Annotated in this window: 54 protein-coding genes, 1 other RNA gene and 1 riboswitch (2 of these 56 running past the window's edge); of the genes, 28 read left to right on the forward strand and 27 right to left on the reverse strand. The window is 61.5% G+C overall.

The features are described from left to right. The 4 genes in view from urtE to urtB are tightly spaced (at most 56 nt apart) and all read right to left on the reverse strand, a layout consistent with a single transcriptional unit that may run on beyond the window. Positions 1–577, reverse strand: the 5' portion of a protein-coding gene (gene urtE, locus ACOSV0_RS03745) for an urea ABC transporter ATP-binding subunit UrtE (protein ID WP_434108817.1). It extends 116 nt beyond the left edge of the window; the window shows 577 of its 693 coding nt (coding positions 1–577); its start codon is at positions 575–577; its stop codon lies beyond the left edge, outside the window. A 56-nt stretch (positions 578–633) separates the two neighbouring features. Further along, positions 634–1,497, reverse strand: a complete 864-nt coding sequence (gene urtD / locus ACOSV0_RS03750; protein WP_434108818.1) for an urea ABC transporter ATP-binding protein UrtD — start codon at positions 1,495–1,497, stop codon at positions 634–636. Beyond that, positions 1,494–2,690: an urea ABC transporter permease subunit UrtC gene (gene urtC, locus ACOSV0_RS03755; protein ID WP_434108820.1), complete on the reverse strand. Its 1,197-nt coding sequence runs from the start codon at positions 2,688–2,690 to the stop codon at positions 1,494–1,496. Before urtC ends, urtD begins: the two co-directional genes overlap by 4 nt. A gap of 1 nt (position 2,691) precedes the next feature. After that, positions 2,692–4,317 (reverse strand): urea ABC transporter permease subunit UrtB, encoded by a 1,626-nt coding sequence (urtB, locus tag ACOSV0_RS03760; RefSeq protein WP_434108822.1) that lies wholly within the window; start codon positions 4,315–4,317, stop codon positions 2,692–2,694. Here urtB and ACOSV0_RS03765 point away from each other — a divergent pair. After that, positions 4,316–4,543 (forward strand): hypothetical protein, encoded by a 228-nt coding sequence (locus ACOSV0_RS03765; RefSeq protein WP_434108824.1) that lies wholly within the window; start codon positions 4,316–4,318, stop codon positions 4,541–4,543. The two genes, urtB and ACOSV0_RS03765, sit on opposite strands and share 2 nt — an antisense overlap. Positions 4,544–4,569: 26 nt before the next feature. Here ACOSV0_RS03765 and urtA read toward each other — a convergent pair whose 3' ends face one another. From urtA to ACOSV0_RS03780, 3 genes are all read right to left on the reverse strand, one after another. Beyond that, complete coding sequence (gene urtA / locus ACOSV0_RS03770; RefSeq protein ID WP_434108826.1) at positions 4,570–5,868, reverse strand: urea ABC transporter substrate-binding protein; 1,299 nt, start codon at positions 5,866–5,868, stop codon at positions 4,570–4,572. Positions 5,869–6,526: 658 nt separating this feature from the next. Further along, on the reverse strand, positions 6,527–6,850 hold the full coding sequence (locus tag ACOSV0_RS03775) for a rhodanese-like domain-containing protein (RefSeq protein WP_434108828.1): 324 nt from the start codon (positions 6,848–6,850) through the stop codon (positions 6,527–6,529). A gap of 59 nt (positions 6,851–6,909) precedes the next feature. After that, positions 6,910–7,563, reverse strand: coding sequence for a protein-L-isoaspartate O-methyltransferase family protein (locus tag ACOSV0_RS03780; protein WP_097391616.1), 654 nt, complete (start codon positions 7,561–7,563; stop codon positions 6,910–6,912). Positions 7,564–7,876: 313 nt separating this feature from the next. On the opposite strand from ACOSV0_RS03780, the gene ACOSV0_RS03785 reads away from it, so the two are divergent. The 6 genes from ACOSV0_RS03785 to ACOSV0_RS03810 all read left to right on the forward strand — a co-directional run bounded on the left by ACOSV0_RS03785 (position 7,877) and on the right by ACOSV0_RS03810 (position 14,941). Next, a complete protein-coding gene (locus tag ACOSV0_RS03785) occupies positions 7,877–8,962 on the forward strand; it encodes a LacI family DNA-binding transcriptional regulator (protein ID WP_434108830.1) in 1,086 nt (361 codons plus the stop codon). Positions 8,963–8,965: 3 nt separating this feature from the next. After that, complete coding sequence (locus ACOSV0_RS03790) at positions 8,966–10,453, forward strand: sugar ABC transporter ATP-binding protein (RefSeq protein WP_434108831.1); 1,488 nt, start codon at positions 8,966–8,968, stop codon at positions 10,451–10,453. Further along, positions 10,434–11,447 carry an ABC transporter permease gene (locus ACOSV0_RS03795; protein ID WP_434108832.1) on the forward strand — a complete coding sequence of 338 codons (1,014 nt, stop codon included), beginning with the start codon at positions 10,434–10,436 and terminating at the stop codon, positions 11,445–11,447. Before ACOSV0_RS03790 ends, ACOSV0_RS03795 begins: the two co-directional genes overlap by 20 nt. 147 nt (positions 11,448–11,594) lie before the next feature. Continuing rightward, complete coding sequence (locus tag ACOSV0_RS03800) at positions 11,595–12,557, forward strand: substrate-binding domain-containing protein (protein ID WP_434108833.1); 963 nt, start codon at positions 11,595–11,597, stop codon at positions 12,555–12,557. Between the two features lie 79 nt (positions 12,558–12,636). Continuing rightward, positions 12,637–13,686, forward strand: a complete 1,050-nt coding sequence (locus ACOSV0_RS03805) for a sugar phosphate isomerase/epimerase family protein (RefSeq protein ID WP_434108834.1) — start codon at positions 12,637–12,639, stop codon at positions 13,684–13,686. Between the two features lie 103 nt (positions 13,687–13,789). Beyond that, a complete protein-coding gene (locus tag ACOSV0_RS03810) occupies positions 13,790–14,941 on the forward strand; it encodes a Gfo/Idh/MocA family protein (protein WP_434108835.1) in 1,152 nt (383 codons plus the stop codon). 181 nt (positions 14,942–15,122) lie between these two features. On the opposite strand, the gene ACOSV0_RS03815 is transcribed toward ACOSV0_RS03810, so the two are convergent. The 3 genes from ACOSV0_RS03815 to ACOSV0_RS03825 all read right to left on the reverse strand — a co-directional run bounded on the left by ACOSV0_RS03815 (position 15,123) and on the right by ACOSV0_RS03825 (position 17,709). Next, complete coding sequence (locus tag ACOSV0_RS03815) at positions 15,123–15,383, reverse strand: hypothetical protein (RefSeq protein WP_012432018.1); 261 nt, start codon at positions 15,381–15,383, stop codon at positions 15,123–15,125. A 190-nt stretch (positions 15,384–15,573) separates the two neighbouring features. Beyond that, positions 15,574–16,734, reverse strand: coding sequence for an ABC transporter substrate-binding protein (locus tag ACOSV0_RS03820; RefSeq protein ID WP_434108837.1), 1,161 nt, complete (start codon positions 16,732–16,734; stop codon positions 15,574–15,576). 33 nt (positions 16,735–16,767) lie between these two features. Further along, positions 16,768–17,709: a CysB family HTH-type transcriptional regulator gene (locus ACOSV0_RS03825; RefSeq protein ID WP_434108838.1), complete on the reverse strand. Its 942-nt coding sequence runs from the start codon at positions 17,707–17,709 to the stop codon at positions 16,768–16,770. A 220-nt stretch (positions 17,710–17,929) separates the two neighbouring features. Between ACOSV0_RS03825 and ACOSV0_RS03830 the strand changes: the two genes are divergently transcribed. The 7 genes from ACOSV0_RS03830 to ACOSV0_RS03860 all read left to right on the forward strand — a co-directional run bounded on the left by ACOSV0_RS03830 (position 17,930) and on the right by ACOSV0_RS03860 (position 25,397). Next, positions 17,930–19,609, forward strand: a complete 1,680-nt coding sequence (locus ACOSV0_RS03830; protein ID WP_434108839.1) for a nitrite/sulfite reductase — start codon at positions 17,930–17,932, stop codon at positions 19,607–19,609. A 22-nt stretch (positions 19,610–19,631) separates the two neighbouring features. Next, positions 19,632–20,171, forward strand: coding sequence for a DUF934 domain-containing protein (locus tag ACOSV0_RS03835; RefSeq protein ID WP_434108840.1), 540 nt, complete (start codon positions 19,632–19,634; stop codon positions 20,169–20,171). Further along, positions 20,168–20,914 (forward strand): phosphoadenylyl-sulfate reductase, encoded by a 747-nt coding sequence (locus tag ACOSV0_RS03840; RefSeq protein ID WP_434108842.1) that lies wholly within the window; start codon positions 20,168–20,170, stop codon positions 20,912–20,914. Before ACOSV0_RS03835 ends, ACOSV0_RS03840 begins: the two co-directional genes overlap by 4 nt. A gap of 114 nt (positions 20,915–21,028) precedes the next feature. Beyond that, positions 21,029–21,991 carry a sulfate adenylyltransferase subunit CysD gene (cysD, locus tag ACOSV0_RS03845; RefSeq protein ID WP_434108843.1) on the forward strand — a complete coding sequence of 321 codons (963 nt, stop codon included), beginning with the start codon at positions 21,029–21,031 and terminating at the stop codon, positions 21,989–21,991. A 111-nt stretch (positions 21,992–22,102) separates the two neighbouring features. Then, positions 22,103–23,419 carry a sulfate adenylyltransferase subunit 1 gene (locus ACOSV0_RS03850; RefSeq protein ID WP_434108845.1) on the forward strand — a complete coding sequence of 439 codons (1,317 nt, stop codon included), beginning with the start codon at positions 22,103–22,105 and terminating at the stop codon, positions 23,417–23,419. Between the two features lie 54 nt (positions 23,420–23,473). Next, on the forward strand, positions 23,474–24,226 hold the full coding sequence (gene cobA, locus ACOSV0_RS03855; protein ID WP_434110155.1) for a uroporphyrinogen-III C-methyltransferase: 753 nt from the start codon (positions 23,474–23,476) through the stop codon (positions 24,224–24,226). A gap of 718 nt (positions 24,227–24,944) precedes the next feature. Then, entirely contained in the window at positions 24,945–25,397 is a 453-nt protein-coding gene (locus ACOSV0_RS03860; protein ID WP_434108847.1) for a hypothetical protein, read from the forward strand. Between the two features lie 579 nt (positions 25,398–25,976). Here ACOSV0_RS03860 and ACOSV0_RS03865 read toward each other — a convergent pair. The 3 genes from ACOSV0_RS03865 to lptF are packed head-to-tail and all read right to left on the reverse strand — an operon-like array spanning position 25,977 to position 28,618. Further along, positions 25,977–26,357 carry a sirohydrochlorin chelatase gene (locus tag ACOSV0_RS03865; RefSeq protein ID WP_434108848.1) on the reverse strand — a complete coding sequence of 127 codons (381 nt, stop codon included), beginning with the start codon at positions 26,355–26,357 and terminating at the stop codon, positions 25,977–25,979. A gap of 11 nt (positions 26,358–26,368) precedes the next feature. Beyond that, positions 26,369–27,517, reverse strand: coding sequence for an LPS export ABC transporter permease LptG (lptG, locus tag ACOSV0_RS03870; protein WP_434108850.1), 1,149 nt, complete (start codon positions 27,515–27,517; stop codon positions 26,369–26,371). A 3-nt stretch (positions 27,518–27,520) separates the two neighbouring features. Beyond that, a complete protein-coding gene (gene lptF, locus ACOSV0_RS03875) occupies positions 27,521–28,618 on the reverse strand; it encodes an LPS export ABC transporter permease LptF (RefSeq protein WP_434108852.1) in 1,098 nt (365 codons plus the stop codon). Positions 28,619–28,755: 137 nt separating this feature from the next. Between lptF and ACOSV0_RS03880 the strand changes: the two genes are divergently transcribed. The 3 genes from ACOSV0_RS03880 (at position 28,756) to ACOSV0_RS03890 (ending at position 31,582) form a co-directional block, all read left to right on the forward strand. Continuing rightward, positions 28,756–30,282 (forward strand): leucyl aminopeptidase, encoded by a 1,527-nt coding sequence (locus ACOSV0_RS03880; RefSeq protein WP_434108854.1) that lies wholly within the window; start codon positions 28,756–28,758, stop codon positions 30,280–30,282. 52 nt (positions 30,283–30,334) lie between these two features. After that, positions 30,335–30,751 carry a DNA polymerase III subunit chi gene (locus tag ACOSV0_RS03885; protein WP_434108855.1) on the forward strand — a complete coding sequence of 139 codons (417 nt, stop codon included), beginning with the start codon at positions 30,335–30,337 and terminating at the stop codon, positions 30,749–30,751. 93 nt (positions 30,752–30,844) lie between these two features. Next, positions 30,845–31,582, forward strand: coding sequence for a DUF2486 family protein (locus ACOSV0_RS03890; protein WP_434108856.1), 738 nt, complete (start codon positions 30,845–30,847; stop codon positions 31,580–31,582). 75 nt (positions 31,583–31,657) lie between these two features. Here ACOSV0_RS03890 and ACOSV0_RS03895 read toward each other — a convergent pair whose 3' ends face one another. From ACOSV0_RS03895 to ilvD, 4 genes are all read right to left on the reverse strand, one after another. Next, the gene (locus ACOSV0_RS03895; RefSeq protein ID WP_434108858.1) at positions 31,658–31,999 is read right to left on the reverse strand and encodes a c-type cytochrome; all 342 of its coding nucleotides are present in this window, start codon (positions 31,997–31,999) and stop codon (positions 31,658–31,660) included. A 166-nt stretch (positions 32,000–32,165) separates the two neighbouring features. After that, the gene (locus ACOSV0_RS03900) at positions 32,166–33,116 is read right to left on the reverse strand and encodes a retron St85 family RNA-directed DNA polymerase (RefSeq protein WP_434108859.1); all 951 of its coding nucleotides are present in this window, start codon (positions 33,114–33,116) and stop codon (positions 32,166–32,168) included. After that, a complete protein-coding gene (locus ACOSV0_RS03905) occupies positions 33,113–34,048 on the reverse strand; it encodes a retron St85 family effector protein (RefSeq protein ID WP_434108860.1) in 936 nt (311 codons plus the stop codon). Before ACOSV0_RS03905 ends, ACOSV0_RS03900 begins: the two co-directional genes overlap by 4 nt. A 371-nt stretch (positions 34,049–34,419) precedes the next feature. Next, positions 34,420–36,093: a dihydroxy-acid dehydratase gene (ilvD, locus tag ACOSV0_RS03910; protein ID WP_434108862.1), complete on the reverse strand. Its 1,674-nt coding sequence runs from the start codon at positions 36,091–36,093 to the stop codon at positions 34,420–34,422. 215 nt (positions 36,094–36,308) lie between these two features. Between ilvD and ACOSV0_RS03915 the strand changes: the two genes are divergently transcribed. Further along, a complete protein-coding gene (locus ACOSV0_RS03915) occupies positions 36,309–37,292 on the forward strand; it encodes a LysR family transcriptional regulator (protein WP_434108864.1) in 984 nt (327 codons plus the stop codon). Between the two features lie 136 nt (positions 37,293–37,428). Continuing rightward, positions 37,429–38,334, forward strand: coding sequence for a prolipoprotein diacylglyceryl transferase (gene lgt, locus ACOSV0_RS03920; RefSeq protein ID WP_434108866.1), 906 nt, complete (start codon positions 37,429–37,431; stop codon positions 38,332–38,334). Positions 38,335–38,513: 179 nt separating this feature from the next. Here lgt and ACOSV0_RS03925 read toward each other — a convergent pair whose 3' ends face one another. The 5 genes from ACOSV0_RS03925 to ACOSV0_RS03945 all read right to left on the reverse strand — a co-directional run bounded on the left by ACOSV0_RS03925 (position 38,514) and on the right by ACOSV0_RS03945 (position 40,954). Continuing rightward, positions 38,514–39,245, reverse strand: a complete 732-nt coding sequence (locus ACOSV0_RS03925; RefSeq protein ID WP_434108867.1) for an SIMPL domain-containing protein — start codon at positions 39,243–39,245, stop codon at positions 38,514–38,516. Between the two features lie 195 nt (positions 39,246–39,440). Continuing rightward, positions 39,441–39,899, reverse strand: a complete 459-nt coding sequence (locus ACOSV0_RS03930) for an EVE domain-containing protein (protein ID WP_434108868.1) — start codon at positions 39,897–39,899, stop codon at positions 39,441–39,443. A 95-nt stretch (positions 39,900–39,994) separates the two neighbouring features. Beyond that, positions 39,995–40,176, reverse strand: a non-coding RNA gene (gene ssrS / locus ACOSV0_RS03935) — 6S RNA. A 110-nt stretch (positions 40,177–40,286) separates the two neighbouring features. Continuing rightward, positions 40,287–40,601, reverse strand: coding sequence for a cell division protein ZapA (locus tag ACOSV0_RS03940; RefSeq protein ID WP_434108870.1), 315 nt, complete (start codon positions 40,599–40,601; stop codon positions 40,287–40,289). Beyond that, positions 40,598–40,954 carry an ATPase gene (locus ACOSV0_RS03945; RefSeq protein WP_434108871.1) on the reverse strand — a complete coding sequence of 119 codons (357 nt, stop codon included), beginning with the start codon at positions 40,952–40,954 and terminating at the stop codon, positions 40,598–40,600. Before ACOSV0_RS03945 ends, ACOSV0_RS03940 begins: the two co-directional genes overlap by 4 nt. 207 nt (positions 40,955–41,161) lie before the next feature. After that, positions 41,162–41,418: riboswitch (cobalamin riboswitch) on the forward strand. A gap of 91 nt (positions 41,419–41,509) precedes the next feature. On the opposite strand from ACOSV0_RS03945, the gene ACOSV0_RS03950 reads away from it, so the two are divergent. The 7 genes from ACOSV0_RS03950 (at position 41,510) to ACOSV0_RS03980 (ending at position 49,473) form a co-directional block, all read left to right on the forward strand. Beyond that, positions 41,510–43,405: a TonB-dependent receptor domain-containing protein gene (locus tag ACOSV0_RS03950; protein ID WP_434108873.1), complete on the forward strand. Its 1,896-nt coding sequence runs from the start codon at positions 41,510–41,512 to the stop codon at positions 43,403–43,405. A 27-nt stretch (positions 43,406–43,432) separates the two neighbouring features. Further along, entirely contained in the window at positions 43,433–44,488 is a 1,056-nt protein-coding gene (locus ACOSV0_RS03955; RefSeq protein WP_434108874.1) for a FecCD family ABC transporter permease, read from the forward strand. Beyond that, the gene (locus tag ACOSV0_RS03960; RefSeq protein ID WP_434108876.1) at positions 44,488–45,324 is read left to right on the forward strand and encodes an ABC transporter ATP-binding protein; all 837 of its coding nucleotides are present in this window, start codon (positions 44,488–44,490) and stop codon (positions 45,322–45,324) included. The genes ACOSV0_RS03955 and ACOSV0_RS03960 overlap by 1 nt, the downstream gene beginning before the upstream one ends. Positions 45,325–45,361: 37 nt before the next feature. After that, on the forward strand, positions 45,362–46,423 hold the full coding sequence (gene cobT / locus ACOSV0_RS03965) for a nicotinate-nucleotide--dimethylbenzimidazole phosphoribosyltransferase (RefSeq protein ID WP_434108877.1): 1,062 nt from the start codon (positions 45,362–45,364) through the stop codon (positions 46,421–46,423). A 75-nt stretch (positions 46,424–46,498) separates the two neighbouring features. Then, positions 46,499–47,275, forward strand: a complete 777-nt coding sequence (locus ACOSV0_RS03970) for an adenosylcobinamide-GDP ribazoletransferase (protein ID WP_434108878.1) — start codon at positions 46,499–46,501, stop codon at positions 47,273–47,275. Then, positions 47,260–47,850: an alpha-ribazole phosphatase gene (gene cobC, locus ACOSV0_RS03975; protein WP_434108879.1), complete on the forward strand. Its 591-nt coding sequence runs from the start codon at positions 47,260–47,262 to the stop codon at positions 47,848–47,850. The genes ACOSV0_RS03970 and cobC overlap by 16 nt, the downstream gene beginning before the upstream one ends. 207 nt (positions 47,851–48,057) lie before the next feature. Next, on the forward strand, positions 48,058–49,473 hold the full coding sequence (locus ACOSV0_RS03980) for a Fic family protein (RefSeq protein ID WP_434108881.1): 1,416 nt from the start codon (positions 48,058–48,060) through the stop codon (positions 49,471–49,473). A gap of 28 nt (positions 49,474–49,501) precedes the next feature. Here ACOSV0_RS03980 and ACOSV0_RS03985 read toward each other — a convergent pair whose 3' ends face one another. From ACOSV0_RS03985 to cobU, 4 genes are read right to left on the reverse strand one after another with little or no spacing between them, the layout of a single operon-like run. Continuing rightward, entirely contained in the window at positions 49,502–50,413 is a 912-nt protein-coding gene (locus tag ACOSV0_RS03985; RefSeq protein WP_434108882.1) for a cobalamin-binding protein, read from the reverse strand. Beyond that, positions 50,410–51,447: a threonine-phosphate decarboxylase CobD gene (gene cobD, locus ACOSV0_RS03990; RefSeq protein WP_434108883.1), complete on the reverse strand. Its 1,038-nt coding sequence runs from the start codon at positions 51,445–51,447 to the stop codon at positions 50,410–50,412. The genes ACOSV0_RS03985 and cobD overlap by 4 nt, the downstream gene beginning before the upstream one ends. Beyond that, positions 51,440–52,375, reverse strand: coding sequence for an adenosylcobinamide-phosphate synthase CbiB (gene cbiB, locus ACOSV0_RS03995; protein ID WP_434108885.1), 936 nt, complete (start codon positions 52,373–52,375; stop codon positions 51,440–51,442). The genes cobD and cbiB overlap by 8 nt, the downstream gene beginning before the upstream one ends. Further along, positions 52,375–52,929: a bifunctional adenosylcobinamide kinase/adenosylcobinamide-phosphate guanylyltransferase gene (gene cobU / locus ACOSV0_RS04000; RefSeq protein ID WP_434108886.1), complete on the reverse strand. Its 555-nt coding sequence runs from the start codon at positions 52,927–52,929 to the stop codon at positions 52,375–52,377. Before cobU ends, cbiB begins: the two co-directional genes overlap by 1 nt. Before the next feature lie 274 nt (positions 52,930–53,203). Here cobU and ACOSV0_RS04005 point away from each other — a divergent pair, with 274 nt between their 5' ends. Next, a complete protein-coding gene (locus ACOSV0_RS04005; RefSeq protein WP_434110156.1) occupies positions 53,204–54,664 on the forward strand; it encodes a cobyric acid synthase in 1,461 nt (486 codons plus the stop codon). Positions 54,665–54,807: 143 nt separating this feature from the next. Beyond that, positions 54,808–55,224 (forward strand): DoxX family protein, encoded by a 417-nt coding sequence (locus ACOSV0_RS04010; RefSeq protein ID WP_434108888.1) that lies wholly within the window; start codon positions 54,808–54,810, stop codon positions 55,222–55,224. Between the two features lie 159 nt (positions 55,225–55,383). Here ACOSV0_RS04010 and ACOSV0_RS04015 read toward each other — a convergent pair whose 3' ends face one another. Beyond that, a protein-coding gene (locus ACOSV0_RS04015; RefSeq protein ID WP_434108889.1) for a PaaI family thioesterase crosses the window boundary here: on the reverse strand, positions 55,384–55,578 show its final stretch. It continues 225 nt past the right edge of the window; the window shows 195 of its 420 coding nt (coding positions 226–420); the start codon falls outside the window, past its right edge; it ends in the stop codon at positions 55,384–55,386.

Raw genomic sequence — 55,578 nt, forward strand, 5'->3', positions numbered from 1 at the left:
CATAATATTGCTCAACGAGCAGCACCGTCATACCCATTTCTTCGACCAACTGACGCAGCGTGCGGCCGATATCCTGAATGATCGACGGTTGAATACCTTCGGTGGGTTCATCGAGAATGAGCAATTGCGGATCGCTCATCAGTGCACGGCCGATCGCGAGCTGTTGTTGCTGCCCCCCCGAGAGGTCACCGCCGCGGCGGCTGCGCATATCCTTCAGAACCGGGAACAGCTCGTAAATGCGGTCCGGGATTTTCTTGGGCGCTTTCTTGCTGGCGGCCCCAACCAGCAGGTTCTCTTCGACAGTCAGCCGCGGGAAAATATCGCGCCCTTGCGGAACGTAGGCGAGACCTTTCTCCACGCGCGAGTAAGTCGGCAGCTTGGTGATCGGTGCCCCGCGCCAGGCGATCGAACCGCTCTTCGTTTGGACGACGCCCATCAGGCATCGGAGCAAGGTTGTCTTGCCTACGCCATTACGGCCCAGCAGCACAGTGAGCTTGCCATCAGGAACGGTAAGTTTCACATCTCTAAGAATGTGGCTGCCGCCGTAGTACTGGTTCAGGTTTTCCACTTCTAGCATGTCGGTCGATCCTTGAATTCTGGTGGCTCTTTGCGGCCGTGGTTTGATTGTGGCCGTTACCGCCCGAGATAAGACTCGATCACCGTCTCGTCTCGCTTCACCTCATCAAGCGTGCCGTGGGCGAGAACCCGCCCCTCGGCCATCACCGTCACTTTCCCCTTCTCACCCGAAAGAGCCGCCACAAACTCCATGTCGTGTTCAACCACCATCATCGAACACGTCCCACGCAAATGATTGAGCAATTCAGCCAACTGCATGGTCTCGTCATCGGTCATGCCCGCCGCGGGTTCATCGAGCAAAAGCAACGCCGGTTGCTGCATCAGCAACATGCCGATCTCGAGCCGCTGTTTCTGCCCATGCGACAACTCGCCGGCAAGCCGCCGCGCTTCGCTTTCCAACCCGATCAGCGCCAACGTCTCTTCGATTCGCGCTTGCGCGTTGCGATCCAACCGTGCGCGCAAAGAAGCCCACCATCCCTTGTCAGCCTTCATCGCCAGCTCAAGGTTCTCCCACACGGGATGCTGCTCAAAAACGGTCGGCTTCTGAAACTTGCGCCCAATTCCCGCACGCGCAATAGACGGCTCGTTCATCCGCGTCAGATCGATCGACTGCCCGAGGAAAACCTTGCCCGAATCCGGCTCGGTTTTTCCGGTGATGACATCCATCATCGTCGTCTTGCCGGCGCCATTCGGACCGATGATGCATCGCAATTCGCCGGCGTCGATCGACAGGCTCAACGCATTCAACGCGCGAAATCCATCGAAACTGACGGTCACGTCTTCAAGGTACAGAATCGTCCCGTGCGAAATGTCGATCTCGCCCGGCACCACCACGTGCCCCATGCTCGCGACGCCGCTCAACGACCGTTCGGCAGGCTCTTCAGGCAAGGCAAGATCAGGAACCATCGGGTTTTCATTCATGAGCGATTCCTCTTGCGTGTGACCATGTCGATCAGTCCCATGATGCCGTTCGGCAGCAACAGCGGGACCAGCACGAAAATCAGACCAAGAAAGAACAGCCAGTATTCAGGGAAGTTCGCCGTAAAAAAGCTCTTCGCGCCATTCACCGCAAACGCGCCGATGATCGGTCCGATCAAGGTGCCGCGTCCGCCCACCGCGACCCAGATCGCCATCTCGATCGAGTTGCCCGGCGACATCTCGCCCGGGTTGATGATGCCGACCTGAGGCACATACAATGCGCCGGCAATCCCGCACAAAACCGCGGAAACGGTCCACACGAACAGCTTGTACGCGAGCGGGCTGTAACCGAGGAACATCAGGCGCGTTTCGCCGTCGCGTACCGCCGTGACCACGCGGCCAAGCTTTGACGTGACGATTGCCCGGGCGCCGATAAAGGCCAGAATCAACACGGCAAACGTGATCAGCAGAAGGACGGTGCGCGTGCCCGGATGCGTAATCGGAAATCCGCCGATGCGCTTGAAATCGGTAAAGCCGTTGTTGCCGCCGAAACCCGTTTCATTGCGGTAGAACAGCAGCATGGCGGCAAACGTCATCGCCTGCGTGATGATCGACAGATACACGCCCTTCACGCGTGAGCGGAACGTGAAGAAACCGAACACCCACGCCACAACCGCCGGCACCAGCACCACCAGCAGCAGCGCATAGCCGAGGTGCTGCGTACCTTCCCAGTACCACGGCAGTTGGTGCCAGTCGAGAAACACCATGAAGTCGGGCAGGTCGCTGCCGTATTTGCCGTCGTGGCCGATCGAACGCATGAGGTACATGCCGATCGCGTAGCCGCCCAACGCAAAGAACAACGCGTGTCCCAGGCTCAGAATGCCGCAGTAGCCCCACACGAGATCGAGTGCCAGCGCAGCGATCGCGTAGCACATGAACTTGCCGGTGATCGTCATCGCGTAAGCGGACAGATGGAACGCGCTCGTCTCCGGGACCACCAGGGTGGCGAACGGCACGCCGAGACCGAACACGATGATCAGCGCGATCAGCGCGAGCCATGCGCGGCGCGACAGCAGTGCGGGACGCGGCGGCAAGCCGAGCGCGAAGCCGGACTGCGCTCCGCGTCCGGCAGCCGCGCTACCGCTCGCCGCGCCGACGTGAGCCGACGAGGTTGAAGATGAGGTAGCCGATGTCATCTCATGCCTCCGCGCTACGGCCCTTGAGGGCGAACATGCCCTGCGGACGCTTCTGGATGAACAGCACGATCAGCACGAGCACGGCGATCTTCGCGAGCACCGCGCCCCAGAACGGCTCGATCGCTTTGCTGACGAGCCCGAGACCGAAGCCGCCGATCACCGTACCGGCGAGTTGGCCCACACCGCCGAGCACCACGGCCATGAACGAATCGATGATGTAGCTCTGGCCGAGGTCCGGGCCCACATTGCCGATCTGCGACAGCGCGCAACCACCGAGGCCGGCAATGCCCGCACCGAAGGCGAATGCATACGAATCGACGCGTGCGGTCTTCACGCCGACACACGCTGCCATGCGCCGGTTTTGCGTGACGGCTCGCACGAACAGACCCAAACGTGTTTTAGTCAGAACAGCCCGCGCAATCCCGACGACGATCAGCGAAAACGCCAGAATCGCCAGCCGGTTGTACGGCAGGATCAGATTCGGCAGGACGGTCACGCCGCCGCTCATCCAAGCGGGGTTGACCACCTGGACGTTCTGCGCGCCGAACAGCATGCGCGTCGCCTGAATCAGGATCAGGCTGACGCCGAAGGTGGTCAGCAGGGTTTCGAGCGGACGGCCGTACAGATGCTTCAGCACGAGACGTTCGAGCACGATACCGACGAGTCCGGCTGCGGCGAACGACGCCGGCACCGCGAGCAGCGGATACCAGTCGAACGCACCCGGTGCGAAACGCTGGAACAGGTTCTGCACCACGTAAGTGGCGTACGCGCCGATCATCAGGAATTCGCCGTGCGCCATGTTGATGACGCCGATCAGCCCGTACGTGATCGCGAGACCGAGCGCGGCGAGCAGCAACACGCTGCCGAGCGACAAGCCCGCGAACACCGTGCCGGCGATCTGGCTGCGGCGCTGGATCGAATCGAGTTCGTCGATGCCGCTTTGCGCAGCGGCGCGAACCTTGGCATCGGCTTCGTTGAACGTGCCGTCCGGCTTCTTCGCGACGAGCGGACGCAGCAACTCGTTCATGTCGAGATCGTGGCGTGCGGCGACCAGCTGCACCGCTTCGAGACGCTTGGCCGGGTCGGCGTCGTGCAACGCGGTCATTGCCCACAGCGTGTCGAGGCGTTTTTTCAGCGCCGGGTCGGTTTCCTTCGCGCGGGCCGCGTCGACCAGCGGTTTGATCGACGGATCGGGGTTTTGCAGCAGCGCGGTGATGGCGGCGCCGCGTGTGGCGGCGTCGGGCGAATCGAGTTGCAGGCCTGAGAGTGCACCCGCTACTTTCGAGCGCAGCAGGTTGTTCAGCGTGACCGGTTGCGCGTCGCCCGCGGCGACCGTTTTACCGGTGATGGCATCGCGTGCCGTGTCGCCGTCTTGCAGCAGCACCGCGCCGGAATCGGTGGCGAGCGCGCTGTCCTCGGAAAGCGCTTTGAGTACCGCGAGCGATTCTTTGTCGTGGTTGGCAATCAGCTTGTCGATTGCCGCGGATTTCGCATCGAAGTCGTCGCCGGCGAGCGGCGCGACGTCGGCTGGGGTGAGCGCAAAGGCGGTCAGTGGGGCGCTAACGAACAGCGCGAACGCAAGGCCGCCGATGCTGCGTCGTGCGAATTTCGGAAATGAAAACGCCATGATGGCCTTTGAAGAAAAACCGGCAGGGCGGCGCGGCATCGTGCGGAAGAGCCGCTGCCGCGCCGTCGAATTGCTACACATGGATGTCGGGCCGTGGGTCGGTCGCGCTCGACCCGTTGCCGTGAACCTGGACAACACCAGAGCCCAACTCCAGGTTCGCGGTCCAACCGCACGACGCGGCTGGCACATCCAGTGGAAAATCACGTCGGATCGTGGCGGCGGCTAACCGCGCCGTTGCCACGATCCGTCCTGTCAGGCAACCCGCGAGCGCTTCAGGAATGCCGGAATCGAACTGACCACGTCCGGCTTGCTCGAATTGCCGGCGATGAACGGGCTCCACGGCTGCGCGCGAATCGCGGTCTTGGTCCGCCACACCACGTTGAACTGACCGTCGGCACGAACTTCGCCGATCATCACCGGCTTGTGCAGATGGTGATTGCCGTCCATTTCGAGCGTGAAGCCCGACGGCGCCGCAAACGTCTGGCCGACCATCGCCACGCGCACCTTGTCCACGTCCGTGCTCTTCGCTTTCTCGACCGCCTGCTTCCACATATGGATGCCGACGAACGTCGCTTCCATCGGGTCATTGGTCACGCGCTTGGTGCCGCCCGGCAGGTTGTTGTCCTTGACCCATGCAGCCCATTGCTTCTTGAATTTCTCGTTGGCCGGGTTGCGCAGCGACATGAAGTAGTTCCATGCCGCGAGGTTGCCGACCAGCGGCTTCGTATCGATACCGCGCAGTTCTTCTTCGCCAACCGAGAACGCGACGACGGGCACGTCGGAGGCCTTCAGCCCCTGGTTGCCCAGTTCCTTGTAGAACGGCACGTTCGAATCGCCGTTGACGGTCGAGATCACCGCGGTCTTGCCACCCTGCGAGAAGGTCTTGATGTTCGCGACGATGGTCTGATAGTCGCTGTGGCCGAACGGCGTGTAGACCTCCTGGATATCGGCTTCCTGCACGCCTTTCGACTTGAGGAACGCGCGCAGGATCTTGTTGGTCGTGCGCGGGTACACGTAGTCGGTACCCAGCAGGAAGAAACGCTTGGCGCCGCCGCCTTCCGCGCTCATCAGGTATTCGGTCGCCGGAATCGCTTGCTGATTCGGCGCGGCGCCCGTGTAGAACACGTTGCGCGACATTTCTTCGCCTTCGTACTGCACCGGGTAGAACAGCAGGCCGTTCAGTTCCTCGAACACCGGCAGCACCGACTTGCGCGACACCGACGTCCAGCAGCCGAATACGACTGCGCATTTTTCCTGGGTGATCAACTGGCGCGCTTTTTCGGCGAACAGCGGCCAGTTCGACGCCGGGTCCACGACCACCGGCTGCAGCTGGCGGCCCATGACGCCGCCGTTCTTGTTGATGTCCGCAATGGTCATCAGCGCGGTGTCTTTGAGCGAAGTCTCCGAGATCGCCATCGTGCCCGACAGGGAATGAAGAACGCCGACCTTGATGGGACCGCTACCCGACTGGGCATGTGCAAAAGGGACTTTGCTGGCCAGCGCCAGTGCGCCCGACATCGAACCAAATTTCAACAGACTGCGACGTTTCATGTGCATCCCCTTGCCATTGATGGTGAGTGTTTATGGGCGTCGATTTCAGCCAGCAGGGCTTGTCCCGCGTGACTTGCCGCTTGTGTACTGCAAGGCACATGCCATGCGGCAATTTCGACTTGAAGTCCACCCACGGCGTGCTGCGACGCGGTGATAGGCCACGTGAGTTATGCGTAACGCGGTTCAAAATTGGTGCACGAGCAGGGCATGCGCCTCGTTCAGGTGCGTGCCGCGCCGCAACGAAGCGTGCCGATCGGCCAGCGGGCATTGGCGGTGCATGGTCGCCGCCCCTTTGTGCATGCGACGTGGTCTGCCTGCGCTGGAAGACCACTCAGGCGAGGAGGCACAACATGAATGAGCGCAGCGCCGCCACGCCACCCGATAGGTTCGCTTTCTGGATGCCCTTTACGGCAAACCGCCGGTTCAGGATGAGGTTTTGAAGGAGAGGGATCAGGCAGTGAGCAAGGCGTTGTTTTTCCAACGCAGGACTTGCCGGTGCAAGAAAAAAGGTCGGCGCCTTGCGGCGTCGACCTTTTTGTTTATCGATTGGATGCGGCTCTCGGCGATCAGAAAGCGATGAACGGTTCCGCTTGCTTGCCGATCGTCACGTCGGCCCGTTTGATCGGCCTCCGCTGACGAGTCATCGCGACCCGTGCGATCAATAGGTAGGAACGGACGGATCGACCTGACGCGACCACGCGTCGATTCCGCCTTGCAGATTGAAGACGTTGGTGTGGCCGCGCGATTCGAGGAACATTGCGACCTGGGCGCTGCGCGCGCCGTGATGGCACACGCAGACGATTTGCACGTCGTCGTCGAGTTCTTCGCTGCGGGCGGGAATCTCACGCATGGGAATCGACACGGCGCCGGCGATCGACGCCGTCTGGATTTCCCACGGTTCGCGCACGTCGAGCAGCACGGGCGCGGGGCGCGATTGATCCGCGAGCCATTCGGCGAGCGCGGGAGCGGTCAGATTTTGCATCAGCAGGACATCCAGTTCAGAGGACGGCGGCGCGCCGGCCGTCCAGATAAACGTGTGAATTAAAACTTGAAGCGCGGCGGCTGCACGGCATTGATCAGCGGCTCGACATAAGTTTCGAACACGTCGGCAATGCGGTATTGCTTCTCGTCGATCCGCGTGATGATCTGCGCCTTCATGACCGGCGCGGTGCCGACGAAAGCCGCCAGACGGCCGCCGACTTTCAGATGTTCGAGGATTTCCTGCGGCAGCACCGGCAGGCCGCCCGACACGCAGATCACGTCGTACGGCGCGGCGTTGGCCCAGCCGCGCGAGGCGTCGCCGGTCACGACTTCGGCGTTCAGCACGCCGTTGGCGATCAGGTTGTTCTTCGCCAGTTCAGCCAGTTCCGGTTCGATGTCGACCGTCAGCACGTGCTGCGCGCGGTGTGCAAGCAGCGCGGCCATGTAACCCGAGCCGGCGCCGATTTCGAGCACGCTTTCGTGTTTCTTCACCGCCAGTTCCTGCAGCACGCGCGCTTCGACGCGCGGCGCCAGCATGTGTTGGCCGGCCGGCAGCGGCACTTCGAAGTCGACGAAGGCCAGATCGCGATAGACGGTGGGGACGAAGTTTTCACGCTTGACGATCGAGAGCAGATTCAGCACGTCCTGGTCGAGCACTTCCCAGGGGCGGATCTGCTGTTCGATCATGTTGAAACGCGCTTGCTCGATGTTCATGGTGGATTCGGCAGTGTGGTTTGGCGAGTTTGCGATTCGTTTGCCGCTGGCCGGCGGTCTCGGGATGCGACTCCGGGGTACAGCGCCGGGGTACAGCACAATACAAAGCAGGCCACGGCAGGGTAACTGCGGGATTGTACCAAATGACGGCGCGAATCCACGCCGCCGCGGGCAGTCCGCCGCCGGGCCGCGACCTGGGTCGACTCCCATCATGCCAGCCTGACCCCGTGTTAATCCCTAGCGATCCGTCCTTGCGATTCCCGCTTTCATCGCGCAAAAATGTAATCGATTACATTTTCAGGGCGAATTCCACTTGTCCAAGTCGTTGTCCAAAGCGGCTCCCGCGAAATCGAAGACGCGCCAGCAGCCCGAGGCTCAGCCGCTACGGCCGGCGGAGGGCCTTTCGATTGCCCAGGTGGCGGAGCAGGCGGGCGTCTCGGTGGCGACCGTGTCGCGCGTGCTGAACGGCCACGAGAACGTGCGGCCCGCCACGCGCGACAAGGTATTGGCGGCCGTCGACGCCAGCGGCTACCGCGTCAACGAACTCGCGCGCAATCTGCGCACCGCCGAAAGCCGCCTGCTGCTGACCATGGTGCCCGACGTCGGCAATCCGTTTTACGCGGAGATCGTGCGTGGCATCGACAGCGTGGCGCGCCAGCACGGCTATTTCATGCTGCTCTGCGACACAGGCGCGGACCCGGGACGCGAGCGCAGCTATTTCGATCTGCTGCGCCGCCGCCGCGCGGACGGCGCGATCTGCCTCGATCCCGCCACCATCCAGCAGGCGCTCGGCGAGGCATCCAGTGCGCTGCCGTGGGTGGCGTGCTGCGAGTTCGATCCGGAGATGGGCGTGCCGTACGTCGGCATCGACAACTATCGGGCAGCGGGCGACGCCGTGCGGCATCTGCTCGCGCGCGGCCACCGGCGCATCGGGCTGATCAATTCGGATGTCGACTACCTGTATGCGCGGCAGCGTCAGCAGGGTTATCTGGATGCGTTGACCGAAGCCGGCATCACGCCGGACGAGGCCTGGCGCATGAACCTGAACAGTCTCGACTATGAAGCGGGCGCATCGGCGGCGGCCTTGCTGATGCAACAACCGCATGCATCCAACGCGGCGCCGAGCGCCATTTTCGCCGTCTCCGACACGCTGGCGATCGGCGTGATCCACGGTTTGCGCAACGTCGGCAAGCGCGTGCCGGACGATGTCGCGGTGGTCGGTTTCGACGATATTTCGCTTGCCGCGCAAATCGATCCGCCGCTGACCACCATCGCCCAGCCGATGCGCGAACTCGGCGAAACCGCCGCGCGGCTCCTGCTGCAACGGCTCGCGAATCCGTTGGCAAATGTGCCGGGCGTGCTGCTGCCGCATCGGCTCGTGATCCGCAGGAGCGCGTAAGCCATGAGTCTCGCCATTCGCTTCGACGATATCCGCAAAGACTTCGGGCCGGTGCGTGTGCTGCACGGCGTGAGCTTCGAACTGGCGCCGGGGCGCATCTACGGTTTGCTTGGCGAGAACGGCGCAGGCAAGTCGACGCTGATGAAAATCCTCGCCGGCTACGAAACGGCGACCTCGGGCACCTTGCTGGTCGACGGCCACGCGCAGCAGTTCATCGGTTCACGCGACGCGGAAGCCGCCGGCATCGTCTTGATTCACCAGGAGTTCAATCTCGCCGAGCATCTGACGATCGCGCAGAACATGTATCTCGGCCATGAGAAAAAACGCGGCTGGTTCGTCGACGACGCGGCAATGCGCGTCGAGGCCGCGCGTTTTCTCGCGCAGGTCGGCCTCGAGAAAGCGCCGGATACGAAGGTGCGCGAATTGATCGTCGCGGAAAAGCAGATGGTGGAGATCGCCAAGGCGTTGTCGCGCCGCGCGCGTCTGCTCATCATGGACGAGCCGACTGCCACGCTCACGCCCTCGGAAACCGAACGCCTCTTCACGCTGATGGCGAAGCTGAAAGCCGATGGCGTGACCATCGTCTACATCTCGCACAAGCTGGATGAAGTGGAGCGCATCACCGACGAAGTAATCGTGATGCGCGACGGCCGCTTTGTCGCGCGCGGTGAAACGGCGGGACTTGCGCGGCAGCAGATGGCGAACCTGATGGTCGGGCGCGATGTGTCGGATATGTTCCCCGACAAGATCACGGTGCCCGCTGATGCACCGATCGCGTTGAAAGTGGAAGGCCTCGCCGTACCGGACTGGGTCGAAGACCTGAGCTTCGACGTGCGCGCCGGCGAAGTGCTGGGTTTTGCTGGCCTCGTCGGTGCGGGCCGCACTGAAGCGTTCGAAGCGATCATCGGTTTACGCAAACGCACGGCAGGACGCATCGAGATCGCCGGCCGCCGCGCCGATCTGAAGAGCCCACGCGACGCCATGCGCCACGGCCTCACGTATCTGAGCGAAGACCGTAAAGGCAAAGGCCTGCATGTGAATCTAAGCCTGCAGGACAACGTCACGCTAATGACGCTCGAACGCTACGCGCATCCCTTGCTCGATTTGAAAGCGGGGCGTGTGGCATTGACCAAAGCCGTGAGCGACTTCGGCATTCGCACGGGCGATCTGTCGAGCCGCGCGCGCATGCTTTCCGGCGGCAATCAGCAGAAGCTCGCGCTCGCCAAGTTCCTGCAGCCCGATCCGAACGTGATCGTGCTCGACGAGCCGACTCGCGGCGTCGATGTCGGCGCGAAACGCGACATCTATTTCCTGATCCATCGTCTCGCGGCGCAAGGCCGCGCGGTGATCGTCATTTCATCCGAACTGATCGAGCTGATCGGCCTGTGCCATCGCGTTGCCGTGATGCGCGCGGGACGCCTGCAAACCACGCTCACGCTCGAACATCTGACCGAAGAGGAGTTGATCGCCCATGCGACCGGCACCCACTGAAGCCGTCCAATCCGGCCGCGCGCTGCGCTTCGCGCATCGTCTGTACGCGCTCGGGCCGCTCGTCGGGCTGATTGCACTGTGTATTGTCGGCACGCTGCTCAACCGCGATTTCGCGACGCTCGACAACATGATGAACGTGCTCACGCGTACGTCGTTCATCGGCATCATCGCGGTCGGCATGACCTTTGTGATTATCTCGGGCGGCATCGATCTATCGGTCGGGTCGATGGCGGCGCTGATCGCGGGCAGCATGATCTGGCTGATGAACGGACTCGCTGCCGGTATCGGCGGCCATACGCTTGCGCCCTTGCTGATTCTGACGCTTGGCATTGTGTTCGCGCTGGTGCTCGGCGGTTTGTTCGGTTGCGCGCACGGCCTGCTGATTACCAAAGGACGCATCGAGCCGTTCATCGTCACGCTCGGCACGTTGGGGATTTTTCGCGCGGTGCTGACCTGGCTCGCTGATGGCGGCGCGCTGACGCTGGATAACTCGCTGTCCGACTTGTATGGGCCGGTTTACTACGCGAGCTTCTTCGGCGTGCCGGTGCCGATCTGGGTGTTTCTTGTGGTTGCAGCAGGTGGCGCACTGATCCTCAATCGCACCGCGTTCGGCCGCCATGTGCAGGCGATCGGTTCGAACGAACAGGTCGCACGGTATGCCGCGATTCGCGTCGATACCGTGAAGATCGTCACGTATGTACTGCTCGGTATTTGCGTCGGCGTGGCGACGGTTCTTTACGTGCCGCGGCTTGGTTCAGCTACGCCTACTACCGGGCTGCTTTGGGAGCTTGAAGCGATTGCATCGGTGGTGGTGGGCGGCACGGCGCTCAAAGGCGGCGAGGGGCGTGTGATCGGCACGGTGATCGGCGCGATTCTGTTGTCGGTGATTGCCAATATTCTGAATCTGACCAGCATCATCAGCGTGTATCTGAACGCGGCGGTGCAGGGCGTGGTGATTATCTTCGTCGCGTTCGTGCAACGCGGACGGAGGTAGGTGGTGAGTAGTGGGCGTTGAGCTTCAAGGAATACAACGGCAAGTTCGAGAACCGGGGCGCATGAACGCCTCATAAACGCAACGGTGTTGCATGGGACCAGAGTAAGCGCTAAAGCGCCAACTCTGGTCGACACAGGAGACAGAACCATGAAGCAGGTCATTCGAGCGGTCGGCGCCGGCATGCTGGCGTTGGGAATACTGGGCACGGCAGGTGTCGCGCGTGCCGATGAAAAAGTCACGCTGGGCGTCGCGATTCCGACAGCCGACCACGGCTTTACGGGCGGCATCGTCTGGTGGGCGAACAAGGCGAAAACCGATCTGGAGAAAGCCCATCCCGATCTGAAAGTGATCGTGAAGACCGCGGCCGGCGCGCCCGAACAGGCGAACCAGTTGCAGGATCTGGTGACGGTGAACAAGATCAACGCACTGGTGATTTTCCCGTTCGAATCGGCTTCGCTGACACAGCCGGTCGCTCAGGTGAAGAAGAAAGGTGTGTACGTGACGGTGGTCGATCGTGGCCTGACGGATACCAGTGCCCAGGACGCCTACGTTGCGGGCGACAACACCGCGTTCGGCAAAATCCCCGCCGAGTATCTGGCGAAGGAGTTGGGCGGCAAAGGCAACATCGTTGCGTTGCGCGGCATTCCCACCACACTCGACAACGAACGCTGGACCGCGTTCACGAACGTGATCAAGAACTATCCGGAGATGAAGATCCTCGACGGCAAGTACGCGAACTGGAATCGTGACGACGCGTTCAAGGTGATGCAGGACTATCTCACGCGCTTCAAGCACATCGACGCAGTCTGGGCCGCCGACGACGACATGGCCGTAGGTGTCCTCAAGGCGATCGAGCAGGCCAAGCGCACTGACATCAAGATCGTGTTCGGCGGCGCGGGGTCGAAGGGCATGGTGAAGAATGTGATGGACGGTGCGCCGATGATCAAGGCAGACGTGTCGTACTCGCCGAAATTCATCTACGACGCGATCAAGCTCACTGCCGAAGCGCGCTTGAAGGGCGACAAACTGCCGCCGACCACGATCATTCCATCGGTGCTGATCACGAAGGAAAACGCGCAGCAGTTCTATTTTCCCGACTCGCCGTTCTGATCCCGGGCATCCGGAGCGCGCCCGCCGTGCGTCTGCCGAAGAGGCATGACAGGCGCGCCATAGTTCGAGGAACCGTACGATGAAAACCATCAAAGGGCCGGCGATCTTTCTGGCCCAGTTCATGGGCGACGAGGTGCCGTTCGACAACCTCGCGCATCTGGCGGGCTGGGCGGCGAGCCTCGGTTTCAAGGGGATTCAGGTGCCGTGCGATACGCGCCTGATCGATCTCGAACAGGCCGCGGCGAGTCAGACGTATTGCGACGAGCTGCGCGAGGTCGCGGACGACGCCGGCGTGACGATCACCGAACTGTCGACGCATCTGCAAGGGCAACTCGTTGCCGTGCATCCGGCGTATGACACGTTGTTCGATGGCTTTGCGGCGTCGCATGTACGCGGCAATCCTGCTGCGCGCACGCAGTGGGCGATTGAGCAGATGAAGCTCGCAGCGAAGGCTTCGCAACGTTTGGGTCTCGACACGCATGTGTCGTTTTCCGGTGCGCTGGCGTGGCCGTATTTATACCCATGGCCGCAGCGTCCGGCAGGTTTGATAGAAGCGGCGTTCGACGAACTCGCGCGCCGCTGGACGCCGATTCTCGATGCGTTCGACGAAGTCGGCGTCGACGTATGCTACGAGCTGCATCCTGGCGAGGACCTGCACGACGGCGTGACCTTCGAGCGCTTTCTGGATGCGGTGAAGCAACACCCGCGTGCGAACATCCTCTACGACCCGAGCCATTTCGTCTTGCAGCAACTCGACTACCTGGCGTTCATCGACATCTATCACGAACGCATCAAGGCGTTCCACGTGAAGGACGCGGAGTTCCGTCCGAACGGCAAGCAAGGCGTGTATGGCGGCTATAGCGGCTGGGTCGAGCGCGCGGGGCGTTTCCGCTCGCTGGGTGACGGGCAGATCGATTTCGGCGCGGTCTTCTCGAAGATGGCGCAATACGATTTTCCGGGCTGGGCAGTGCTGGAATGGGAGTGCGCGCTGAAGCATCCACAGGACGGCGCGCGCGAAGGCGCGGAGTTCATTCGCCGGCACATCATTCGCGTGGCCGAACATGCCTTCGACGATTTCGCGGGCAGCGGCGTGGATGCGGAGCAGCTAAAACGTGTGCTTGGCATTTGACGGCGATCTGAATATCTGAAGGCGCGTGGGTTGCAAGTTGAGTGCAAGTTGACTGCGAGTGGGCCATGAAACGAATAAAGCAGATCGCAACGGAGTGAAGGCGATGCCACAAAGAAGACTCAGGCTCGGCATGGTCGGCGGCGGGCAGGGCGCGTTCATCGGCGCGGTGCATCGGATCGCGGCGCGGCTCGACGATCGGTTCGAACTGGTGGCGGGCGCGTTGTCGTCCGACCCGCAGCGTGCGCAAGCGAGCGCGGCAGAGGCCGGTATCGCACGCAGCTATGCGGACTGGCGCGAGATGGCGCATGCCGAAGCCGCGCGCGACGACGGGATCGATGCGGTCGCGATCGTCACGCCGAATCATCTGCATGCGCCGGTGGCGACGGCTTTTCTCGAAGCCGGCATCCATGTGGTGTGCGACAAACCATTGGCGATTTCGTTGGCGGAAGGCGAGGCGCTGGCGAAGCTTGCTCGCGAGAAGAACAGGTTGTTTGCGCTGACACACACGTATTCCGGTTATCCGCTGGTGCGCCATGCTCGCGAGCTCGTCGAAAGAGGTGCGCTCGGTGAAATACGCGTGGTGCAAGTCGAATACGCGCAGGACTGGCTGGCTGAACCGATAGAAGCGAGTGGCACGAACAAACAGGCGGGTTGGCGCACGGATCCGTCGTTGGCGGGTCCAGCAGGTTGTCTCGGCGATATCGGCACGCATGCGTATCACCTCGCTGCCTTCATCACGGGGATGACGCCGTCGTCGCTATCCGCCGAGTTGCATACGTTCGTGCCAGGACGCCGTATCGACGACCACGTACAGGCGATGCTGCGCTATTCGAACGGCGCGCGCGGCATGCTGTGGGCGAGCCAGGTGGCGAGCGGCGCGGAGAATGCGCTAAGTCTGCGGGTATATGGCACGAAGGCCAGTTTGAGCTTCGATCAGGAGAATCCGAACGAATTGTGGTTCACGCCACTGGGTGGTTCGGCTGAGTGCCTGACGCGCGGACGTGTGACAAGTGCGATCGCGGCGCATGCGACGCGTGTGCCGCAGGGGCATCCGGAGGGCTATCTGGAAGCGTTCGCGCAGTTGTACAAAGATGCAGCGCTACAGATCGAAGCGCTGAACGCGGGGCAACCATTGCCCGCCGAAAGTCTGTTGCTCACAACGGTGGATGACGGTGTAGCGGGCCTGCGTTTTGTCGATGCGGTGTTGGCAAGCAGCGCGGCGGACGGTCAATGGAAAGAGATTGCGAATGGTTGAGCGTAGTGGCTGAGCCCGCTGAGCTTGGGGTCGGTATGGCTCAGCCGCTGCTGACGCTAAAAGCCCTGTCTTGGCGTTTCACGTCCCCAGCCACCCTTGCTTTTGCTTGGGGTCAGTATGGCTCAGCCGCCGCTGACGCTAAAAGCCTTGCCTTGGCGTTTCATGTCCTCCAGCCACGTACTCAACCGCCCTTGCTTTTCTTGATCTGCTCTTCAAACGCGATATCGAGCTTGCTCGCCTTGCGCGGTTTCGGCGGCCCGAAACCGTCGACGAATTTGACGAAATCGTCGAGCGTCAGCGGATCGGAAACTTTCTTGTCCGTGCCGCTCGATTTGTCGACGAGATAAAACAACCCGCCGGACAGGCTGATCGCGGCGAACTGCGGATTGCCGCTGCGGGTTTTCAGCCGTTCGACGGCATGGATGGCTCGGGTGGTACGCATGGTGTGGGGAACGGCAAATTGAAGGGTGCACTTTAACAGTAATCCGCGCGCCGCCTGGTGCGGGCAGAGGCCCGGGTGGTGAGCTGGAAGTCCGTACGATTTTATGGTGCATTCATAAAATCGTACACGAGCAAGCCATGCCATGCCGCGGCCCGCTCGAACGGAGCGAGACCCGGCACGCACATGCTACTCACTGACTCAAATAAACGAACTTGCCGTTCCTGATGATGCCCATCACGCTCGCACGCTGATCCAGGCCGACGTGGTCCTTCGGGCTCGTATTGACCACACCGTTCGGCACGACCAGTTCATGCGCGTGCTCCAGTTCGTCGCGCAGCGCAACGCGGAAAGCCGGCGTGCCCGGTTGTGCCGTCTTCAATGCACGTGCCACCGCATCCTGCAAACGCGGATATACACCTGCCGCATCGCCTGCAAATTGCGTCACGCTGCCGGGGCCGAACTTCGCTTCATACTCGTTGGTGAACGCGAGCGCCGCCTTCTTCGCCGGATGATCGGCCGGCAGCGTGCGCGCGACTACAACCGGCTGTGTTGGGAACAGCGTGCCTTCCACGTCCTTGCCGCCTAGCTTGATGAACTCGGGTGTGGCGATGCCGTGCGTCTGATAGATCGGACCTTTGAAGCCGCGCTCGATCAGCGTGCGCTGCGGCAGCACGGTCGGCGTGCCCGCCCCGGCGATCAGGATCGCGTCGGGTTTGGCGGCCATCACCTTGAGGACCTGGCCGGTGACGCTGGCGTCGGTGCGGTTATAGCGTTCGGTGGCCACCAGCTGGATGTGACGCAAAGCTGCGAACTTGCTGAACTCGTTGAGCCAGCTCTCGCCGTAGCCATCCGCGAAACCGATGAAGCCCACCGTCTTCACGTTGTGGTTCGACATGTAACGCGTCATCACGTCGGCCATCGCGCTGTCGGTCAGCGCCATCTTGTAGGCCCACACCTTCTTGCCTTCCTGCGGCTCGACCACACTTGCCGAGCCAATCAGCGTGATCATCGGCGTCTGGCTCTCGGCAACCGGATCGAGTGCGGCCATTGCGGCTGGCGTGATATTCGGGCCGACGATCACGTCGACATGGTCTTCATTGATCAGCTTGCGGATGTTGCGCACCGCGTTGCCCGGGTCCGAAGCGTCGTCGAGGAAAATGTAATCGGCTTTCTGGCCGGCGATCGTGGCCGGCCACATCAGCATCGCGTTCTTGCTCGTGATGCCGATCACGGCCGCGGGGCCGGTGCTCGACAGGTCGATGCCGACCTTGATGTCGGCTTGCGCTGCGGTGGCGAGCAAGAGCGCGCCGAGAGCGGCGAGGCCGCTGATCTTTTTCTTATACGACTTCATTGAAGGGTCTCCGTAGCGGGATGCGTGGTGATGTCAAAGTTCGTAGGTTTCGTGTTCGCCTTTGAGCGCCTGTTCGATCAGCTTGCGATTCATGCTCGGCGACAGCAGTTCGACCAGCGTATACACATAGCTGCGCAGATAGGCGCCCTGTTTCAGCGCGACCCGCGTCACATTGCTGCCGAACAGATGCCCGACCGGCATCGCGCGCAAATGACGGTCGCGCTCGGGGTTGAACGCGATATCCGCCATGATGCCGACGCCCAGACCCAGTTCCACATAGGTCTTGATCACGTCGGCGTCGATCGCTTCCAGCACGATGTCCGGATGCAGCCCGCGTAGACGGAACGCCTCGTTGATCTTGGTGCGGCCGGCGAACGCGTTGTCGTAGGTAATCAGCGGATATTGGGTCAGATCATCCAACGACAAAAGTTTGCGGTCGAGCAGCGGATGATCCGGCTGCATCACGGCAACGTGGTGCCACTGGAAGCAGGGCAGCGAGACCAGCTCCTTATAGTTGGCGATCGCTTCGGTGGCGATGGCCAGATCGGCCTGGTCGTGAATCACCATTTCGGCGACCTGGGTCGGGCTGCCTTGCAGAATTGAAAGGTGAACTTTGGGGAAGCGCTTCTTGAATTCGGCGATGGCGGCCGGAAGTGAGTAGCGCGCCTGCGTGTGGGTGGCGGCGATCACCAGATTGCCCTGATCCTGCGCCGCGTAATCTTTACCGACCCGCTTGAGGCTCTCGACTTCCTGCAAAATCCGCTCAACCGACTGAAGAATGATGCGTCCCGGCTCGGTCAGCGAGCGCACGCGCTTGCCATGCCGCGTGAAGATTTCGACGCCCAGCTCGTCTTCCAGCTCGATGATCGCCTTGGAAACGCCCGGCTGGCTTGTATACAGGGCTTTGGCCGCTTCGGTCAGGTTGAAATTCTGCCGCACAGCCTCGCGGACGAAGCGGAATTGATGCAGGTTCATATATAACCTCTCCGCATATAAAAAGAATTTTTTAGTCGTTTGAAATATAAGGCGAGTTTATTACGATCTGTCCATCTTTTTCAATATGGATATCTGTATTTGTCATAAGCAAATGAGAGATAGGTCTAAACCCTAGCTCGCAGGCGCTGACAAAGAGGGGTGTCCGGAGCGCGGCGCAACCGGAGCGTCGTGTGTAACGCAAAAAAATTGGGGTCCCCGAATGTACCAATACGATCAGTACGACCAGACCATCGTCGATGAACGGGTTGCGCAATACGCCGATCAGGTTCGCCGCCGCTTGTCGGGCGAATTGAGCGAAGAGGAGTTCCGTCCGCTGCGCCTGCAGAACGGCCTGTACATGCAGCGCCATGCGTACATGCATCGCATCGCGATTCCGTACGGCAATCTGCGCAGCGACCAGATGCGCGTGCTGGCCCAGATCGCGCGTGAACACGACCGCGGCTACGGCCACTTTTCGACGCGCTCGAACATCCAGTACAACTGGATCCAGCTCGAAGAAACGCCGGAAATCCTGCGCAAGCTTGCAGCGGTGCAGATGCACGGCATCCAGACTTCGGGCAACTGTATCCGTAACATCACGGCCGACCAGTTCGCAGGCGTAGCGCCGGATGAAGTGGTCGATCCGCGTCCGTGGGCCGAAATCCTGCGCCAATGGTCGACGTTCCACCCGGAATTCGCATGGCTGCCGCGTAAGTTCAAGATCGCCGTGTCGGGTTCGAAGGAAGACCGCGCTGCCGTGCAGATTCACGACATGGGCGTGTATCTGAAGAAGAACGAGCAGGGCGAGCTGGTGGCCGACATTCTGGCCGGCGGCGGCATGGGCCGTACGCCGATCATCGGCGCGATCATCCGCAAGGATCTGCCGTGGCAACACCTGCTGACGTACTGCGAAGCCGTGCTGCGCGTGTACAACCGCTATGGCCGCCGCGACAACATCTACAAGGCGCGGATCAAGATTCTCGTGAAGGCGTTGAGCCCGGAGAAATTCTCGGCACAAGTCGAAGAAGAATGGCAACACCTGAAGGACGGTCCTTCGACGCTCACGCAAGCGGAAGTCGACCGCGTGTCGCAATACTTCCAGCCGCCGGTGTATGAAAAGCTGGCCGACACGGATGCGTCGTTCGAAAAGCATCTGCTGGAAAACCGTGCGTTTGCCCGCTGGGTCGAACGTAACGTGCGTCCGCACAAGGTGTCGGGTTATTCGTCGGTCACGCTGTCGCTGAAGCCGACCACGATCGCCCCGGGCGATGCCACCGACGCGCAGATGGAAGCGGTCGCCGATTGGGCCGATGAATACTCGCTCGGCGAGATCCGCGTGTCGCACGAACAGAACCTGATTCTCGCGAACGTGAAGAAGCACGACCTGTTCGCGCTGTGGGAAAAGGCCAAGGCGCAAGGTTTCGCTACGCCGAATATCGGCTTGCTGACCGACATCATCGCGTGCCCGGGCGGCGATTTCTGCTCGCTGGCGAACGCGAAGTCGATTCCGATTGCGCTGGCGATCCAGGAACGCTTCAACGATCTCGACTACGTGTACGACCTCGGCGACGTGTCGCTGAATATCTCGGGCTGTATCAATGCTTGCGGTCACCACCACGTCGGCAACATCGGCATTCTGGGCGTCGATAAGGACGGCTCGGAGTGGTATCAGGTGACGCTCGGCGGTGAGCAGGGTACGGGCGCCACCGGTGCTCACCTCGGCCGCGTGATCGGCCCGTCGTTCTCGGCGGAAGAAATGCCGGACGTGATGAGCAAAGTGATCGACACGTTCGTGGAGAATCGCCACGAAGGCGAGCGCTTCATCGAAACGTACAACCGCATCGGCATCACCCCGTTCAAGGAACGTGTGTACGCCTCGCGTCAACCGGCTCACGCGTAACCGCGAAAAGGATACTGAACAGATGACTTCTATCATCAAGAACCGCGCGATCGTCAACGATGACTGGACGGTGGTGCGCGCCGCTGAAGACGGCACGCTGCCCGCAGTGAACGACTTGCCGGCCGGCAAAGTGCTGGTGCCGCTCGCGCTGTGGCAAGCTTCCCGCGATGCGCTGATCGCATCGCGCAGCACGGCTGAAATCGGCGTGTGGCTCGCGCCGGATAGCGAACCGGCGGATATCGTCGGCGACTTCGACACGATCGCGCTGATCGGCGTGGACTTCCCCGTGTTCCGCGACGGCCGTGGCTATAGCATCGGCCGCCTGTTGCGCGAGCGTTATGGCTACAAGGGCGAACTGCGCGCGATCGGCGATGTGCTGCGCGATCAGCTGGCGTTCATGTTCCGCTGCGGCTTCGACGCGTATGCATTGCGTTCGGACAAAGACTTCGACGACGCACTGAAGGCGTTCGACGAATTCAGCTTCAACTATCAGGGCGCGGTGAACTCGTCGCCGCTGTTCCGCCGCCGCGAAGCAGGCGAACTGGCAAAGGTCCCGGCATGAGCGGCGTCCAATCGCTCACGCCGGAACTCGCTGCGAAGGTCGAGCGCCTCGATGCGCTGCTCGACTCGATCGCCGCGCGTCACGCGAATGTGAAGCTCGCCAGCAGCCTTGCAGCGGAAGACATGCTGCTCACGCACGCGATTCTCTCGCGTGGCGTGAAGATCGGTATCTTCTCGCTGAACACGGGCCGTCTGCATGCGGAAACCGTCGGCATGCTCGACCGCGTGAAAGAGCGCTACGGGTATGATATCGAGCAATTTCATCCGCAAGCTGCGGCGGTTGAAGAGTATGTCGGCTCGCACGGTCTGAACGCGTTTTACGAAAGCGTCGATCTGCGCAAGCGTTGCTGCGAAATCCGCAAGGTCGAACCGCTGAACCGTGCGCTGTCGGATGTCAGCGCATGGGTGACGGGCCAACGCCGCGAACAGTCGGTGACGCGTGCCGAATTGCATGCGGAAGAGCACGACGCCGCGCGCAACATCGCCAAGTTCAATCCGCTGACGGACTGGACCGAAGCCGAAGTGTGGGACTATCTGAAAGCGTTCGACGTGCCGGTCAATCCGCTGCATGCGCGCGGTTACCCGAGCATCGGCTGTGAGCCTTGTACGCGTGCGATCCGTCCCGGTGAAGACAGCCGGGCAGGGCGCTGGTGGTGGGAGTCGCGCGATACGAAGGAATGCGGGCTGCATATCACGACGATTACGCCGATTCCCTTCAACCGCAGCGAAAACGCGCCGGCATGAAACATTCAGGCGGTTCAGGCCTTGGCTTTTGGCCTGAACGCCGCACATAACGTTTTGAATAGTTCCGCCTGGGCGAGCAACCGCTTGCCAGGCGAATCAACGAAGGACCCAAACATGAGCACCACGCTCGATTCCACTGTGAATGCACCGCTTGCCAACACGGCGAACCGGATGGACCACCTCGATTGGCTCGAAGCCGAGTCGATTCACATCCTGCGCGAACTGGTTGCCGAATGCAGTAAGCCCGCGCTGCTGTTTTCGGGCGGCAAGGATTCGGTCGTGGTGCTGCACCTCGCACTGAAGGCCTTCGGCATCGGCGCGAATCGCAAGACCGTGCTGCCGTTCCCGCTCGTGCATATCGACACCGGCCACAACTACGAAGAAGTGATCGACTTCCGCGATCGCCGCGCGAAAGAGATCGGCGCGGAACTGGTGGTGGGTCACGTCGAAGATTCGATCAAGCGCGGCACCGTGCGTCTGCGCCGCGAAACGGATTCGCGCAACGCTGCGCAAGCCGTGACGCTGCTCGAAACGATCGCTGAACATGAGTACACCGCGTTGATCGGCGGCGCGCGCCGCGACGAAGAAAAAGCCCGTGCAAAAGAGCGGATTTTCTCGTTCCGTGACGAATTCGGCCAATGGGATCCGAAGGCGCAGCGCCCGGAACTGTGGAGCCTGTATAACGCGCGTCTGCATAACGGCGAACACCTGCGCGTGTTCCCGATCTCGAACTGGACCGAACTCGACGTGTGGCAATACATCGCGCGCGAACAGCTCGAACTGCCGTCGATCTATTACGCGCATCAACGCGAGATCGTGCGCCGCAACGGCCTGCTCGTGCCGGTCACGCCGCTTACGCCGATGCGTGAAGGCGAGACCAGCGAAACCGCGCTGGTGCGTTTCCGCACCGTGGGCGATATCAGCTGCACGTGCCCGGTGGAAAGCGATGCCGACGATCTCGAGAAGATCATCGCCGAAACGGCCGTGACCGAAATCACGGAACGCGGCGCGACGCGGATGGACGATCAGGTTTCCGAAGCCGCGATGGAACAGCGTAAGAAGCAAGGTTATTTCTAATATGGGACTGGAGTTAGTGCTTCGCCCTAACTCCGATCGACCGCAACAAGTTGCATGGGATCGGAGTAAGCGTTGAAACGCTAACTTCGATCGACAGAGGGCAAGACAATCATGAGCGGTATTCACCAACCAGAAGACCTCGGCGTGCTGCGTTTTATCACTGCGGGTAGCGTCGACGACGGCAAGAGCACGTTGATCGGCCGCTTGCTGTACGACAGCAAGGCGGTGTTGAGCGACCAGCTCTCGGCACTGTCGCGCGCGAAGAATAAGCGTACCGTGGGCGACGAAATCGATTTGTCGCTGTTGACGGACGGCCTCGAAGCCGAACGCGAACAAGGCATCACGATTGACGTCGCGTACCGTTACTTCGCTACGGCCAAGCGCAAGTTCATCATTGCCGACACGCCGGGCCACGAGCAGTACACGCGCAACATGGTGACGGGTGCATCGACCGCGCATGCAGCGATCATTCTGGTCGACGCAACGCGTGTGACGTTCATCGACGGTGTCGCGCAACTGCTGCCGCAAACCAAGCGTCACAGCGCGCTCGTGAAGCTGCTCGGCCTGCAGCACGCGATCGTCGCGATCAACAAGATGGACCTCGTCGACTACAGCGAAACGCGCTTCAACGAGATCCGCGATGCGTATGTCGAACTCGCGCGTCAACTCGGCCTGAACGATGTGCGCTTCGTGCCGGTGTCGGCGCTGAAGGGCGACAACATCGTGACGGCGAGCGAAAGCATGCCGTGGTACGCAGGCGAGCCGCTGCTCGATTTGCTCGAAGCATTGCCGGTCGAAATTCCGACGGGTCAGGCACTGCGCTTTCCGGTGCAATGGGTGGCGCGTCAGGACGGTAGCCAGGCTGACGATTTCCGCGGTTACATGGGCCGTGTCGAAGCGGGTGAAGTGAGAGTGGGCGACACGATCGTCGTGCTGCCGGCGAATCGCGAAGCGACGGTTGCCGAAATCATCGCCCCGGTAACGGGCGGTACGGCAGCGGTGGACCGTGCGTTTGCCGGTCAAACCGTGACGATCCGTCTGGCGGAAGACGTCGACGTGTCGCGCGGCGATACCTTCGTGCTGCGCGAAGCAGCGCCGGAACCGGCGAAGAAACTGGAAGCCGACCTGTGCTGGTTCGACGACACGCCGCTGTCGACGCAACGCAAATATCTGTTGAAGCAGACCACCAACACGGTGTTCGCGCGGATCGGTGCGATCAAGGAAGTGCTCGACGTGCATACGCTGTCGCAGGCGACCGATCGCAAGGAACTGACGATGAACGACATCGGCCGCGTTGCGCTGACGTTGCAGAAGCCGCTGGTGTGCGACGTGTACGACTCGCACCAGGGCACGGGTGCATTTGTGCTGATCGACGAAGCGACGCATCACACGGTTGCCGCTGGGATGATTCGGGCGTTTTCGGCGTAAGCGATTGGGGCTTGGCCGCGCACCGCAGGTGCCTTAACGAACAGGTTGATGCAAATGGGTAAGGTTTATCTGATCGGCGCGGGGCCGGGTGCCGCGGACCTCATTACGGTACGCGGGGCGCGGCTGCTGGGCACGGCTGATGTTGTGTTGCACGACGCGCTGGTTGAGCCGGCCATGCTCGACTATGCGCCTGCTCACGCGCGGCGGATTGCGGTGGGTAAGCGGTGTGGGCAGCTTTCTACGGCGCAGCAGTTCATCAACAAGCAGATTGTGGATGCTGCGCTTGAGCACGATGTGGTGGTGCGTTTGAAGGGTGGCGATCCGATGCTGTTCGGGCGCGCCGATGAAGAGATGCGGGCGCTGGAAGCGACTGGTATCGAGTATGAGGTTGTGCCTGGGATTACCGCTGCGTTGGCTAGTGCGGCTTCGTTGAAGCGGTCTCTTACGTTGCGCGGCGTTTCTCGTAGTGTTGCGTTGGCGACTTTTAGTCGTGCGCCGGGGTCTGAGGAGATTCGCGAGCAGGTTAATGCGGATTCGCTCGTGTTTTATATGGGCCGCGATAGTGGGGTTGAGATTGCGCAGCAGTTGATTGATGCTGGGAAGGGTGTTGGTACGCCGGTGGCGATTGTTGAGGCTTGTAGTACGGAGCGGGAGCGGATGCTCACTCTCACGCTGGAGGAGCTCGCTGCTGGCGAGGCGCAGCGGTGGGTTGATGTTTCGCAGCCTAGTCTTCTGATGATCGGGGAGGCGTTTGCTGCTCGGGAGCAGGTGGGGCGCTCCGCTGAGGGGGTTTTGGTGGCGGCATAAGGGTTTGGTTTTTTGCTTTGGTTTTTGGTTTTTGGCCTTTCCTTGAATTCTTATTGGTTTATTAGCGTCGCCCCTGTGCGGGGCAGGCACCTACTTTTCTTTGCCTGCCGCAAAGAAAAGTAGGCAAAAGAAAGCGGCTCAAACCGCTAATTCTTAAGCGGGTCCCCCGCGCAGTCACGGTAGTGGTGCATCTGGAATCTGTGCTCTCGCACACTCCGCCTCATTGACACAGCAATCATCCTTCCCGTCTCACACTTCGTGCTCGCCGGAAGCGTGTGTTTGCGGTTGCGTTTGCCCAGTCGCGCTTCGCGCGACGTCGTGCTCCTGTCTATCAATTACTCCCGTTCTTTGCCGAAGTTTCTTCGGGGCTGTAGTCCTGTATTCGGGTGGGCGCTTGGGAAAATTCGGAAATGGTGGTTTGGTACGCTCTTTAGCCTGGGCAGGCGATCACTCGCGAAACGATACGTTTTAAACTCAATTCGCCGTCGAGTTATCGATGGCCGGGCTTGGCAGCCTGCATACCACGCACGTACTCCTGTTTCGGCAGGTTGTGCGTCTGTTTCAGCGCGTCCGCTGGCTATGGGCGGGCCGTGATAGGGAGATCTTCGGGTCTGCTGGTTTGCTGTGGTGCCAGTCTGCCAACCGTATCACTGAGCCCGCCCACCACAGCGTAAATTGTGCGTCGGGCGGTCCAGGTAAGTTTCAGGGAGATCGCGCCATGAGTAAATCCGCCAAGAATTCACGAACCACGTCGCGGCCACCGGTTGACGCGCTTCAGTACGAAAAACTCGCGCTGTCTGCTTTCGGACTTGTTGAACGGCAACTAAGCCAACTGGACAAGTTGGTCACGCTTGCGGCTTCGATATTCAGGAGTCCGGCGATAACGCGGGAAGAGAGGCATCGCCAGCGGAAATTGCTGGAGGTGTTGATCGACACCGTCGAGGACTATCAGCGAGAAGTCGAGATTGATCGCGAGTTGTACCAGGTCATCGCGCTTGATGCGAAGGGCGTACCTCAACGCTGTATCACCGCGAAGCACGCAGCGAACCTTCTGGCAAAAACCGCGCAGCCGACACCGAGAACCTGCAAACGCACGCGCACACTGGGCACAATGCACAACAGGCAAGGACGCTTCAAAACGATCACGCGCCCAATCGCGACAGCACACTGACACAAACCCGCGGCACTAGTCAGAACATCAAAACGCGCTAGCGCCTTTTTGAAGTTGTGACTGGCCGGTGCAGTGAGGAGTCAATCAGGAGCAGTGAGGAACCAACCAGGAGATATGACGCCCGGTCGGTTGCGAGGCCCCATCTTTATCCGCTCCCGTCGGTTAGTGATCAGCAGCTCTTAGGGGGAGACGTCTATTCCATTTGCCAGAGGTGCGGAATGTGCGAGAGCACGGATTCCAGATGCACCACTAGCGAGTTGCTGTTTGAGATACCGTGTCGGCGCGCGCAGCGCCGCCGGAAGTATGACTGCCTTGTCACGAACGTGGAATGTGCGAAAGCACAGATTCCAGATGGACCACTACCGCGACTGCGCGGGGGACCCGCTTAAGAGTTAGCGGTGTGAGCTGCTTTCTTTTGCCTACTTTTCTTTGCAGCAGGCAAAGAAAAGTAGGTGCCTGCCCCGCACAGGGGCGACGCTAATAAACCAATAAGAAAACAAGGAAAGGCCAAAGAGCCAAGACCGAAGAGACAGGACCAAAGAGGCAACGCCAAGAACGACCCAACGGGCAAAAAAAACCTCAAACCTGCCGCAGGCAATACTCCGCCACAGCATCCAACACAACCTCATCTTCCCCAACAGCAACAGCACACCTAATCTCGACACCCGGATACAACCCGCGACACCGTTCAACCACCGCAGGCAAATCCTTCCTGACATGCCCGCCTTGCCCAAAAAACACAGGCACAACAGTCACAACAGAACACCCATCGGAGACAAGCGCCCCCACAGCCGTAGGCAAATCCGGCTCCATCAACTCCAGAAAAGCCAGCAAAACCGGCCCAGCGTCAGCATCAGAACCGCGCGCAACCCGCAACTTCTCGGCCAGCCTCTCAAACGGCTCACGCCAGCGCACATCCCGCGCGCCATGCCCAAACAAAACCAACCCATGCGTAGCCATGACACCGGCTCCTAATGGCGATCAACCCACTTCAATCCGACCAGCCCGAGCACAAGATAAACGAGCCCAGGTGTCGCCGCCGTCAACGGCGCAGGCCACGTATTCAACGTGCCAATATGCGAGAACAGCGTGTTGAACAGCTGGAAACTCATCCCCAGCATAATCCCGCCGAAAACCTTCACGCCCACCACGCCGGCACGCGTATGCAGATACGCAAACGGCAGCGACAACACCAGCATCACGAACACCGCGAACGGATACAGCAGCTTGCGCCACAGCGCGATTTCATACCGCTGCGTATCCTGATGATTCTCGGTCAAATGCTGGATGTAGCGGAACAGATTGAACATCGACATCCGATCCGGCGACACCAGCAGCACGGAAAGAATCTGCGGCGTCAATTCCGAGCGCAACGAATACTCGGGCAATGCCACCTGCGTCGCGCGGTACACCGGATTCAAGGCGTCGGTCGGCGTGCCCGGAGGAGGGGGGACGTCGATCAGTTGCGTGTCGGTCACGCCCGTCAGTTGCCAATGACCCGGCGGCTGATAGGTGCCGCTCTTCGCGATCCGCACATTCGAGAGCCGGAACTTCGAATCGAATTCATAAATCCGCACGTTGCTGATCGTGGCGTCCGGCTTCAATTCGCCGACGTTCACGAAGCGCGTCACCTGCTCGCCGTCCGCGCGCGCAGTGAGCGTGTCCTTCACCCACACACCCGACTCGAAATTAGTCGATACCGACGACCCCAGTGCCTCGAGCCGCACGCGTTCCGACAACTGATCCGTATACGGACCGACCACTTCGCCGATGATGTAAGTCAGGAACACCAGCGGAATGCCGATCTTCATGAGCGAGCGCAGCGCCTGATTGGTAGCGAGCCCGGACACGCGGAAAATCGTGTACTCGGAGTTCGCCGCCATTTGCGCGAACACGTAGATCGCGCTGATCAACGCGGCGACCGGAATGATTTCGTAAAAGCGCGACGGCGTTTGCAAGGCGACCCGCAGCACCGCGTACTGGAACTTGTAATTGCCGTGGCCGACGGAGTTCAGTTCGTTGATCAGGTCGAAGAAGAAGAACAGGCCTGAAAACGCGAACAGAATAAAGATGAACGTGAGGTAGATCTGACGCGCGAAGTACCTTTCATAGATACGCATCGGTCAGGCCCCCTTCGCGCGGCTGAACATCGCCCGCGTGAATAGCGGCCGGTTGCGCACACGCAGCCAGAAGATGAATGCGACGACCGCCGCCACGATAATGTGCAGGCCCACCAGTCCAACTCCGAACGACATCTTGCCTTGCTCGATCCACGACTGGATCACGTTCAACAGATTCGAGTACGTCAGATAGATCAGAACAGCCATCACCAGATTGATCGTGCGGCTGCGCCGCGGGTTCTGGTGCGCAAGCGGAATGGCCAGCAGCATCAGGTTGATCGCAATCAGCGGCAGCCCCGCGCGCCACGCGAATTCGGCGAGGTTGTCGTTGGTCGGATTGCGCAGCAGCGTGAGCGTGGGCAAACCGGTCGTAGTCGGCGTGCTGACCACCGGCTGGCTCTGGATCTTCACACCGTAGCGTTCGAATTCCATGATGCGGAAATCGGGGTGTCCCGGTTCGCCGTCATAGCGGCGGCCGTTTTCCAGCACCACAAAGCGATCGCCGTTCTTGTGAGTCTCGGTGTGGCCGGTTTTCGACACGACCACGTTGACCTTGCCGTTTTCCGTGCTGGTCACGAACACGTTCTCGACGCGCGCCTGGTCGGGCGACATCTTCTCGATGAAGAACACGCGGTGGCTGGTGGCCGATTCGCGGAACTGACCCGGTGCGAGCAGCGAGACTTCGTCGCGCTGCTGGAAGCGTGCGCGGATCAGCTTGCTCTGCTGGTTCGACCACGGCCAGCCGACGAACACGAAGAACATGATGAGAATGATGATCGGCGTGGCGAAAATACCTATCGGCTTGATGAAGCGGGTCAAACTGACACCCGAGGCAAGCCAGACGACCATCTCGGAGTCTTTGTACCAGCGGGTCAGGACGAACAGGATCGACACGAACAGGGTCGCGACGAGCATGATGGCCAGGTAGCCGATCACGGTCAGGCCGATCAGGACCAGCACGTCGCGCGGGTCGATCTCGCCCGACGCCGCGAAGCCGACGATGCGGATCATCATCGTCGTCAGCACGAGTGTGAGCAGAACCATGAACACGGCACCAGCCGTATACGCGAGTTCGCGCTGGAGGGAGCGTTCGAAGATCATTATTGATGATGAGAGGGGGCGCTCTCAGTGACGCACGGGTTAGTTCCCGTCACGTCTCCGGTGCAGCCGCCGCGGGAAAAATAGCGGATAATTGCGGCTTTCATCCTAAGCCCAGATTTTATCCGAGGACAAGCGCGATGGACTTTAGCATAAAAGCCTGTGATTGGACCAAAGGCTCGTCAAACGGTTTCCTGACCGGGAAATCCGATTGCATCGTAATCGGCGTGTTCGAGTCGCAAACGCTCTCGGGCGCTGCACTGGAGATCGACGCGGCCACCAAGGGCCTGCTGACCCGCGTCATCAAGGCCGGCGACATGGACGGTAAGGCCGGCGCCACGCTGTTCCTGCACGAAGTTTCAGGCATCGGCGCATCACGCGTGCTGCTGGTCGGCCTCGGCAAGCAGGATGCTTTCAGCCAGAAAGCCTACGGCGAAGCCGTACGGGCCGCCTGGCGCGCATTGCTCTCCACCAAGATCGTCCAGGTCACCTTCACGCTCGCTCAACTGCCGATCCTCGAGCGTTCGACCGATTGGGGCGTGCGCGCGGCGATCCTCGCGCTGCGCGAGCTGACCTACAAGTTCACGCAGATGAAGAGCAAGCCGGACAACGCGACACGCGCGTTGAAGCGCATCGTCTTCAGCGTCAATACCGGCGACGAGAAGGCCGCCAAGCTCGCGGCCAAGCAGGGCGCCGCACTGGCCAACGGCATGGACCTGACGCGCGACCTCGGCAACCTGCCGAGCAACGTCTGCACGCCGACCTATCTTGCCGACACGGCGAAGAAGCTGGCCAAAGACTGGAAGCTGAAGGTCGAAGTACTCGGCGAAAAGCAATGCGAAGCGCTGAAGATGGGCTCGTTCCTGTCGGTCACGGCCGGCTCGGTCGAACCGGCTCAGTTCATCGTGCTGCAGTATCACGGCGGCGCCGCGAAAGCCGCGCCGGTGGTGCTGGTCGGCAAGGGCGTCACGTTCGACACCGGCGGCATTTCGCTGAAACCGGGCGAAAGCATGGACGAGATGAAGTACGACATGTGCGGCGCCGGTTCGGTGCTGGGCACGTTGCGCGCCGTCGCCGAAATGGGCTTGAAAATCAACGTGATCGGTATCATCCCGGCGGTGGAGAACATGCCTTCGGCTACGGCTACCAAGCCGGGTGACATCGTCACCAGCATGAAGGGCCTGACGATCGAAGTGCTGAACACGGACGCCGAAGGCCGGCTGATCCTGTGCGACGCGCTCACTTACGCCGAGCGCTTCAAGCCGGCAGCGGTGATCGACATCGCCACGCTCACGGGCGCCTGCATCATCGCGCTGGGTCATCACAACAGCGGCCTGTTCTCGAAAGACGACGCGCTGGCGGGCGAACTGCTCGACGCATCGCGTGAAGCTTCCGACCCGGCCTGGCGCATGCCGCTCGACGACGAGTATCAGGATCAGCTCAAGTCGAACTTCGCGGATCTGGCGAACATCGGCGGGCGTCCGGCGGGCAGCGTGACGGCGGCGTGCTTCCTGTCGCGCTTCACCGAAGCGTATCCGTGGGCGCATCTGGACATCGCCGGCACCGCGTGGAAGAGCGGCGCGGCGAAGGGCGCTACCGGCCGTCCGGTGCCGTTGCTCGCGCAGTTCCTGATCGATAGGGCCGCTGACGGTCGTGCTGCACAATGACGCGTTGCAGTAAGGTTGCAGGCGTAGAAGTAGACGCAAAGCGGAGCCGCCGATGACGAGAATCGATTTTCACTCGAACGTCGGCGATTCGCTGCTGTATGCGTGCCGCCTGATCCGCAAGGCGTATCAGGCGGGCCAGCCGACCATCGTGCTGGCCGAGCCCGGGCGTCTGCGGGCTTTCGACGAACAGTTGTGGACGTTCTCGCCCCTCGACTTCGTGCCGCACTGCATGGCGGGCACGAAGCTCGCCTCGCAAACACCGATCGTGCTGGCCTCGAACCTCGATGATGTGCCGCACCATCAGGTGCTGCTCAATCTCGGCGCCACGGTGCCGGCGCAATTCGCACGCTTCGAAAGATTGCTGGAAGTGGTCGGTAACGCACACGACGAGCTCGCTGCAGGCCGCGAACGCTATCGTTTCTATCGCGATCGCGGCTATGCTTTGAACAACTACAAGCAAGGCAGCTAGGTTTCATTCCGCCCGCGCCGCGTGGTGTTTTGTCGGATGGATTCGACGCGCAGGCGGCCTGCTTCAGCTTGGACTCAAACACGGAGAGTGCACGTGTCCGATCCCAACGACAGTTCGATCCCGGTTCTGCACGAGATTCTGGTACCGGGCAATCCTGCCCAGGCGCGCCATGCGCCGGGCGAGGCGGCAACGCCGGCTACGCAGCCGGTGGTGGATCCCGAGACTGCGCGAGAACCGACCTTCGCGCCGGAACCCATGCATGCGCCCGAGCCGGTGCCAGAATCCGCACACGCGCGTGAGGAGCCGACGCTCGCGCCGGAACCTGTGCATGTTCCAGAACCCGCGCATGTGGCGGAGCAAGTGCATGTGCCAGAACCGGCGCATGTGGCGGAGCAAGCGCATCCGGAAGAACACCCGCATCCGAAAAAACGTTCGAGGGCACACCATGCGGCCGATCACCGGCACGGGCATGGGCACGAACCTGATCATGCGCAGTCGGCTGGGGTCTTCGATAGGGCTGAACCGCATGCGCCGATCGAGGCGGGCGCGATCGTGCCGCCGGATATCGCTCACGAAGCGCTCACACAGCCGCAGCCTAATCTCGATGCGGATGTCATCGCCGAACGTCTGCGTGGACGGTTTGCGGGCTTTCTGACGGGCGAAGGGCGGGGGATTATCGAAGCGCGCTGCCGCGATGCTTTGCAGGATCACACGTCGTGGCTCGTCAACCAGATCACGCGCGAAGTGGCGCTGGCGCTGGAGACGGAATTGACCGGCTGGGTGAAGGAAGCGGTCGATCAGGAGATCGCGCGGCGCTCGGGCAGCGCTTGAGCTTGATTGTGGCGGAGAGTGCGCCTTTATTTGGGCGCTCTCGTCACGCTCACTGGATCGTGGTCATTTGATGCTTCATTTAAGCGTCATCACCCAGCCCGCCAGCGTAGCCGCCTGATCGGGCGAGAGTTGCGTATTCGCGGGCATCGGCACGGTGCCCCACACGCCCGTGCTGCCATCCAGAATCTTGTGCTTCAGATAGGTAATGGCATCTTCGTGGCCGGCGTATTTTTCGGCGACGTCATGCAGCGCCGGTCCCATGAACGGACGCGTCACCGAGTGGCAGCTCATGCAGTTCTGCTGCTGCGCAAGCGCAAGGCCGACAGGAGCCTCCGCGTGCGCAGCGGGACTGCCGACGCTTAATGTAGCGCTCAGCACACCAGCCGCTGCAAGCGCTGCATACGACATTGATTTCATTCTGGTCTCCGTCGGTGCAGGTGCCCGACTTGTGGTGCAGGCATTATAAAAGGAAAGGGGCGCACGGTTTTCCGTGCGCCCCTTTGCGCTTTTACGTAGCTTGGACCGGTCGCCGTAAGCGCTGAGTTCTCGGTGCTTACCTTACTTGGCACGAAACCCAAGCGGACTACATATTTTGCTTCGGGGCCTGGATGTCACTGACCTTGCTAAATCCGTATCGGGTACACAGAGTTGAGACGAATTCGGTATCGATGGATTGTACAAACGCCAGTTTTCCTCGGAGTTGCCCGACTTCTTCTGGAAGTAACTTGCCCTGAGAAAGGGCGTGCATCATGGCGCGGAGCTTCCGTTTTTCTTCTCTTCCGATAGATGCGACTCCGCTGTTTGACAATACAAGCCCCACCAGCACGCGGCGACTTTTCGTCGACACGTTGACTGTTTTGCTTGCATTCAGAGTCAGCCCCAAGTATGAAAGCTCGTTTAGCACTTCCTGGACTCTCGAGGCGATCAGGTCAAGCACATGTGGTGTGTTGGTGGAAAATGCTAAATCGTCAGCGTAACGCGTATATCGCGCGCCGACTTCCGCGCAAAACCTCTCGAGAGCCGTGTCAAATTCCCAAAGTAAATAATTGGAAATGAACGGTGAACTCGGTGCACCGATCGACAGTTGGAGCTGGCCAGTATTTTTGTCGCGGCGACAGAGCAATTGGCAGATCATCCAAAGCTCACCGCTAGAAAAATCTTTGTCGCGTTGCAGCCTATACCGAAGGGCCGATTCTTTGAGGCTGGGGAAAAAGTCCCTGAAATCGAGCTTCAGCAGATATCGACCAGTTGCGTGTGGCGCAGCATGGTCTTTGATTGATATTCCCTTTCTATATGCGAGCGCGGCGTCATGGCATGGCAAATCTGCTAACTCAGTCTGAATCAACTTTCGCTGCAAATATTTCAACTCGGCTGTAGGTTGCGAAATCAGGCGCAAACCTCTTCCGTGACGTTTCTCGATATAGTGGTCCTTATAACGCTCTGATGCGGTCGAAATCAGGACGGTCAGTTCTCTTGCTGAGAACGGTGACGTCGCGAGGATTCGCTGAAATAGCAATTCATTCTCGAGGATCATTTCGTCCTCTCGAATATCGAGCGTCTGCGATTGTCCGTACTGATCCATTCTTGACAATGAATCTTGAAGCGGGTGCGATCAAAATGCACCTGTCCGGCGGCCGCTGTATAGTCTACCCAAGGGGCGGCGCTGCTAGTGCTTCTTGTCCAAAATGGTTCTGTGCCGCGCAGCTCAAAGCGCACTAATCCGAAAAAGGCGAGCAGCCCGAGCGCACGCTTGAGTTCCTCATCGGGTAGCGAAATGCCGAAATGCGTTATTGCTTGCTGTAAATCTGCGATTTTGCTTACCAAAAGCAAATCGACAAGGTCTGCAATCAGCAGCAGGCGATGTGTCGGATTGTTCGCGTGGAGAGCTACTTTGCCGTGAGGTCGGTCGTCAAAAGCCGCATCAACACTATCTACGATAGCGTCAAAATCTTCCGTGGGAAGGGAGCGCTCATGAGGCGAACCGATAACACATTTCGACCCCTGGAGGTCTACTCGTTTGATAGGTCCGAGATTCAGAAATGATTGGCGGCGATCGTCTTCGAGAAACTTCGCCTGCACGACGACAAATAGGCGCGGCAGAATGGCGTTATCGAGTGCCAAGGCGCCAAGTTCGGCATAAGACCCGGGCGATTCTGAGAAAAGGATTGCGCGACTTGCCAGATAACAGGCGTCCCGCTCGAACTCCAGCAAATTGTCGTAGCCAGAAAACGCCCACCAGCCAGGGTGATTTTCTGGTCGGTCGAGATACTTGAACCAAGGTCGTTGTTCGAACGAGGCCAATTGCTGGCGCCAAAATGAATCGCGCAGCGATAGGCAGGGATGACTCGTGCTTTCCGCCACCGGGCCTCCAAAAACCCAGATGCGATTTGGGAGATTGAAAAGGTGGCACCCCTTTGGGTCAACAGTTTCAATCAATTGAACCAAAGGGGAACCGGTGTCGCTCACTCAATTACCTTAATTAGGCACGAAGATCGGTGTCGGCTCGCCGGCGCCGATCTTCGTGCCGTTGATGCCTTCCACCAAAACGCAGTCCTGCGAAACGCCGGACAATAGATAGCTGCCTGCTACCAGTCGCGTAATTGAGGTAGTGAGTTTAGCTGGGTGAGCACGAATTGGAAATAGGTCAAACGGGCTTCGGAGGGACCTAGGCATAACATTGTTAGCAACTGTTTCTTGCCCGGCACGGCTTGAAAGGAAAGGGGCGCACGGTTTTCCGTGCGCCCCTTTGCGCTTTTACGTAGCCTATGTGGCTTCGAGCAGCGGTCCTGGTCCGCTCCCGGGAACCGGGGCGAATCAGGAACCACATCAATGCACGCTTAGCCCGTCACTGCGCCCTTGTTGGCCGGCAGGGCCAACGCGGAGTACTTCGCCAGCACGCCACGCGTGTAGCGCGGCTTCGGCTGCTGCCATGCCGCGCGGCGGCGTTCCAGTTCGGCGTCGTCGATGTTCAGTTGCAGGAGCAGCTTGTGCGCGTCGATCGTGATCGAGTCGCCTTCCTGCACGAACGCGATCGTGCCGCCCACGAACGCTTCCGGCGCGACGTGGCCGACCACCATGCCCCAGGTGCCGCCCGAGAAGCGGCCGTCGGTAATCAGGCCGACGCTTTCGCCGAGTCCCTTACCGATGATTGCCGACGTCGGCGCGAGCATTTCCGGCATGCCGGGGCCGCCCTTCGGGCCGAGGTAGCGCAGCACGACCACGTCGCCCGCAACGATCTTGTTGGCCAGAATGGCTTCCAGCGCGCTTTGCTCGTCGTCGAACACGCGGGCGGGGCCCGTGATCACCGGGTTCTTCAGGCCGGTGATCTTGGCGACGGCGCCGTCAACGGCCAGGTTGCCCTTCAGGATCGCGAGATGGCCTTCGTCGTACAGCGCCTGCTCGATCGGGAAAATCACCTGCTGGTCGGCGCGCGGCTTGCTCGGCACGTCCTTCAGCTCTTCGGCGATCGTCTTGCCGGTGATCGTGATGCAGTCGCCGTGCAACAGACCTGCGTCGAGCAGGATCTTCATGACCTGCGGGATGCCGCCGGCCTTGTGCAGATCGGTCGCCACGAACTGGCCCGACGGCTTCAGATTGCAGATTACCGGCACTTTCTTGCGCATGCGCTCGAAGTCCTCGATGGTCCATTCCACTTCAGCCGCGTGGGCGATGGCGAGGAAGTGCAGCACGGCATTGGTCGAGCCGCCCGTGGCCATGAGCACGGCCACAGCGTTTTCGATCGACTTCCGGGTGACGATGTCGCGCGGCTTCAGATCTTTCTTGACCGCTTCGACCAGCACGCGTGCCGATTCGGCCGCCGAGTCGACCTTTTCCTGGTCCGGATTGGCCATCGTCGACGAATACAGCAATGACATGCCGAGTGCTTCGAACGACGAGCTCATCGTGTTGGCGGTGTACATGCCGCCGCACGAACCCGTGGACGGGCACGCGTTCTTTTCGACCCCTTCAAAATCTTCCTGCGACATCCGGCCCGCCGTGAATTCGCCCACGGCCTCGAACGAGGACACGATGGTCAGGTCGGTGCCCTTCCAGTTGCCCGGACGGATCGTCCCGCCATACACGTAGATGCTCGGCACGTTGGTGCGCAGCATGCCGATCATGCCGCCCGGCATGTTCTTGTCGCAGCCGCCGATCACCACCACGCCGTCCATCCACTGGCCTTGCACGCACGTCTCGATACAGTCGGAGATGACTTCGCGCGACACCAGCGAGTACTTCATGCCTTCAGTGCCCATCGACATGCCGTCCGAAATCGTCGGTGTGCCGAAGATCTGCGGATTCGCGTCGGCGCCCTTGACCGCAGCGACGGCCGCGTCGGCCAGACGTTGCAGGCCGGCGTTACACGGCGTGATGGTCGAGTGGCCGTTGGCGATGCCGATCATCGGCTTGTCGAAATCGGCCTTTTCGTAGCCGAGTGCGTAGTACATCGAGCGGTTCGGTGAACGCGCCACGCCTTGCGTGATGTTCTTCGAACGACGGTTGTATGCCATGGGGGACTCCGATCTGTTTTGTTTTGATCCGTGCTGCGTGTTTGCCGCCCAGCCGGCGCGGCAGGCGCTGCGCCGACGTCGCCAATGCGCTTGCCGGCCGGTACGACGGCGCTTCAGTCCAGTTTAGTTCCGACGCGTTGCGCAAGGATGCAGTTTTGCCAGAAGTGTGTCCAATATATTATTCAGGCTCGATTAGGTCGTAAAATATATTAATCATGCTGCCTGCTATCCCTGATCTGCGCCAGTTGCGCTATTTCGTCACCGTCGCCGAAGAAAAGCACTTCGGACGGGCGGCCGCGCGTCTTTCCATGACGCAGCCGCCGTTGTCACAAGCGATCCGCGCGCTGGAGGACACGCTCGGTGTGGCGCTGTTCGCGCGCACCAAGCGTTCGGTGGAGCTCACGCCGGTGGGCGCCGACCTGCTGCCGGAAGTGCAGCGCCTGCTGGCGGGCGCCGAGGGGCTGCGGCCGCTGGCGCAGAGCCTTGCGCGGGGCGAGGCGGGAACGCTGTCGCTGGCGTTCGTCTCCACGGCCGATTACGGCCTGCTGCCCTTGCTGCTGCGTGATTTCGGCGCGCGGCATCCACGGGTGCGCCTCGAATTGACGGAAGCCACCAGCGACGTGCAGGTGGAAGAGCTCGTGGCCGGGCGCATCGACGCGGGTCTCGCAATCGCGCCGCTGCCGTCGCGCCATGCCACCCAGCTTTCGTGGCTGCCAATCGCCCGTGAGCCGCTGGTGATCGCGATGTCGACGGAAACGGCGGCGCGCGCGGGCAGCACCGCCGGGTCTGATGCCGACGCGCGCGCCGAGTGGCTGGACACACCGATTAGCCTGCGCGACGTCGCCGGCGAACCGCTCGTGATCTTCCCCAGACGTTTGGCGCCAGGCTTTTATGACATCATTATGGATTGCTACGGCGCGGCGGGCCTCGTACCCCGGGTCGGCCAGGAGGCGATTCAGATGCAGACGATCGTGAGCCTCGTGTCGGCCGGCATGGGCGTCGCACTGGTGCCGCAATCGTTGCGTAACCTGCGCCGCACCGGCGTCGTGTACCGGCCGTTCGTCGAATCGGTACCGGCGATCGAGACGGGGCTGGTCTGGCGCACGGCGGAGGTGGGGCCGGTGTTGGCCGGCTTCATCGACATTGTGCGAGCGCATGCGGCTACCTTGGAGGCGCAGTTCGCGGCGCCTCGTGACTAGGCTCGTCGACGTTGCCGCGAACGCATTGCAAACCGAACCGTCCAACGCATGCGCCGCATGATGCGCAAACCATCGGCTGCTGCTTGAAACCCGACTAGAAATCCGCTTCTGAACCTGAACTGCCCATAACAACACGATGCTTATTCACCCGAATTTCGACCCCGTTGCCATTCATCTGGGGCCGCTTGCTGTGCGCTGGTATGGATTGATGTACCTCGTCGCGTTCATCGCGGCGATCGTCGTCGGCCGGCTGCGGCTGCGTTTGCCGTATGTCGCCGCGCAAGGCTGGACCGCCAAAGACATCGACGACATGCTGTTTTACGGCGTGCTCGGGACGATTTTCGGCGGCCGGCTCGGCTATGTGCTGTTCTACAAGGCGAGCTTTTACTTCGCGCATCCGCTCGACATCTTCAAGGTGTGGGAAGGCGGCATGTCGTTTCACGGCGGCTTCCTCGGCGTCACGCTGGCGATGGTGCTGTTCGCGTATCAGCGCAAACGCTCGTGGCTGCAGGTCACCGATTTCGTCGCGCCGATGGTGCCGACCGGGCTCGCGGCAGGGCGCCTCGGCAACTTCATCAACGGCGAGTTGTGGGGACGTGTGACCGATCCGTCAGCGCCGTGGGCGATGCTGTTTCCCGGCGCCGCACCGGACGACGCCACGTGGCTCACCACGCATCCGCAACTGGCCGCGCAATGGCATCTGAACGAAGTGTTCGCGCAATATCACATGCTGCCGCGCCATCCGTCGGAGTTGTATGAGATTGCGCTCGAAGGCGTGGCGCTGTTCTTCGTGTTGTTCTTCTTCTCGCGCAAACCGAAGCCGATGGGCGCGATTTCCGCGGTGTTCCTGATCGGCTACGGCCTGGCACGCTTCACGGTGGAATTCGCGCGTGAGCCGGACGACTTCCTTGGGCTTCTGGCAATGGGGCTTTCGATGGGCCAATGGCTCTCGTTGCCGATGATCCTCGTTGGCATCGGCATGCTGGTGTGGTCCTATCGCCGTGCGCGGCGTGAACCGGCGCAAGCGGTCAGCGCGAACTGAGCGCAGCGGTTTATCGTACTGCGTGCGGTTCTATCGCCGACGCGTGATGAATCAGCGCGGTCGGTTAGCGCTCACTGATGGCTACGGTTTATCGTAGTGAACAGCCAATGAAAAAAGCCACGGCATGCCGTGGCTTTTTGCTTTTCTGCCTCGAAGCAGACCATCAAGCGTAAGACGCGTTACTTCATCTGCACCGAACCGGACACGTTGACCGTCACGGTCGACGTACCGCCTTCGAGCGGCACAGGCGCGGATGCCTTGGCATCGGCGCTCATGGCGCGTGCGCTCATCATCATCATCGGACGCGGCATGACGCCGTTGTGCCCGACGTTGACTTCGCGAATCGAATAGTTGCTGTAGCCGAACGCCTGTGCCGACGAAGCCGCCTGCTCGCGGAACGACTTGATGGCTTCGCCGGTGAGCTTCTGTTCCGCGGCACGCTGCGCTTCAGGCGACAGCGAGAACTGCACGTTGCCGACCTGCATGATCGACGCCATCTGGCCTGCGAGCTTCGAGGCCGCGGCGAAGTCGTGCGATTCGAGCACAACCTCGGTACGGCCGCGCCATGCGGAAATACGGCCGTCACGATCGGTGGACGGGTAGATCGAGAAGGAGCCGGTGCGAGCCGTTACGCCGCTCACACCCTTGGCTTTTTGCAGCGCCGCGTCGGCGCGCTGATTCAGCGTGGAGGTGAGCGCGGACGGATCGCTCGCTTCCTGCTCATAGAACAGCGTGATATCGACGACGTCTTGCGGCACTTCCGCGCTTGCCTGTGCATTCAGCGACAGCACGCCCGCGGGCTGATACTGTGTCACGCCCTGCGCGCGGGCCATGGCCGGCGTCAGCGCGAGCGCGGCCGGGGCGACGCAGACGAGCGCGAGAGCGAGTGCACGTGCGGTGTTTTTCGTCATTTTTGGACTCCTTGCTTGAACAGGTTTGTGCACGATTGGGGCGAACGCCGCGCAATGGCACGGCGTTTGCGAGTCCGTTAGGCGCTTGTAACCTGGGCTTGGTTCCCTAATTTGACGTTTGCTCAACGTTTGCTTTCATCTGCGTGCAGATTGACACATGAAGCAGCGACAGCGGCCGCATGTGCGCATGCAACGTCAAACAAGGCGCTTGGTGATGAAGCGCCACTCGGCTTCGGTTACCGGCGTGATCGACAGGCGGTTGCCTCTGGCGAGCACACGCATGTCCTTCAATTCCTCATGCTCGCGCAACGCGGAAAGCGGGATCAACGGGATCTTCTTCTTGAACACCACGTCGACGAGTAGCCAGCGCGGCGTTTCCTGCGACGACTTCGGGTCGTAGTAGGGGCTCTTCTTATCGAATTGAGTGGGGTCCGGATAGGCGGTGGAGGACACCTCCGCGAGCCCCGCAATGCCTGGCTCAGGACAACTCGAGTGATAGAACAGCACCGCGTCGCCGACCTGCATCATGTCGCGCATGAAATTGCGCGCCTGATAGTTGCGCACGCCGGTCCACGGCAACGTGCGTTGCGGTGCTTCAGCGAGATGGTCGATGCTTGCTTCGTCCGGTTCGGACTTCATTAGCCAGTAGCGCATGAATCGAATTGAACGTTAAAGGTTTGAGAATACAGAAGAAAAAGCGGGACCAAAAGAAAAACGGCACCGAACCGAAGTCCGATGCCGTTTTGAATAAGGTCCCCGCCTTAGCCGCTAGGCCGGCATCCTGAACCGGGGGTTCAGAATTGGTCGCAGTTAGCAGCACTTCGGGTACATCAGACAGAGTGACGCGCACACCCGTGCTACAAATTTCCACAACCGTGCACATGGCATTGGTTCAAGGAATATATGACCTTGGCGAACCAGGCAGGGAAGTCAAACCGATGGAACTCAATGGTTTGCGTGAGTCTTTGCTCATGCATTCCACTTGAATTCGCAGCCGATCTCAGGACCGGCTACTTGAAATTGCTCGAGACTGCTGGGTGCTTACTGCATGCTGTACTGTTGAATCACAGTACCCAGTTGTTCGTTCATTTGATGCATTGTACGCCGGATTTCTTCGGCGGGAAATGCTTCTCCGTGTCGCACGCTGGTTTGCAGCTTAAGCAGTTCCGATGCCAGCGACAGCGCAGCCATGACGGCAATGCGATCCGTGCCGCGCACGCTGCTGCTATTGCGGATCTTCGACATCTCGGCGTCGACCCGTGCAACCGCTTCAAGCAGCGCGCCTTCCGTTTCCGGCGAGCAGGCGAGGCGATAGGGCACGCCGAGAATCGATACTTCGATCTGCTTGGTGGTCATGCATTTTCTCCATGGCGGGTGGCATCGCTCTCCGCTTCTTCCTCATGCGGCGCTGCCTCGAGCAGATCGAGCTGATTGTCCGGCTCGCTGTGCGCACGAGCCCGCGGCAGCTTTTCGAGGATCGCATTCAGGCGTACCTGTGCGTCGTCGATCTTTGCCGACAGCGCGTCGCGTTCCGCTTGCAGTGCATCGCGCTCCTCGCGCATCAAGGCGAGTTCAGTGCGCGTGGCCTCTGCTTCGGCGCGCGTTTGGGCGAGCTGATCTTCGAGCGCGAGCCGCGCTTCATTGTGGCGTTGGCTGATCGTGATCAGCTTGCCGATATTCTGTGAAAGTGTTTCGAGTTCGGTGAGCATCTGCTGCGTCCTCTAAAGACATCGCATTTTAGCGCGGAATGTCGCAGGTTCCGACAATTGTCTCGTTTCGAGACGTAACAACATCGCTTTGTGCAGGCTTTTATCGACCATATGATGAAAAACGGCGCGTGCATCGGACAATAACCTGCACATAACAGAACAGATTGCGCACGGATTAACCATTCTTGACGGACTCGAGGGCCGCTCCTAAACTGGCCGCACTCTGGTGCCCGCGCGTGCTTTTCCATAGTGCGCGCAGTTAAACGGGAAGCAGGGTGCGCCGTTCGCCAGAACGCGCGAACCTGCGCTGCCCCCGCAACGGTAAGCGACCGCATACGTCATGCAGGTCGATCCTGATCGCGTGTTTGAAGCTGAACATGCGAGTGTGCCACTGCGCGTCACGCGTGGGAAGGCGGGATCGATGTGTCGCCAGCCCGGATACCGGCCAGAGGGAGAGGATCGCTCCCACGCAAACGTAAAATAGCGCGGGCGCCTCGTTACGCATCGGCCTGCGGGGAAGCGGGCCGCGCACGCCATCCACAGGAATGTCACCCCATGCTGTCCCCTATCGCTCGCGCGGTACTGCTCGCTTTTGCGAGCCTGCCGCTCGTCGTGCATGCTCAAGCTGCCTCTTCTTCGTCGCCGTCCTCATCTTCTTCTACCGATTTGGACACTGCCGGTTCCTCTCCCGCGGTGTTGTCACCTGTTGTCGTGACCGCGGAGCGCGGGCCGCAACCGCTCGCCGACGCGATCCCGCAGACCACGCTGTTCGACCAGCAGGACATTGCCGATACGACCGCGACCGATTTGCCGGGTCTGCTGCAACTCGCGCCCGGCGCGCAAATTTCGCGCACCGGTGGCCCGGGTTCCACGACGAGCCTGTTTCTGCGCGGCGCATCGTCGACGCAATCGCTGTTGCTGATCGACGGCGTGCGGGTCGATTCGGTGAGTCTGGGCGCGCCGCAACTCGCGCAGATTCCGCTCGACCAGATCGATCACGTCGAAGTCGTGAATGGCAACGTGTCCGCGCTTTACGGCTCCGGCGCAATTGGCGGCGTGGTGCAGGTGTTCACCAAAGACGGCGGCGACCATCCGCCGCGTTTCAATTTTTCGGTGGGCTACGGCAGCTATCACACGCAGACGCAGCAGGTGGGCGTGAACGGCGCGCTGGACAAAGACGGCAGCACGACCTTCAGCATCTCGCTCGCGCGCTCGAAAGACGACGGCTTCTCCTCGCTCAATCCGGCCCAGGCGCCCAACGCGAATCCGAACGCGAACGGCTATCTGAACGAAAGCATCTCGGCTTCGCTGCGTCACAAGTTCAGCGACAAGTGGGACGCGGGCGCCACCTATTTCCAGTCGAACGGCAATAACAGCTACGACAATGCGTACGGCGTGCCAACCGATCTGAACAACCTGTATAGCAAAGTGCGTCAGGTATCGCTGTTCGCGAACGGCAAACTGACCGACTGGTGGACCACGCACTTCATCGTTTCCGAAGGAGACGACCGCAGCGTGTCGAATACCAACGGCCTCTACAACGGCCGCTTCGATACCGACAATCGCCAGTACACGTGGCAAAACGATTTCGCGCTCGCCGCGCAACAGAAACTGCAGGTCGGCTACGAGCATCTCGATCAGAGCCTCGATTCGGATACGTTCGCGGCGCCCGACCGGCATGTGGATTCGGGCTTTGCCGGCTATACGGGGCGCTTTGGGCGCAACCAGATTCAGGCCAATGTGCGGCACGATCAGTATTCCGATTTCGGCGGGGCGAACAGTTACTATCTCGGCTACGGTTTCGACATCGCCGAACATTGGAAGGCGACTGCAAGCTATTCGGATTCGTTCCGCGCGCCGAGCTTCGACGATCTGTACTATCCGATCAGCGGCAATCCGTCGATCCAGCCGGAGCGTAGTCATTCGATCGAAGCAGCGCTGCAGTACGCGTCGCATGCGCTTGGTGTGATGCGTCTGAGCGCGTTTCAGACGCGTTATTCGAATCTGATCGACTACCAGCAGGTCACGCCCGGTATTTATCTGGCCGAGAATGTGGGCCATGCGAAGGTGCAGGGGCTCGAAGGATCGTGGAGCGGCCATGTGGGCAGGACGGATGTGCGCGCATCGGTGACGCTGCAAAATCCGGTCGACCTCGATAGCGATACCGATCTCGTTCGGCGCGCACGGCGCTTTGCCTCGCTGGCGGTGAACCGCAGCATCGCGGGGTGGCGTGTCGGTGGCGAGTGGATCGTCAGCGGCGCCCGTGAAGATAGCAGCGGTACGCTGGGCGGCTATGGTGTGGTGAATCTGTCGGCGCGCTACAACATCACAAAGGCATGGTACGTGGCCGCGCAAATCCAGAACCTGTTGAACAAGGACTATGAAACGGCCTACTCGTATAACTCGCCGCGGCGCGGTGCGTATGTCACGGTCGGCTGGCAGCAGCAGTGACGAACGTACTTGCATGAGAACGTGCCGATGAACCGCGGCTCGAGCACGATGCCCACGACCCCGTTGCGCGCGATGAGCGCGAAGCGCGCGGCCGCGATCTGGCTCGCGCTCGCGGCAATCGCACTGGCTGTGCTGATGGCGTCGCTCGCGCTCGGCAGCGTGTCGGTTGCGCCGGCGCGCGTGCTGGCGGCGCTGGTTCCGTCGCACGCGTCGCATATCGAGTCCGGCGATCTCGCCGGTGAGATCGTGCGCAAACTGCGCTTGCCGCGCGCATTGGCCGGCTTTGCATGCGGCGCGCTGCTTGCGCTGGCGGGTGCGCTGCTGCAAGTGCTGTTGCGCAACCCGTTGGCCGAACCCTACGTGTTAGGCGTGTCGGGCGGCGCGGCGACGTTCGCGCTGGTCGCGATGATCGCCGGTTGCGCGTGGTGGATCGTCGATGCCAGCGCGTTCGCCGGCGCCTTCGTGTCGATCCTGCTGGTGCTTGGCCTCGCGCGCCGCGAGTTGTGGCGCGGCGAGCCGCAGGATACGTCGCCGCGTTTGCTGCTGACCGGAGCAGTGATCGCGGCCGGTTGGGGCGCTTTGATCACCTTGCTGCTCAACCTTGCACCGGACAATCGGCTGCGCGGCATGCTGTTCTGGCTGACCGGCGATCTGAACGGTGGCGCGATGCCGTGGACGGCGCTCGCCGCGCTGGTCGTCGTGCTGATGGCAATCGTGCCGGTTGCGCCGCGTCTGAATGTGCTGCTGCGAGGCGATGCTGCCGCGCAGGCGCTGGGTGTAGCCGTGATGCCGCTGCGCTTGCGCGTGTATCTGGTGGCGTCGCTGGCCGCCGCCGCCGCGGTGACCACGGCGGGCACCATCGGGTTTGTCGGCCTGGTGGTGCCGCATATGTTGCGGCTCGCGTTCGGTAACGATCAGCGCATGCTGCTTCCCGCCGCGGCGCTCGGCGGCGGTGTCGCGGTGATGGGCGCGGATCTGATCGCGCGTACCGTCATTGCCCCGGCGCAATTGCCGGTCGGCGTGATCACGTCGATCGTCGGCGTGCCGGTGTTTTTGTGGATGCTGTTGCGCAGGCGCCGCTGATGAACGCACACAACGCTCCGCATTCGGCGCTTAGCGCGCAACGCCTGACCTTGCGTGCGGGCATGCGCACCTTGCTCGACGCCTTCACGCATACGTTCTACGCAGGCGAGATCTGGTGTGTTGCCGGGCCCAACGGCGCGGGCAAGACGACCTTGCTGTCCACGCTCGCCGGTCTGGCGCAACCCGCGGCGGGTCATGTCGAACTCGACGGCATGCGTCTCGCCGATTGGCTGCCGTTGCCGCTCGCGCAGCGTCGCGCGTTGATGCCGCAAAATGCCGCGGACGCCTTCAGCGCGAGCGTGCTCGATATCGTGATGCTGAACCGCTTCCCGCATCTGACCGGTTGGGGTTGGGAGGGCGAGGCCGATCGGGCCGCCGCGCATGCCGCCCTGGACGCATTGGGCCTCGCTGCATTCGCCGCGCGCGACGTCCTGTCGCTTTCGGGCGGCGAACGTCAACGCGTCGCGCTGGCGGCGGTGTTGTGCCAGGAAGCGCCGTTGTTGCTGCTCGACGAACCGCTCTCGCATCTGGATCTGCATCACCAGATCGACTGTCTCGAAGCGCTGACTGCCTGGACGCACGAGCCTCGGCGTACAGTGATGTTTTCGTGTCACGATCTGAACCTCGCGCGCCGTTTCGCCACGCATGCGCTCCTGCTCGACGGCAACGGCGGCGCGTATGCCGGACCGGTGCACGACGTGCTGACGCCCACGCTGACGAGCCGCGCGTTCGGCTATCCGCTGATTCTGATTCGCGACGGCGAGCACGAGGCGCTGATTCCCGCGCCGCGCTTGCGTCACGAATCGCCTGCGGGTCATGACATACCAGCAAGCTAACCGCTTCATCAAAACATTCTCTCTTTTAGAAACGTCTATGACTTCTTTGCCAGGTTTGCCGGGATTGACCGAAGTCGAACCGCTCGATCAAACGCTGCGTGCCGAACTGCAACACATCATCGATACCAAGACCAAGCCGCCTGGCAGTCTTGGGCGGCTGGAAACGCTCGCACGCCAGATGGGATTGATCCAGCGGACGACGCACCCCACGGTCACACGTCCGGCGATGATCGTGTTCGCCGGCGACCACGGTATTGCGCAGGAAGGCGTGAGCCCTTATCCGCAAGCCGTCACCGCGCAAATGGTCGCTAACTTTCTGGCGGGCGGCGCGGCGATCAATGCCTTGAGCCGCGTCTCCGGCGTCGAACTCGAAGTGGTCAACTCAGGCATTGCCACACCGTTGCCGTCCACTGAAGGTCTCATCGACATTCCGGTTGCGGCCGGCACGCGCAACTTCGTGCACGAACCCGCGATGACGCACGAGCAGGCACTTGCCGCCATGCAGGCAGGCGCGGCTCGCGTGCGGCATCATGCGGCGCTCGGCACCAATGTGATCGGCTTCGGCGAAATGGGCATTGCGAATACGTCGTCGGCCGCGTGTTTGATGAGCCGCCTGTGCGGCGTGCCGATCGACGAATGTGTCGGCCGGGGTACCGGTCTCGACAACGCGGGGCTCGCGAAAAAGCGCAACGTACTCGCCTCCGCAGTTGCGCATCACGCCGTTTCCAACCATCCGCTCGACGTGCTCGCCACTTTCGGCGGCTTCGAAATCGCGATGATGACAGGCGCGTATCTCGCCGCCGCGCAAGCCCGGATGACGATCCTTGTCGACGGTTTCATCGCGACCTCGGCCTTGCTGGTGGCCGATGCCTTCGCACCGAAGGTGCGCGAATATTGCGTGTTCGCGCATGCGTCGAACGAGGCGGGGCACCGCCGCATGCTCGATCATTTCGGCGCGTTGCCATTGCTCTCGCTCGATATGCGTCTTGGCGAAGGCACCGGTGCGGTGCTCGCGGTGCCGCTGTTGCGCGCGGCGGTGGCGTTCGTCAACGAAATGGCGAGCTTCGAATCGGCCGGCGTCGCGAATCGTGAGGGGTGATCTGTCGAAGGCGTCGTCATCCAGGGTGCTGCCGTGCAAAGAGCAGCCATTTAGAAGCATGCGCCTCGCTCGCTCATGAACCCGCTCGCTGAACTGCGTTATTTCTTCACGGCGCTCGGCTATTTCACGCGCGTGCCAGTACCACGGTGGGTTGGCTACGAGCCGCATTATCTGAATGCTGCGGCGCGTTATTTTCCGCTCGTCGGCCTATTGATCGGCGGGTTGAGCGCGCTGGTTTATCTCGCGGCGTTGCATGTCTTTCCAGCGGGTGTGGCGGTGCTGCTGTCGATGGCTGCGTCGCTTCTCGTTACCGGCGCATTCCACGAGGACGGCCTCGCCGATTGCGTCGATGCGTTCGGTGGCGCCTATACGCGCGAGGACGTGTTGCGGATCATGCATGATTCGCGCATTGGTGCTTTCGGCGCCATCGCGCTCGTGGTCGCGCTGGCATTGAAGTGGCAAACGCTCACCGCGTTGCCGCCAGTGCGCGCCGCAAGTCTGATGATTGCGGCGCATGCGGCAAGCCGCGTGTTCGCCATCAGCTATCTGGCCACACTCGACTATGTGCGCGCCGAAGGTAAAGCCAAACCGGTTGCGCAGCGCTTGAGCGGCCCCGCGTTGCTCTGCGCGGCAGCATTCGGTTTGCCGTTGCTGCTCTGGCCGAACTGGCTGGATTCGCCGAACTGGCGCTTCGCTTGTGTGACGTTCGCCGTGCTGGTGGCACTGCGCTTTGCATTGGGCCGCTATTTCGTCAGGCGCATCGGTGGCTACACCGGCGACTGTCTCGGCTTTGCGCAACAGATCTTTGAACTGAGCATCTACCTCGTGGGGCTCGCATGGATATCGTCCTGATCCGTCATCCTGCCGTCGCGCTCGATTCGGGTGTGTGCTACGGCCACAGCGACGTGGCGCTTGCCGAAGACGTCGAAATATCCGCGAGTGCCCTTGCCCTGAAACTGGCGACCTTGCAGGTGCCGTCGCCGCGTGTGCTGATGTCGAGCCCGCTGACGCGTTGCGCGACGCTGGCAGCGGTTATGGCGAACGATTTCGGTTGCGCGCTTAGTCATGACGATCGTCTGAAGGAAATGAATTTCGGCGATTGGGAGCAGCAGCGCTGGGATGCGATCGATCGCGGCTTGCTCGACGATTGGGCGGCTAACTTCGAGCACGCGCGGGCGCATGGCGGCGAGAGCGTCGCGCAATTCGTCACGCGGGTACGTGCATGGTTCGATGCGTTCGCGCTGACGCGCGAGCTGTCGCCGGCGTATGTGGTTACGCATGCCGGGGTGATACGGGTGATCGCGTCGCAGGTGCTGGAGGTGCAGCTGGAAAGCTGTCTGCGCTGGTCGCTGGAGATGGCGGGGATTGTCTGGCTGCGCAGGGATGATGAGACGCAGCAGTGGTCGTTGGTGAGGTGGAACGTGTGAGGGCGGGGGCTTGGCCGCTGCAGCTCCCGGAATTGCGTCAGTCCAGCTTTATTCGTGACACTTTTTTCAGGAAATTTGTCGCGAAAACAGAAATCGTGACACTTTAAGAAGGGAAAAGTGTCGCGATTCGCGTGATTTGTGCCACAATGCCATGAAAAAGTGTCGCGTTTAGGATTTATCGCGACACATTGGCACGAGGTGGCGCGCATGAACAGCAGTGGCATCAAGCGGGAATTGGATCTGATCGAGCAGCTCATCGCCGCAAGCGCCGAGGGGCGAGGCGTTCGTTCGCTTGCAGCGGCGCTTGCAACGCGGCCTCATCCCATGCAACGCCGCACGCTGCAACGTCGTCTCGACGTGTTGCTCGAGGCGGGCCGGATCGTCTCGGAAGGTGCCGGCCGGGCAGTGTCCTATAAGCAGGCTGCGGCGCCTGACGCGGTTGTTTTCCCCACCCAGGTTATCGCTGGCGCAAGCGCTTCCGGCGAGGCCTACGTGCCCGTATCGAGTGCGGGCCTCGAGGTAAGGGCGGAAGTGAACAGGCCGCTGCACGAGCGCCGGCCGGTCGGCTATAACCGTGCGTTTCTCGAACGCTATCGTCCGAATCAGGACGCGTATCTATCGCAAGCTCAGCGTGAACGCCTGCATGAATGGGGCCGCACGTCGGCGGACGTACGGCCGGCCGGTACTTACGCACGCGACATCATGAGCCGGCTTCTGATCGATTTGTCATGGGCGTCGTCGCGGCTCGAGGGCAACACGTATACGCGGCTCGACACCGTACGGCTGATCGAGCAAGGGCACATTGCGGAAGGCAAGGACGCCCAGGAAACGCAGATGATCCTGAATCACAAGGCCGCAATCGAGATGATTGTCGAGAGTGCGGACGAGGTGGGTTTCAACCGCTTCACCGTGCTGAATCTTCACGCGATTCTCTCCGATAACCTGATGTCCGACCCGTTCGCCAGCGGTCGTTTGCGCGCGCGCGAAGTGGAGATCAGCGGCACCGTATTTTTCCCGCTCGCCGTGCCACAGCAAATCGCGGAATGCTTCGAGGCGGTGTTGAACAAGGCCGCCCAGATCGACGATCCTTTCGAGCAGGCTTTCTTCGGCATGGTGCACCTGCCGTATCTGCAGCCTTTCGAAGACGTCAACAAACGCGTGTCGCGTCTGACCGCGAATATCCCGCTGATCCGGCAGAATCTGTGTCCGCTGTCGTTCATCGACGTTCCCGAAAAGGCGTATATCGAAGGCACACTCGGCGTCTATGAAAGCAATCGCGTCGATCTGCTGCGCGACGTCTTCATCTGGGCATACGAGCGCTCATGTCAGCGCTATCTGGCGATTCGCCAATCGATCGGCGAGCCGGACGCGTTTCGCCTCAAGTATCGCAACGCATTGATACAGGTGGTGCAGGAAGTGATTCGCGGCGGCGTGGCCGGCACGCGCGGCGAGATCGAAACGCTCGCGCAGAATCTGGTGGTTGCAGGCGATGTGTCCTCGTTCGTCGACGCGATCCAGTCCGATCTCGATCACCTCTATCTTGGCAACGTCGCGCGCTACCGGCTGCGGCTTTCTGAATTCGAGCGCTGGCCGTTCAAGCGAGCCGAGACGGCCTCGCACTGACGCCGAACTTTAGGCCTGGCGACTCGCGTCATTGCGCGCCGCTTTTCCTGCGCGAGCGCGCTAGCTCCAGGTCTTCGCACATCTGCTTCGCCCCTTGCGCGATACGCGGCGCCGGCCGGTTGATCAGATCGCCGTCGATGGCGAACAGATTGTTGTTCGCCACCGCTTTGAGGCTCGGCCACGCGCGCCATGTGTCGAGTTGCGGCAACGTGGTGTCCGGTTTGGTGGCGCCGGGCGCGGCGGTGAAGATCGCTTCCGGATTCGCCGCGAGCACCGCTTCGGTCGAGACGGTCGGCACCAGCGGCTCGAGTTTCGCAAACACATTGCGGCCGCCGCATAGCGCAATCACGTCGCTCACCATATGTTCGCCGTTGAGCGTCATCAAGGGCTGATCCCACACCTGATAGAACACGCTGACAGGCGGCCGGCTCGCATACTGCGTGCGCAGTCGTGCGATGTCCTGGCGATATGCAGCCGCCGCCGCGTCGGCGGTCGGCGAGGTGCCGAGCAATTGCCCGAGCTTTGTCAGCGACACGGCAACGTCGCCGAGATGATGCGGTTCGCTGAAGAACAATGGCACATGCATTTCGCGCAAGCGATCGAGTTGGCGCTGCGCATTGCCATGCCGCCACACGACGATCAGATCGGGCTTCAACGCGACGATCCGTTCGAGGTCAAGCGCCTTGTTGTCGCCGACACGCGGCAATTGCTTCGCTTCAGGCGGATAGTCGCTGTAGGACACGGCGCCGACCAGTTTTGCGCCGCCGCCCGCGGCATAGAGCAATTCGGTGACGTGCGGCGCGAGACTGATGACGCGTTGAACGGGCGCAGGCAAGGTGACGGTTGCGCCGGTGTCGTCGGTGACGGTGATTGCGGCATAGGCATTCAGCGCGCTCGCGCAAAGTGCCGCGGCGACTACGAAGCGCAGCAGTCGAATCATCGAATAGCCTCGCGCAGACTCTCTTCAAAGCGCGTCCATTCCGCGTCGCTGGCGGGCAGCCCGAAGCGCACACTGCCCGTTGCCGTGAAGAGCCGTGTCCACACGCCGCGTCGCGCTAGCGCCTCATGCAGTGCGGCGGCGCGTGCATCGTCAGTCCACGCAAAGAGCGGGGTGCTGCGTGTGGCGAGACCGTGTGCATGCAGCAGACTTACCAGACGGGCGCTTTCGGCCTCGAGCCGCGTACGCATCTGCCGCTGCCACGCCACGTCTTCAAAGGCGGCTTTGACAGCATGACGAGCCGGACCGCTGACCGTCCACGCCCCGAGCGTACGACGCAATGCGTCGAGCAAAGCCGGCGCGCCGAGCACGAAGCCGGCACGCACGCCGGCAAGCCCAAAAAATTTCCCCGGCGAACGCAACACGATCAAACCGTCGCGATGCGTGCTTGTTGCAAGCGACGCCGATGGCATCGTATCGGCGAAGGCTTCGTCGACCAGCAGCGTGCCGCCGCGCGCGGTGAGCTGCGCATGCCAGTGCAGCAGCTTGCCGGCGCTCAGATGCTCCGCGGTCGGATTGTTCGGATTCACAACGGCCACGTGCGCGAGCGTGTCGGGCAAGGTGTCCCAGGACACATCCAGTGGCACGACCTCATGTCCGGCCCGCTCGAATGCGGGCGCGTATTCGCTGTACGTGAGCGGCGCGATACCCACCTGGCCGCGCGGCAGCAGCGAGGGCAGCGCGCGAATTGCCGCCTGGCTTCCTGCCACGGGCAGCACATGCGCGGCATCGGGTGCGCCGTAGTAATGCGCGGCACAGGCGGCAAAGTCATCGCCTTCGTCGGGCAGGCGGCGCCACGCATCGGCGGGAACCGGCGGCACCGGATAGCCGTGCGGATTGATCCCGGTCGACAGGTCGAGCCATTGCGCGTACGGAATGCCGTAACGCTCGGCCGCTTCGTGCAGATTGCCGCCGTGAACCACGGCGTTGAACGCGGTGCGACTATCCGCTTGATGACCAGCCGTCCGATCAGCCATGAAAGGGCACACTCAGCAACGCCAGCACGATCAGCACCGCCAGCCAGAGAATGATCGTGCGCTCGACCAGCATCAATGCCGCCGTGACATGACTGGCCTTCGCGGGATGGCCGAAGCCCAGCGCCGGTCTGTGTTCAAGCGCGCCGTGATACACCGCGGGACCGCCGATCAATACGTTCAGACTGCCCGCGCCCGACGCCATCACCGGCCCGGCATTCGGACTGTCCCACCGCGGCGCCTGTTCGCGCCAGCAACGCAGCGCGGTGCGCGTGTCGCCGAGTAAGGCATAGCTCGCTGCGGTGAGGCGCGCGGGAATCCAGTTGAGCACGTCGTCGATTCGCGCGGCGGCCCAGCCGTAGCGCAAATAGCGCGGCGTGCGGTAGCCCCACATGGCGTCGAGCGTGTTGGCCAGGCGAAATCCCAGTGCGCCCGGACCGCCCGCGATCGCAAACCAGAACAGTGCCCCGAAAATCGCGTCGTTGCCGTTTTCCAGCGCGGATTCGACGGCGGCGCGCGACAGCGCCGCTTCGTCGGCATGAGCGGTTTCGCGCGACACGATGCGCGCGGTCAGGAGACGCGCTTGTGCCAGGTCGCGTTTCTCCAGCGCCTGCGCGATCGGCGCAATGTGATCGTGCAGACTGCGTGCGCCGAGGGCAAACCACAGCAGCACGACGTGCACCGCGCAGGCCGCAAAAAACGGCAACACGGCGACGAGCCACCAGGCGATCAGCACCGGCGGCATGACCGCCAGCGACCATGCGAGCAGCCCTTTGAGCCGCAGGCGTCGGCCGGTGTTGTAGTGCGCTTCGAGGCGCTTCGCCCAGTTACCGAAACCGACCAGTGGATGCGCGGTGCGCGGCTCACCGAGCCAACGGTCGACGGCAACACCGGCCACTGCCAGCGTAACGATCAGAGGGAGCGACAGCATCACGCGCTGCCCGCCGTTTTCAGGGCGAGCGGCAAGCCCGCGACCATCATCGTGACCTGGGTGCTCAATGCGGCGATGCGCTGATTGAGCCGGCCGAGTTCGTCGACATAGAGGCGCGTCTCTGCGCCGAGCGGCACGATGCCCAGGCCGATTTCATTGCTGACCACGATGATCTTGCCTTTGGCGTTGGTGAGCGCCGCTTCGAAAGCAGCAAAATGCGCGTGATAGTGATCGACCGGCAAGCCGTCGCCGTCGGGCGGGCAGAGCAGGTTGGCGAGCCATAGCGTCAGGCAGTCGATCAGAATGCAGTGGTGTGGCGCGTCGATTTGCGTCACCACGGCGGCGAGATCGACGCCTGCTTCCTGCAATTGCCAATGCGCCGGGCGCCGCTCGCGATGATGCGCGATGCGCGCGCTGAATTCGGCGTCGTCGGTCACGCGCGCGGTGGCGACGTACGTGACGGGCAGGGCGCTGCTGTTCGCCAGTTGTTCGGCGTGCAGGCTCTTGCCCGAACGGGCGCCGCCGAGAACGAAGGTGAGGTCGCGGGGAATCATCGCGTGATTGTACCGGCGTGCGGCGCATGCCGGCACGATGGGATAATGCCGCCTTCGAATCGCTGCATCGAGGATTCGCTGCGGTATCGCGCTATTGCTTATCGTGGTGTCGCTGTTGTTTAGTTGCCCCTGAGTTGCACCCTACTTGCCGCTTCGTTGTTGCTGAGTTGCCACTTCATTGACCATTCATCGCCAGGCCCGACATTCCGTGACCACGACATCGACCCCGCCTTCGACCCCGCATGACGCCGTACCTGTGCCGCGCGGCACGCTGATGATTCAGGGCACCACGTCCGATGCGGGCAAGAGCACGCTTGTCGCGGGTTTGTGCCGTCTGGCGCGGCGTGCCGGCGTGCGGGTCGCGCCGTTCAAACCGCAGAACATGGCGCTCAATAGCGCGGTGACGGTCGACGGCGGCGAGATCGGTCGCGCGCAGGCATTGCAGGCGGTGGCCGCGGGCATCGCCGCACACACCGATCTGAACCCGGTGCTGCTCAAGCCGACGAGCGACCGCGGCGCGCAAGTGATCATCCATGGCAAGGCGCGCATGAATCTCGATGCACGCGCGTATCACGACTACAAGCCGGTCGCCTTCGAGGCCGTGCTGGAATCGTATGCGCGTCTGCAGGCGGCGTACGACACGATTTTTGTCGAGGGCGCGGGCAGTCCCGCCGAGATCAATCTGCGCGACCGCGATATCGCCAACATGGGTTTCGCGGAAGCGGTCGACTGCCCGGTCGTGCTGGTGGCCGACATCGACCGCGGCGGGGTGTTCGCGCATCTGACCGGTACGCTCGCGTGTCTGTCGGACAGCGAGCAGGCGCGTGTGCGCGGCTTCATCATCAACCGTTTTCGCGGCGACGTCAGTCTGCTCAAGCCTGGGCTCGACTGGCTCGAAGCGAAAACTGGCAAGCCGGTGCTCGGCGTGGTGCCTTACCTGCACGGTCTGACGCTCGACGCCGAAGACATGCTGCCTCCCGAACTGCGCGCGGCGCACAGCGGTGACACGAACCGCATGTTGCGAGTGGTCGTGCCGGTGTTGCCGCACATCAGCAATCACACCGATTTCGACGCGCTGCGCGCGCATCCGCAGGTCGATTTTCATTACGTGCGAAGCGGTACGCCACCTCCGCCCGCCGATCTGATCATTCTGCCGGGCTCGAAGAATGTGCCGGGCGATCTGGCTTTTCTGCGTGCGCAAGGCTGGGATGAGGTGCTGCAACGGCATTTACGTTACGGTGGCCGCGTAATCGGGATTTGCGGCGGCATGCAGATGCTCGGACGTGAAGTGGCCGATCCGTACGGCGTGGAAGGTCCGCCCGGAACGAGCGCGGGCCTCGGCTGGCTCGATTACTCGACGGTGCTGACGCGCGAAAAAACGCTCAAGAACGTGACGGGACGTCTCGCATTGCCCGGTTCCCCCGAGGTTGCCGGCTACGAGATTCACATGGGCGAGACGCAAGGTCCGGCGTTGAACTCGCCCGCGCTGCAATTGGGCGTTGCGCATGACGCGCATCCGGACGGCGCGATCTCGGCCGACGGCCAGATCCTGGCCACATACGTGCACGGGCTGTTCGACACACCGGCCGCGTGCGCCGCACTGCTGGCGTGGGCGGGCTTAAGCGATGCCGAGAAAATCGACTACCCGGCGTTGCGTGAGGCCTCGCTGGATCGGCTGGCCGACACGCTCGCCGAGCACCTTGACCTTACGAAGCTTTTCGCTGCGATCGGGTAACGAAGATCAGTCAGGTGGCTTCGATTAATTCTTTTTGGGAAGTAATCAAAGCCTGGAAAGCGATTTTTCACCTCAACTGGTTCGAATAGAGTCTTGATATCGACGCCTGATGCAGGCCGTCTCCCTTTCGTAAAGGACCCGTCATGAACTCGAACCGCTCCGCCGATCTGGCTGCCCTGATCCTCCGCCTAGCCTTGGGCGTTTTATATCTCGCACACAGCTTGCAGAAGATCTTTGTTTTCACGCTGCCGGGAACGGCGCAGTTTTTCGTCTCGCTCGGCTTGCCGGGCTGGCTCGGCTATGTGACGGCGTTCGTCGAATTGATCGGCGGTATCGCGTTGCTGCTCGGCGTGCAGGTCCGCTGGGTCGCGCTGGTGCTGCTGCCGTTCATGCTCGGCGCGATGTCGCAGCATCTGCATAACGGCTGGGGGTTCGCTTCGCCGCACGGCGGCTGGGAATATCCGGCGTTCTGGGCGATGACTTTGGTCGTGCAGTCGCTGCTTGGCGCCGGCGCGCTGGCGCTGGGCGGTGCGAAGGCACCGCGCGCCGTGGCCGCCTGATACAGCTTCATCCAGGCACGAAACCGCGCCGGTACTCTGCTCGCCTCGCTGGCAACAAAAAAGCACGCGCCGTGTGGCCGCGTGCTTTTTTTGTTGCTTTGAGCGAGGGGTGCTTCAGGTGTTCACGGCATGTCGGGCCCTGCGCCGCGCCCTCGCCAATCAATACAACACGATCTGCGTGCAGCGGAACAACGCCATCGTCTTGCCGTTCGGATCGGTGACGGTGGCATCCCACACCTGCGTGCTGCGGCCCAGGTGCACGGCCTTGGCGACCGCGCGGATCGTGCCTTCCGTCGCCGTGCCGACAAAATTGCTTTTCAGCTCGACGGTCGTGAAATTGCGCGCCGTCTCGGG

This window comes from Paraburkholderia caffeinilytica (genome assembly GCF_051027425.1).
Classification (GTDB): domain Bacteria; phylum Pseudomonadota; class Gammaproteobacteria; order Burkholderiales; family Burkholderiaceae; genus Paraburkholderia; species Paraburkholderia caffeinilytica_A.

Bases quoted from the DNA above. Each gene is read 5' to 3' on its own strand.
- ACOSV0_RS04010 (WP_434108888.1), top strand. From the start codon at position 54,808: ATGAACTCGAACCGCTCCGCCGATCTGGCTGCCCTGATCCTCCGCCTA.
- ACOSV0_RS03775 (WP_434108828.1), bottom strand. From the start codon at position 6,850: ATGCAAAATCTGACCGCTCCCGCGCTCGCCGAATGGCTCGCGGATCAA.
- ACOSV0_RS03955 (WP_434108874.1), top strand. From the start codon at position 43,433: ATGAACCGCGGCTCGAGCACGATGCCCACGACCCCGTTGCGCGCGATG.
- ACOSV0_RS03865 (WP_434108848.1), bottom strand. From the start codon at position 26,357: ATGGCTACGCATGGGTTGGTTTTGTTTGGGCATGGCGCGCGGGATGTG.
- ACOSV0_RS03790 (WP_434108831.1), top strand. From the start codon at position 8,966: ATGAGTCTCGCCATTCGCTTCGACGATATCCGCAAAGACTTCGGGCCG.
- ACOSV0_RS03820 (WP_434108837.1), bottom strand. From the start codon at position 16,734: ATGAAGTCGTATAAGAAAAAGATCAGCGGCCTCGCCGCTCTCGGCGCG.
- ACOSV0_RS03980 (WP_434108881.1), top strand. From the start codon at position 48,058: ATGAACAGCAGTGGCATCAAGCGGGAATTGGATCTGATCGAGCAGCTC.
- lgt (WP_434108866.1), top strand. From the start codon at position 37,429: ATGCTTATTCACCCGAATTTCGACCCCGTTGCCATTCATCTGGGGCCG.
- ACOSV0_RS03800 (WP_434108833.1), top strand. From the start codon at position 11,595: ATGAAGCAGGTCATTCGAGCGGTCGGCGCCGGCATGCTGGCGTTGGGA.
- ACOSV0_RS04005 (WP_434110156.1), top strand. From the start codon at position 53,204: ATGATTCAGGGCACCACGTCCGATGCGGGCAAGAGCACGCTTGTCGCG.
- ACOSV0_RS03930 (WP_434108868.1), bottom strand. From the start codon at position 39,899: ATGCGCTACTGGCTAATGAAGTCCGAACCGGACGAAGCAAGCATCGAC.
- cobA (WP_434110155.1), top strand. From the start codon at position 23,474: ATGGGTAAGGTTTATCTGATCGGCGCGGGGCCGGGTGCCGCGGACCTC.
- ACOSV0_RS03950 (WP_434108873.1), top strand. From the start codon at position 41,510: ATGCTGTCCCCTATCGCTCGCGCGGTACTGCTCGCTTTTGCGAGCCTG.
- ACOSV0_RS03895 (WP_434108858.1), bottom strand. From the start codon at position 31,999: ATGAAATCAATGTCGTATGCAGCGCTTGCAGCGGCTGGTGTGCTGAGC.
- urtA (WP_434108826.1), bottom strand. From the start codon at position 5,868: ATGAAACGTCGCAGTCTGTTGAAATTTGGTTCGATGTCGGGCGCACTG.
- ACOSV0_RS03840 (WP_434108842.1), top strand. From the start codon at position 20,168: ATGAGCGGCGTCCAATCGCTCACGCCGGAACTCGCTGCGAAGGTCGAG.
- ACOSV0_RS03900 (WP_434108859.1), bottom strand. From the start codon at position 33,116: ATGATCCTCGAGAATGAATTGCTATTTCAGCGAATCCTCGCGACGTCA.
- ACOSV0_RS03830 (WP_434108839.1), top strand. From the start codon at position 17,930: ATGTACCAATACGATCAGTACGACCAGACCATCGTCGATGAACGGGTT.
- cobD (WP_434108883.1), bottom strand. From the start codon at position 51,447: ATGGCTGATCGGACGGCTGGTCATCAAGCGGATAGTCGCACCGCGTTC.
- cobC (WP_434108879.1), top strand. From the start codon at position 47,260: ATGGATATCGTCCTGATCCGTCATCCTGCCGTCGCGCTCGATTCGGGT.
- cbiB (WP_434108885.1), bottom strand. From the start codon at position 52,375: ATGCTGTCGCTCCCTCTGATCGTTACGCTGGCAGTGGCCGGTGTTGCC.
- lptF (WP_434108852.1), bottom strand. From the start codon at position 28,618: ATGATCTTCGAACGCTCCCTCCAGCGCGAACTCGCGTATACGGCTGGT.
- ACOSV0_RS03860 (WP_434108847.1), top strand. From the start codon at position 24,945: ATGAGTAAATCCGCCAAGAATTCACGAACCACGTCGCGGCCACCGGTT.
- ACOSV0_RS03985 (WP_434108882.1), bottom strand. From the start codon at position 50,413: ATGATTCGACTGCTGCGCTTCGTAGTCGCCGCGGCACTTTGCGCGAGC.
- ilvD (WP_434108862.1), bottom strand. From the start codon at position 36,093: ATGGCATACAACCGTCGTTCGAAGAACATCACGCAAGGCGTGGCGCGT.
- cobU (WP_434108886.1), bottom strand. From the start codon at position 52,929: ATGATTCCCCGCGACCTCACCTTCGTTCTCGGCGGCGCCCGTTCGGGC.
- lptG (WP_434108850.1), bottom strand. From the start codon at position 27,517: ATGCGTATCTATGAAAGGTACTTCGCGCGTCAGATCTACCTCACGTTC.
- ACOSV0_RS03850 (WP_434108845.1), top strand. From the start codon at position 22,103: ATGAGCGGTATTCACCAACCAGAAGACCTCGGCGTGCTGCGTTTTATC.
- ACOSV0_RS03945 (WP_434108871.1), bottom strand. From the start codon at position 40,954: ATGCTCACCGAACTCGAAACACTTTCACAGAATATCGGCAAGCTGATC.
- ACOSV0_RS03925 (WP_434108867.1), bottom strand. From the start codon at position 39,245: ATGACGAAAAACACCGCACGTGCACTCGCTCTCGCGCTCGTCTGCGTC.
- ACOSV0_RS03810 (WP_434108835.1), top strand. From the start codon at position 13,790: ATGCCACAAAGAAGACTCAGGCTCGGCATGGTCGGCGGCGGGCAGGGC.
- ACOSV0_RS03805 (WP_434108834.1), top strand. From the start codon at position 12,637: ATGAAAACCATCAAAGGGCCGGCGATCTTTCTGGCCCAGTTCATGGGC.
- ACOSV0_RS03780 (WP_097391616.1), bottom strand. From the start codon at position 7,563: ATGAACATCGAGCAAGCGCGTTTCAACATGATCGAACAGCAGATCCGC.
- ACOSV0_RS03765 (WP_434108824.1), top strand. From the start codon at position 4,316: ATGATGGCCTTTGAAGAAAAACCGGCAGGGCGGCGCGGCATCGTGCGG.
- urtC (WP_434108820.1), bottom strand. From the start codon at position 2,690: ATGACATCGGCTACCTCATCTTCAACCTCGTCGGCTCACGTCGGCGCG.
- cobT (WP_434108877.1), top strand. From the start codon at position 45,362: ATGACTTCTTTGCCAGGTTTGCCGGGATTGACCGAAGTCGAACCGCTC.
- cysD (WP_434108843.1), top strand. From the start codon at position 21,029: ATGAGCACCACGCTCGATTCCACTGTGAATGCACCGCTTGCCAACACG.
- ACOSV0_RS03915 (WP_434108864.1), top strand. From the start codon at position 36,309: ATGCTGCCTGCTATCCCTGATCTGCGCCAGTTGCGCTATTTCGTCACC.
- ACOSV0_RS03815 (WP_012432018.1), bottom strand. From the start codon at position 15,383: ATGCGTACCACCCGAGCCATCCATGCCGTCGAACGGCTGAAAACCCGC.
- ACOSV0_RS03960 (WP_434108876.1), top strand. From the start codon at position 44,488: ATGAACGCACACAACGCTCCGCATTCGGCGCTTAGCGCGCAACGCCTG.
- urtD (WP_434108818.1), bottom strand. From the start codon at position 1,497: ATGAATGAAAACCCGATGGTTCCTGATCTTGCCTTGCCTGAAGAGCCT.
- ACOSV0_RS03825 (WP_434108838.1), bottom strand. From the start codon at position 17,709: ATGAACCTGCATCAATTCCGCTTCGTCCGCGAGGCTGTGCGGCAGAAT.
- ACOSV0_RS03880 (WP_434108854.1), top strand. From the start codon at position 28,756: ATGGACTTTAGCATAAAAGCCTGTGATTGGACCAAAGGCTCGTCAAAC.
- ACOSV0_RS03970 (WP_434108878.1), top strand. From the start codon at position 46,499: ATGAACCCGCTCGCTGAACTGCGTTATTTCTTCACGGCGCTCGGCTAT.
- ACOSV0_RS03885 (WP_434108855.1), top strand. From the start codon at position 30,335: ATGACGAGAATCGATTTTCACTCGAACGTCGGCGATTCGCTGCTGTAT.
- ACOSV0_RS03795 (WP_434108832.1), top strand. From the start codon at position 10,434: ATGCGACCGGCACCCACTGAAGCCGTCCAATCCGGCCGCGCGCTGCGC.
- ACOSV0_RS03940 (WP_434108870.1), bottom strand. From the start codon at position 40,601: ATGACCACCAAGCAGATCGAAGTATCGATTCTCGGCGTGCCCTATCGC.
- ACOSV0_RS03835 (WP_434108840.1), top strand. From the start codon at position 19,632: ATGACTTCTATCATCAAGAACCGCGCGATCGTCAACGATGACTGGACG.
- urtB (WP_434108822.1), bottom strand. From the start codon at position 4,317: ATGGCGTTTTCATTTCCGAAATTCGCACGACGCAGCATCGGCGGCCTT.